Genomic DNA, 43,667 nt, shown 5'->3' with positions numbered 1-43,667 from the left:
GTATGGGGGTAGCCCGGCAGCTAGTCACTTTTTCTTGCTTCGCCCCTAGCCGGGCGCCAAAAAAAGTAACCAAAAAGAAGGCGACCGCAAAGCCACTGCCTTCCCTTCGGTCAGGTCCCCAAATGTGTCACGTATCAGTCGGGTGGAAAGACCAACTCGCTGCGCTCAAACATGTCTTCCCACAATTCCCGACTGACACGCGCCACATTTGGCAGCGTCCCAATGCGGAATTCACGTCAAAAGCAGCGTCAAAAACAGCCGCAACGTCAAAAACCACAGCTTTGCGCTTTTACCTGGTAGTGATCTTGAGCAGGCTATTAGGTAGTCTTCAAACCACTTTGCTCAGGAAACAATTGCCCCAACACCCCACGCAACCATCGATTAGCCGGATCAAGTTCGGCATTCTCATGCCAGTACAAATACACATCCAACGGTGGTGTCGGCAGCGGTAACGGGTAAATCCGGTTCGGCAAGTTGATATTGGCAATGTGCGCGTAATGCTCCGGCATGGTCGTCAGCAGATCTGAAGCGCTGACTACCTGGCAAGCGGCGTAATAATGCTGACAGCGCAACCCAACATGTCGTTGCCGCCCGATGCGGGCTAGTTCCACGTCTTCGACGCCGGGGCCGGTGCGACGGGAGGAGACCAGGATGTGGCTTTGCGTCAGGTAGGTTTCGAGATCCAGGCCGTTTTGCAGCGCTGGATGATCCTGGCGCGCTACTACCACCAATGCATCGCGCGATAACGGGGTGCTGCGGATTTCTCCTGGGCGTTGCAGCAAAACGTCTACCGCAATGTCTAGCGTACCAGCAGCCAGTTCTGATTCCAGTTGCCGCCGTTCCACCCGCACCGAATTGATTTCCACCATTGGGGCCTGGGTTTGCAGCAGTTGTATCAGCGGCGGCAGCAGTCGCGCTTCCAGTACGCCGGGCAGGCCTAGGTTGAAGCTGCGGCGGGTGCTGGATGGGTCGAATTGATTGCCGTGTTTGACGCTTACTTCTAGCGTTTGCAGCGCTTGCCGCACGGGGCCGATCAGTGATCGTGTCATCGGTGTCGGCAGCATGTTGCTGCCTTGTCGGACAAACAACGGATCGCCTAGCAGTTCGCGCAGGCGTGCCAGGGCGTGGCTGACTGCCGGCTGGGTCAGGCTGAGGGCCTTTGCTGCGCGGGTGATGTTGCCTTCTGTGTAGATGGTGTCGAGTACCACGAACAGATTGAGGTCGATGCGGCTAATATGCATGATATTAATTATTGTCTATATAAATCATTCATTTGATGAATTATAGCTGTTGCGGCACACTTAATACATCGCCTAACTACGTCGCCAGACAGCAGAGGAACATCATGGATTTCGCCTATTCTCCCCGGGCTCGCCAATATATCGAGCGGCTCAATGCGTTCATGGCCGAGCATGTGCTGCCGGCTGAAGTTGAGTATTTCAGCCAGTTGAAGCGCGGTCCGTTGCCATGGAACGTGCCACCGGTGATGCTGGCCTTGAAAGCCAAGGCGAAGGAAGCGGGCTTGTGGAACCTGTTCTTGCCGGATGAAGAATTCGGGGTTGGCCTGAGCAATACCGATTACGCACCGCTGGCCGAGATCATGGGCCGCTCGTTTATCGCACCGGAAGTCTTCAACTGTAACGCGCCGGATACCGGCAATATGGAAGTGCTGGCCAAGTATGGTTCGGCGGCACAGCAGGAGCAATGGCTCAAGCCGTTGCTGGCCGGAGAAATTCGCTCGGCGTTTTGCATGACCGAGCCGGATGTTGCGTCCAGCGATGCTACCAATATGCGCGCCACGGCGATCGTTGAAGGCGATGAAGTGTTGCTCAACGGTCGCAAATGGTGGAGTACCGGCATCGGTCATCCGAATTGCAAATTCGTGATCTTCATGGGGCTGACTTATCCTGACGGGCCCAAGCATGCGCGTCATTCGATGGTGATCGTGCCGATGGCGACGCCGGGCGTGAAGATCGAGCGCATGCTGCCAGTGTTTGGCGCACTTGATGAACCTTACGGTCATGGCGAAGTCAGTTTTACCAATGTCCGGGTGCCGTTGGCCAATATCATCGCCGGGCCGGGGCGCGGCTTTGAAATTGCCCAGGGTCGTCTCGGACCGGGTCGGATTCATCATTGCATGCGAGCGCTGGGTGCGGCTGAAGTGGCGTTGGAAATGCTGTGCAAACGGGCGTTGACGCGCACGGCCTTTGGCAAACCGTTGGCTGATCTGGGCGGCAATGCCGACATCATCGCCAATGCGCGCATGGCGATCGAACAATCGCGCTTGCTGACTTTGAAGGCGGCATGGATGATGGACACTGTCGGCGCCAAGGCGGCGATGAGTGAAATTTCGCAGATCAAGGTGGTGGCGCCAAACGTGGCGCAGCTGGTGATCGACCAGGCAATCCAGATTCACGGCGGCGCCGGTGTTTGTGACGATTTGCCGCTGACGGCATTGTTTGCCTACGCCCGGGTGCTGCGGCTGGCGGACGGACCGGATGAGGTGCATCGCGCCTTGATCGCCAAGCTGGAATTGAAAGCGCAGGCTGCCAAAGCTGCAGGTTTAGCTGCAACAGCAGGAGAGCCGGCATGACACTGATCGATCAAGCCGGTGCAGTACGCAGCGGCGAAGAACTGGATGTAGCAAAGATCGCCGCTTTCCTGAAAGGGATCGACGGCAGCCTTGAGGGATTGCCGACAGTGAGCCAGTTCCCGGGCGGCGCATCCAATCTGACCTATTTGCTGAGCTACGCCAATCGCGAGCTGATCCTGCGACGGCCGCCGTTTGGCGCCAAAGCCAAGTCGGCACACGATATGCTGCGCGAAGCGAATATCATGTCCGAACTCAAGCCGGTCTATCCGTACGTACCGAACGTGTTCGCAACTTGCCAGGATCGCGCCGTGATGGACAGCAATTTCTATGTAATGGAGCGGTTGCGCGGCATCATCTTGCGCGATAAATTACCTGAAGGCCTGGTGTTGAGCGAGGCCGACACGCGCCAGCTGTGCCTGAATGTGATCGACAAGATGATCGCATTGCACAAGGTCGACTATCAGGCCGCCGGCCTGGCGCATCTGGGCAAGGGCGATGGCTACGTGCAGCGGCAGATCAGCGGCTGGAGCGAGCGCTACCGCAAGGCGCGCACTGACGATGCCGTCGATTTCGAATCGGTAATGCGCTGGCTGGATGAAAAAATGCCGGCCACCGACGTCGCAACCTGCCTGATCCACAACGATTTCCGTTTCGATAATGTCGTGCTGGATGTTGATAATCCACTTAATGTCATCGGCGTACTGGATTGGGAAATGGCGACCCTCGGCGATCCGCTGATGGATCTCGGCAATACGCTGGCCTACTGGGTACAGGCCGACGATGAACCGCAATTCAAGCAGATGCGACGCCAGCCGACCCACCTGCGGGGCATGCTGACACGCAAGGAAGTGATTGCCTACTATGGCGAGAAGACCGGCTACCGCACCGATCATTTCGACTTCTACGAAATCTACGGACTGTTCCGGCTGGCGGTGATCGTGCAGCAAATCTACTATCGCTTTCATCACGGGCAAACAAAAAATCCGCAATTCGCATTCTTTGTCCACGTTACCAATTATCTGGAACAGCGCTGCAAGAATCTGATTGCGCAATCGAGCATATGAGCAATATCTATCTGGTGCGTCACGGCCAGGCCAGTTTCGGCGCCGCCGATTACGATCAGTTGTCTGAACTGGGTTTGCGCCAGTCGGCGTTGCTGGGCCAATGGCTGGCGCGGACCGGCCACGAGATGCCATTGCTGGTTACCGGTAGTCACCGTCGTCATCAGCAGAGCAGCAGCGCCTGCCTGTCAGCGATGCCATCGCTGACGACAGGAGGCGAACGCCAGGTTTTACACGATCCGGGATTCGATGAATTCAATCACCAGCAGGTATTGCTCCGGTATATGGCTAAATTCATGCCGCAATTTGCCGATCCCGCTATGTTTGCAGCATACATGGCGCAGCAGAAGCAGCGCGGGCGCGCATTTCAAAAGATGTTTGCCAAGGCGGTAGCGCGCTGGGTCAGTGGCGAGCATGACAGCGATTACACCGAGCCATGGCCGCTTTTCAAGGCACGCTGTAGCGACGCCTTGGCGCGACTGCTGGAGCGTGTTGGCCAGGGGCAGTCGGTCTGGGTATTTACTTCAGGTGGTCCGATCAGCGTGATTTGCCAGCACTTGCTGGCGATTCCGGATCGGCAGATTTTTGAATTGAACTGGGCGCTGGTCAATACCGGCGTGACCAAATTGTTGTATCGCCCCGGACGCGTCAGCTTGAGTTATTTGAATAATTTCGCGCATCTTGAAAACGCATGCGATCCCGGCTTGGTGAGTTATCGCTAAGTTACCAGATACCACACTACATCACCCTACATCATCCAATAAGCGGAGACAGAGAACATGACAAGTACATCCATTTTTGATCTGAAAGGCAAGATCGCGCTGGTTACCGGCGCCAGCCGTGGCATCGGTGCATCGATTGCCAAAATTCTGGCGCAGCAGGGCGCGCATGTGATCGTATCCAGCCGCAAGGCAGAAGCGTGCGACAAAGTGGTGGCCGAGATCCAGGCTGCCGGCGGATCGGCGGAAACCATCGCTTGCCACATAGGCGAAATGGCGCAGATCGAAGCGCTGTACCAGACCATCAGCGGCAAGCACGGGCGGCTTGATATCCTGGTCAACAACGCAGCCGCAAATCCGCATTTCGGGCCGATCGTCGAGACCGATGTGGCGGCATTCCAGAAGACTGTCGATGTGAATATCCGTGGTTATTTTTTCATGTCCTCGTATGGCGCCAAGCTGATGGCGCAAAACGGCGGTGGCGCGATTGTCAATGTCGCCTCGGTCAATGGCGTGACGCCGGGCGTGTTCCAGGGCATCTACTCGATTACCAAGGCTGCGGTGATTTCCATGACCAAATCGTTCGCCAAGGAATGCGCTGCCAGCGGCGTGCGCGTCAATGCTTTGCTGCCAGGCTTTACCGAGACCAAGTTCGCCGCCGCCTTGATCGACAATCCGGCGATCCTGAAACAGGCGCTGCAACACATCCCGATGAACCGCGTGGCCCAGCCGGATGAAATGGCTGGCGCGGTGCTGTATCTGGTGTCGCCTGCGGCGAGTTATACCACCGGGGTTTGCTTGAATGTAGACGGCGGCTATTTGCTCAATTAACCGACTCAAACGCGGAATCAACAGGAAACCATATGAAGAATTTGCAAGGCAAGGTCGCCGTTATTACCGGCGCTGCAGAAGGCATCGGCAAGGGCATTGCGACCCGTGCCGCGGCCGAAGGAATGCAACTGGTGCTGGCGGATATCAACGCCGCCAAGCTGGAGCTGACGGTGGCCGAGTTCAAGGCCAGCGGCGTTGATGTGATCGGCGTGCCTACCGACGTCGCCAGGGAAGAGCAGATCAATGCGTTGGCCGAGCAGGCATTTGCCAAATTCGGCAACGTGCATTTGCTGGTGAATAATGCCGGAGTAGCCGTCGCCAAGCCGGCCTGGGAAGCCACGCAGCAGGATTGGGACTGGGTCATGGGCGTCAATTTCTACGGTGTCACGCATGCCTTGCGCGCCTTCGTCCCTACCATGTTGAAGCATGGCGAGGAAGGCCATATCGTCAACACCGCGTCGATGGCCGGCTTGACATCGCAGCCCAGCCTGGCCACCTACAACGCCAGCAAACATGCGGTGGTGACCGTATCGGAAGGCTTGCATCACGATCTCACGCTGCGGCAGTCGCGGATCAAGGTGTCGGTGCTATGTCCGGGATGGGTCAAGACCGGAGTTGCGCATTCTGAACGCAACCGGGCAGCGGCGGAGGCCGGCAATGAAGGCGAGGCGACGCCAGCAGTTGATGCGGTGACACTCAAAGTCGGCATGTCGATAATGCAAGCAGTGCAGAACGGAATTCCGGTGGCGCAGGTTGCCGATGAAGTGTTTGATGCGATTGCTTCGGAGCGATTTTATATCCTGACGCATCCGGAAATGAAGCAGGCGGTACAAATCCGGATGGAGGATATATTGCAGCAGCGGGCACCGACTTTGTTGAAGATTTGAAGACTGGCTGGCAAGCAGCGGGGCGGATCGGCATTAGCTGATCCGCCCTGAGAATAACGCTTAGTCGATATCAAACTTGACGCCCTGCGCCAGCGGCAGGGTACGGCTGTAGTTGATCGTGTTAGTCGCACGACGCATGTACGTTTTCCACGCATCAGAACCGGATTCACGGCCGCCGCCGGTTTCCTTCTCACCACCGAAAGCGCCGCCGATTTCAGCGCCGCTGGTGCCGATGTTGACGTTGGCCAGGCCGCAATCGCTGCCGCTGGCGGACATGAAAGCCTCCGCTTCGCGCACATCATTGGTGAAGATGGCTGACGACAGGCCTTGCGGCACGGCGTTGTTGAGACACACCGCATCGTCGAAACTATCGTAGCGCAGCACATACAGAATCGGCGCGAAGGTTTCGTGATGCACGATGGCGCTTTGCTGCGGCATGCGCACCAGCGCCGGCCGGACGTAGAAGGCATTAGCCGCATCGTTCACCGGCAAACGTTCGCCGCCTGTCACCACACCGCCTTCGGCCTTGGCCTGGATCAGTGCAGCTTGCATCGCTTCGAACGCTGCCTGATCGACCAGCGGACCAACCAGCGTGCCGCCATCCAGCGGATCGCCGACCTTGACGCTGGCGTAGATGCGTTCGATGCGGCTGACCACATCTTCATAAATGCTGCTATGGACAAACAACCGGCGCAAGCTGGTACAGCGCTGACCGGCGGTGCCGACTGCAGAGAAGGTAATGGCGCGCAAAGCCAGGTTCAAGTCCGCAGTAGGGGTGACGATCATGCCGTTGTTGCCGCCCAGTTCCAGCAAGCTGCGGCCCAGGCGTTCCGCCACCGTGGTGGCGACCTTGCGGCCCATGCGCACGCTGCCGGTAGCGCTGACCAGCGGCACCAGTGACGAAGCGGAAAGTGCTGCGCCGATTTCGGCGCGGCCCAGCAGTACCTGGCACAGATTGGCCGGCAGCAGGTCCGGGCGCTGCTCTGAAAAGCGCGCGGCGGCCTTCTCAAACAATGCATGCACCGCGAGTGCGACGACCGGGGTTTTTTCCGATGGTTTCCAGATCACGGCATTGCCGCAGACCAGCGCCAGCGCAGCATTCCATGCCCATACCGCGACCGGGAAATTGAATGCCGTGATGACACCGCAAACGCCCAGCGGGTGCCAGGTTTCCATCATGCGATGGCCTGGGCGTTCAGACGCGATGGTCAGGCCATACAACTGACGCGACAAGCCAACGGCGAAATCGCAGATGTCGATCATTTCCTGCACTTCGCCGATACCTTCGGACAGGATCTTGCCGGATTCCAGCGTCACCAGTTTGCCCAGCGGCTCGCGATGTTCGCGCAGCACGTCGCCCAGGATGCGCACCAGTTCGCCGCGTACCGGCGCCGGGACTACGCGCCATTTTTCGTAGGCTTGGTGGGCGTTCTTGATTGCGCTTTCGGCTTCTTGCACCGTGTGGACGCGTAGTGAAGCAATCGCTGCGCCGTCGCGCGGTGAGCGCGAGTGGAGGTCGTTGCCGGCATGAGCGGAAAAATCGAAGCCGAGTTCAGTGAAGATGGTGGAAATTTGCGTCATTGGAATGCCTTTGTTCCGGAGTCAATCTGGTCGCCGCGAGATCGGCGAGGTATGGTATCGAGTATAAGGAATAAATCGCGATTTCTTAAAATCAAAAAATAACAGAACATCATTACTTTTGATCATGCAGAACTGACGTAGTTCAAGCTTCCGCCAGCTCGCCCAATATCCATTCCTGAAATTTGATTACCGCCGCCTTGCTGGCGTTTTTTTCAGGATAAGTCAGGTAGTAGGATTGCGGACTTTTGACGGCAAACGGGAAGGGTACATGCAGCTGGCCGAGGGCGATTTCGGTTTCCACCAGAAATTTTGGCATCAACGCCACGCCCAGGCCGGCGGCGGCGGCCTGAATCACCATCGACAGTTGTTCAAAACGCGGGCCGGAAAGGGCATCGGGGCAGGCCACGCCAACATGGTTGAACCAGTCCTGCCAGGCTTGCGGCCGGGTAGTATGTTGCAACAAAGTCATTGCCTGCAGATCTTCGATGCGCTTGATTTTCTTGCTTAGCTCCAGACTGCAAACCGGCAATACTTCTTCACCCATCAACCGCACCATGACCGCACCGGGCCAGTTGGGCTCGCCAAAGTGGATCGCCGCATCTACCGCGCGGCTGTTGAAATCGAACGGTAGCACCTCGGTGCTCAGGTTGAGGATCACGTCGGGATGGGCGGCGGTGAATTTGGCCAGGCGCGGAATCAACCATTTGACGCCGAAAGTCGGCAATGTTGCCAGATTGAGCACGCCGCCGGAGTTCTTGTGCGCCATCACCTGAAAGGTCGCCATTTCGATTTCCTTGAGGATAACGGCGACCTGGGTCGCATATTCGGCCCCGGCGGCGGTCAGGATCAGGCGGCGGTTGATGCGTTCGAACAATTTTACGCCGAGATAATCTTCCAGGATGGCGGCCTGGCGGCTGACTGCACCTTGCGTCATGTGCAACTCGTTGGCGGCCTTGGTGAACGACAGGTGGCGCGCCGCCGTATCGAAAGCGATCAGGCAGGAGGTGGAAGGGATGAATCTGCGCATTTTTCTTGGAGCCGAGTAGGTATGTGCTGCAGTGCTTGCTGCCGAGCAGGCACTATACCAAACGCGGCGCCGTTTTTCAGCGCTATCCTCAGCTTTAACTGCGTTACCTTTGGCGCGAACTTCAGCCTGGCTGCGTGGAGAGTCAGGCATGGAAATTATGGCGCTGAACCGAAACGGGTTACCCCCAACAGCTGCGCGGGGTCGAAAACGGTTTGCATCCTGGCGGCCAGCGCCTGTGATTCGGGAGCAGTGTAGCGCTTATAGAACTGCCGGTTAAACGGCCCGACGCCATGTTCAGCGCTGAAACTGCCGTGATACTTATGCACCGCCAGATCGTAGATTTCCTGGCGCAGGGTATGGATGCGCTGCGGCGGGAAGTCGTCCACCAGTTGCTGCGGTACAACCAGGTTGAAATGCAGGCCGCCATCGCCCCAATGGCCGAAATCGAACACTTTGACACCCGGATAACGCTGTTCCAGCAGCGCTATAGCCTCATCGCGAAAGGTTGCCAGTGTTGAACGCGGCACGGCAATATCGAAGGCGATAACTTTGCCTTCCTGGCGCACGCTGTCTGTGATGGCGTGGCGGATACGCCACAAGACGTCGGGTTTGTCGATTACAGCGTCCAGTATCAGGTCGCCGAAACCGGCTTCGAGCCAGGCGCCGAACAGTTTTTCCAGGTCGAAGTCGGCGCTGCGCGGCCGCGCGCTGCTCAATTCGATCAGGAAAGCATAAGGCGGCAGCGGATCGAATGGCGCTTGAATGGACGGGATATGCTGCAAAACCGACTGCATCGCATTGTGCGAGATACCTTCGAACGCGCTCAGGAAATCCGAGAAATTGCGCTCGGCATCGCGCAACAGCAGCGCGGCGGCTGGCAGCGAAGCCGGCACCACCAGCGCCGTGGCGCATTGCTGCGGCAGCGGATGCACCTGCAGCACCGCACGCGTGATGATACCGTAGGCGCCGCCGCTGCCGATGAAGCATTGTTTCCAGTCGGGCCCGGTATTGTTTTTCCTGAGACGATTGGTAAGGTCGAGACGCTGGCCGGGCGGATCGATTAGCAACGCTTCCAGCCCCAGCACGTTATGCCGCACATCGCCGTAGCGGATCAGGCGCGCGCCACCGGTGTTGGCAGCCAGCATGCCGCCTAGCGAAGGATCCGCCGCCAGATCGATGGGGAAGTACAGATCGTGCTGTTTAAGTGCCTGATTCAAATCGGACAGGCGGGTGCCTGCATAGGCTTGCACCACGCGGTCGACCGGATCGATGTCTGTCACGCCCTTGATGCGCTCCATGCTGAGCACCACATCGAGCCCGGAACGATCCGGCGATGCTGCTCCCACCAGGCCGGTATTCGCGCCTTGGGCAACGATGCGGATTTTTTCCTTGGCGCACAGGCGCATCAGTTCGGCCGCCTGCTCTACGCTGGCCGGCCGCGCGATGCAACTCGCCTGGCCATCACCATAACGTGCTCCTTTTTCGTAAGGCTGGCGCTGATCCGGCGCAATCAGGCAACCTTGCGGACCCAGCAGGTCGCTGATGCGTTGCTGGATCAGGTCGATGTCGTTCATGTCAGCCATCAGCAGGATGCGGCGTCTGCCGAGGCGGTCATCTTGAAAATACCCTGGGCGTTGCCGCTATCAAAAGTCAGGTCCAGCTTTTCGCGCCGGGTATCTTCATCCAGGTAACGATCGCGCGAAATGAATTCGTAAAACGATCCTGGTACCTTCATCTCGACCATCATGCCGTTTTCATCGCGCATCAGGCGCGTCACAGTGCTGGCGCGGAAGGCGGTTTGCCGTACCCGGCCGTTCCTGGAAACCTCGATTTTTTCCTTGATGGCGCGGCCCAGCGCGCGTTGCGCATCGGCTACCTGTTCTACGTTTGGGACGCGATCGGTGGCGTGGTTGAAGGCATTACCTTCGGTTGAAATCCAGGCCATCTCAGCCGATTCCGCCAGCAAAATCCGGTATTCGGCAATGGTAGGCAAGTCGTGCTGACGATCGAAGCAAGCTACCAGCACCGGTAAGAGTGCCAGCGCATCGGTTACCGGCAAGGTTTTGCTGGCGCCGAGTTGCTGCAGCAATTGTGCCGAGTGCGCATCGACAGGATCTTGCGAGGTTGACAGGACTTTGTTGACGGTCGCCTGGAATTCGCTGGAGAAGTGGTGCGGGTGCAGTTCGCTCAGGAAAAACTGGGCGATTTCCTCGGCGTCGTCTTCATGTGCATAAGCGCGGCCGGTCATGCTGATCCGTTGCAGGGGATAAATACCGTTCACGTGGTAGCCAAGCGGCTGCAGAATCCGGGTGAATGCAGCTTCGCCAGTCGGCAAGGTGCCGGTGCTGATGCCAAGCACGGTACGCAAAGCGCCATGGTCAAAGCGGACCTTGTTACCGGCGCGCACCGAATCCTGCACATAGTCATTCCCTTGCGGGACAGCTTTCAGCAGTTTCTCGAACAGCAACATATTCAACGCCTGCGCTATTTCTATGCGGGAAACCGTGTCAGAACGTGGCCGCAGGGTGCTGGCCGGGATTTGCAGCAGATCGGACAATTGGCTGGCATGCTCGGCGCCTAGCAGCGACGTCAGCATGAATTGCAGGTTGGTGGAGGACATGCGCGCTCTTTATCGGGGAAGGATAGGCGCAGTGTAAATTTGATTGGAAGCTTGATAAAACGATTAATACTAATGGATCAATGCGTTTTTCTCATGCTTTGATCCAGTTGGATAGTTTTTGACGAAAAAAAAGACGGGTGCAAAGCACCCATCTTCATACCGCATTTGATTGAGGCACCGCGTGGGCAGAAAATCCTGCCCACCCTACAACATCGCGTAGGGTGGGCACCCCGTGCCCACGCGTAACCCCGCAAACAAGCGGTTTAGTTTAGTAACCGATAGCTGCGCCGGCAGGACGACGTGTATCGTTTGCGCCGTAATACAAGCCCGGACGGACGATACCTGATACGCCAGCATCATTGCCGGAGCTGGAGCCACTCACGCCGGCAGCGCCTGGCAAACCGATCATGATCAGTTCAGCCGCGCCCCAAGGTGTTTGCTCCTTCATCTTGTAGCCCATGCCATCCAGGATTTTCAGCGTGTCCGGCGACAGGCCGCGGGTTTCGTAATACACCTCGTCCGGCAGCCATTGATGATGGATACGCGGTGCATCGACCGCCTCTTGCGGCGCCATGCCGTAGTCGATCACGTTCAAGGCCGTTTCCAGCGTGATGGTGATGATGCGCGAGCCGCCCGGGGAGCCAAGCACCATGTAGGTCTTGCCATCCTTGGTCACCAGCGTAGGCGCCATCGACGACAGCGGACGTTTGCCCGGTGCGATCGAATTGGTGGCGCCTTGCACCAGGCCGAACAGGTTTTGCACGCCGGCCTTGACGGTGAAGTCATCCATCTCATCGTTCAGGAAGAAACCGGTGCCCGGAGCGATCACCACGGCGCCGAAGCGGCCGTTGATTGTGTAAGTCGTGGATACCGCATTACCGTCCTTGTCGACGATCGAGTAATGGGTGGTTTCAGGTTTTTCATGCGGCGCCATGCCTGGTTGTACTTCTACCGAAGGCGTGGCTTTATCGGCGCTGATTTTTTCACGGATCGAAGCAGCGTATTCCTTGCTCATCAGACGCTCAAGCGGATTTTTGACAAACGCCGGATCGCCGAGGAACGTGTTGCGGTCCATATAGGAGTGGCGCATGGCTTCGGTCATGTAGTGTACCGAAGCTGCAGAGTGAAAGCCCAACGCCTTCATGTCGTAACCCTCAAGAATGTTGAGGATCTGGCACATGGTGGCGCCGCCGGAGCTAGGCGGCGGAGCGGAGACGAACACATAACCGCGATAGGTGCACGACAGCGGGGCGCTTTCGCTAATCTTGTAGCTGGCGAAATCGGCCGCAGTGATGATGCCGCCGCCAGCCTTGGAAGCACGTTCCACTGCTGCTGGAATCGCGCCTTTATAGAAAGCGTCGGGACCGTTGCGCGAAATGGCTTCCAGCGTCTTGGCCAGATCCTTCTGCACCAGGCGGTCGCCCGGTTGCAATGGTGTGCCGTCGCGGCGCAGGAACAGGCGCGCGGCTTCCGGATCTTTCTTGAACTGGGCGATGGTGGTGTCGAGGATGTCGGTGTCGCCGCGGTTCAGGATATAACCGTCGCGCGCCAGCTTGATCGCCGGTTGCATCACTTGCGCGCGGGTCAGCTTGCCGTATTTGCGTTGCGCGGTATCGAGTCCGAGCACGGTGCCTGGCACGCCTGCGGCCAGATAACCAAACAAGCTGGCGTTGGTGATCGCCTTGCCGGCAGAGTCCAGGTACATGTTGGCGCTAGCCGCAGCCGGCGCCGTTTCGCGGAAATTGATGAAGGTATCGCGGCCATCGGCCAGGTGGATGGTCATGAAGCCGCCGCCGCCGATATTGCCGCAGCAAGGATTCACTACCGCTTGCGCGTAACCTACCGCTACCGCGGCATCAATCGCATTGCCGCCCATCTTGAGAATGTCGACCCCGACTTGCGATGCCAGATGCTGGGACGTCACCACCATGCCGTTCTTCGCCTCGACCGCAGGCGCGGATGCCGCCTGCACCGTGCCCAGCAAGCCCACCAGCAACATCGACGCCGCTAATGGCTTCATCCAATATGTAATACGCATACCTTCTCCCTATTATTAGTGGGCAAGCCTTGCCCCTGCCTTTGAATATGACGCATTGCACGGTAGCAAACCGGCTACCGGCACAAATGAAGTGCGCCACAATTATTGCATTCTCTTGCTCGCCCGGCATGCTTTTTACTTTGCCGGATGACGATATGCGTATTAAGCATAAAATGCGCCCGGTGCATTCAAGCGGATTCACATAAGTTCGCACCTAAAACGTGATTACGCGCGACAGATTTTCGAAGGCCCGCATTCCGGACAGCGATTTCTGCACATACAATACGCCACATGTTTTTAGAAAAATACGACAGTGCTTGCATAAATCACTGTTTTTTTATACAGTGCTACCTGAAGTCTCGAATATCTCATCACTTTTGTCGAAAGAGCAACCATGGACGATAAAAAATCCGCAGCCAACCCGGATAAAAGCAAGGCCCTTGCCGCGGCCTTGGCGCAGATTGAAAAGCAATTCGGCAAAGGTTCGGTCATGCGGATGGACGACGGCGCCGTGGTCGAAGAGGTGCAGGTTGTCTCGACCGGTTCGCTCGGCCTCGATATCGCACTCGGCGTCGGCGGCTTGCCACGCGGCCGGGTAGTTGAAATCTACGGTCCTGAATCGTCAGGCAAAACCACGCTGACACTGCAAACCATCGCTGAAATGCAAAAATTGGGCGGCACCTGCGCGTTTATCGATGCGGAGCATGCGCTGGATGTCGGTTATGCACAGAAATTGGGCATCAACCTGTCCGAACTGCTGATCTCGCAACCGGACACCGGCGAACAAGCGCTGGAAATCACCGATGCGCTGGTGCGTTCCGGCGGCGTCGACCTGATCGTGATCGACTCGGTTGCAGCGCTGACGCCACGCGCTGAAATCGAAGGCGACATGGGAGATTCGCTGCCAGGTTTGCAAGCGCGTCTGATGTCGCAGGCACTGCGCAAGCTGACCGGCAGCATCAACCGCACCAACACGCTGGTGATCTTTATTAACCAGATCCGCATGAAGATCGGTGTCATGTTCGGCAATCCGGAAACGACTACCGGCGGTAACGCCTTGAAATTCTACGCCTCGGTGCGTTTGGATATTCGCCGTACCGGTTCGATCAAGTCGGGCGATGAAGTCATCGGTAACGAAACCAAGGTCAAAGTCGTCAAGAACAAAATCGCGCCGCCATTCAAGGAAGCGCACTTCGATATCCTGTATGGCGAAGGCACATCACGTGAAGGTGAAATCCTCGATCTCGGCTCCGACGCCAAGATCGTTGAAAAGTCCGGTGCCTGGTACAGCTATAACGGCGAACGCATCGGCCAGGGCAAGGACAATGCCCGTACCTACCTGAAAGAACGGCCAGAGCTGGCGCGCGAAATTGAAAATAAAGTGCGTGCTTCGTTGGGCGTGCCTGAATTGGGCGCGATCAAAGCGGACGGTGGCGACAAAGCTGACAAGGCTGCTGCCAAGGCTAATAAAGCGGCTGCTGCCGCAGCCAAGGCTGAAGAGCCGGTTTAATACCTGGGGTATAACAACGATAAATTCGTCATCCCCGCGAACGCGGGCACCAAGGTGGGGAATCCATGTTACTGACTAATATGGATTCCCGCGTTCGCGGGAATGACGCGTTAGCAGTTGTAGGAGTTCGCCTTTAGCGAGAAGGTTAGACTCTGTATTAGAGAATCACCCGCGATCCCGAGATCATCAATGGCAAGACTGCAGATAAGCCTTAAAGCAAGAGCATTGCGTTATCTGTCGGCACGCGAACACAGCCGCATGGAACTGGCGCGCAAGCTTGCGCGTTATGCGCAGGAAGGCGACGACATCGAAGCCTTGCTCGATACGCTGGAAGCCGCAAAACTGTTATCCCAGGCGCGTTTTTCCGAATCCCTGATTCACCGGCGCGCCCATCGTTACGGCAACAGCCGCATACTCTCCGAACTGCAAAGCCACGGCATCGATGCTGATTCACTGGTGAATATCAAAGCCGAGTTGGCCGATGGTGAAATCGCTCGTGCGCGTGAAGTCTGGCGCAAGAAATTCAATCGGCCGGCGGCAGACGCGGCCGAGCGTGCCAAGCAAATGCGGTTTTTGCTGCAACGCGGATTTTCTCATCGGGCGATACAAGCTGCGGTGAAGGGCGGTGGCGATGACGATGATTACTGAGACAGGAAAGCGCACAGCTTTGTACTGACGGATTCAGCATCGTTGGCTTTCGATAGCTATTTTGCAATTGTCGATCAAAATCGCTAAGCCGCGCAAGCTGTGCTACACTTTTGGGGTTTTTTGCAAACCGCAGGAGCGGCAGTTACCATAGAAACTGTGGTAACGATACGCAAATAAGTCCATCAATATGTCTCTGACAACCTCCATTTCCCGCCGAGCGTTAAAGCACACCCGCGCGATTCACATCGAAGCGTTTGTACGCGATGACGACCTATGGGAAATCGACGCGCATGTTACCGATACCAAACCTTTCGATCTTTCTTTGCCGTCCGGAAATTTGGCGGCAGGCCAGCCCTTGCACAGCCTTTGGCTGAGGCTGACGCTCGATCGCCAGTTCGTCATTGTAGACGTCGAGGCAAGCTCTGAAGCGGTGCCCTATAGCGGCTATTGCAATAAAATCGAACCTGATTACAAGAAATTGATCGGCTTGAGCCTGGTCAAGGGCTTTCGCCATACTCTGAGAGAGAATATCGGCGGCGCGCTCGGCTGCACGCATTTAACCGAGTTGGCGCAGATATTGCCAACCGCGGCATTGCAGGCTTTCGGCGCAGAAATAGATCGCCAGGGCGATCCGGCGGTTGGGCAAAAGAAACCGGCCCAGCTCGATCGCTGCCATGCATTACGTAGTGATGGCGCAGTTGTCGCCAAATATTATCCGAAGTGGGCAATCAGCCCTCCAGCAGCAGTTGACTCCCAATCTATTTATCCAACCAAGTAATTTCATTTAATTAAGTGTCAGAAGGGAAGCTCGTATGAAGATCCATGAGTATCAGGGTAAAGAAATTCTCCGCCAGTTCGGAGTAACCACACCGCGTGGCATCCCGTGCCTGAGCGTCGATGACGCGGTCAAGGCAGCTGAAACCCTAGGCGGTTCGGTTTGGGTCGTAAAAGCCCAGATCCACGCTGGTGGTCGCGGCAAGGGCGGCGGCGTTAAAGTTGCGAAGTCGCTGGAGCAAGTGCGTGAATACGCCAACCAGATCTTGGGCATGCAACTGGTGACGCATCAAACCGGACCAGAAGGCCAAAAAGTACGTCGCCTGCTGATCGAAGAAGGCGCCGACATCAAACAAGAACTGTACGTAAGTATGGTAACCGACCGTGTCAGCCAACGCGTGGTGCTGATGGCATCCAGCGAAGGCGGCATGGACATCGAAGAAGTGGCCGCCAGCCACCCGGAAAAAATTCATCAAGTCGTCATCGATCCGGCTACCGGCCTGACCGACGCTGAAGCAGACAGCATCTCGACCAAGATCGGCGTACCTGCCGGTTCTATCGCAGATGCACGCAAGCAATTGCAAGGACTGTACAAGGCATACTGGGATACCGATTCATCGCTGGCTGAAATCAACCCGCTGATCGTTACAGGTTCCGGCAAGGTGATCGCACTGGACGCCAAGTTCAATTTCGACTCCAACGCACTGTTCCGTCATCCGGAAATCGTCGCTTACCGCGATCTGGACGAAGAAGATCCAGCTGAAATCGAAGCGTCCAAGTTCGACCTGGCTTACATCTCGCTCGACGGCAATATCGGCTGCCTGGTGAACGGCGCCGGCCTCGCCATGGCGACCATGGACACCATCAAACTGTTCGGCGGCGAACCAGCCAACTTCCTCGACGTCGGCGGCGGCGCTACTGCTGAAAAAGTGACTGAAGCCTTCAAGATCATGTTGAAGAACCCAGGCCTGAAAGCCATCCTGGTCAATATTTTCGGCGGCATCATGCGCTGCGACGTGATCGCCGAAGGCGTCATCACTGCATCCAAAGCCGTTTCGCTGCAAGTACCGCTGGTAGTCCGCATGAAGGGCACCAACGAAGAAATCGGCAAGAAAATGCTGGCCGACTCCGGCCTGCCGATCATCTCGGCGGACAGCATGGAAGAAGCGGCGCAGAAGGTTGTTGCTGCGGCCAACGGTAAATAATCTAATGTCATTCCCGCGAACGCGGGAATCCATTTTACAGAATGCCCAGCTACGTTTACATGATGTCGAACAAGTCGCGAGGCACGCTATATATAGGCGTAACCTCAGATTTGATTAAGCGCACCTGGCAGCACAAAGAAGCTTTTGTAGATGGTTTTTGCGAGAAACATGGATTGAAAGCCTTGGTCTGGTATGAGAATCACGAAGATATCACCGAGGCAATCAAGCGCGAAAAGCAGCTGAAAAAATGGAATCGGATGTGGAAAGTTCATTTGGTCGAACAATCCAACCCGAACTGGCAAGATTTATATCCCGGTTTATTGAACTAACATGGATTCCCGCGTGCGCGGGAATGACGGATTAAAAAGGAATCGTATGAGTATCCTGATCAACAAAGACACTAAAGTCGTCACCCAAGGCATTACCGGCAAGACCGGTCAATTCCACACCCGCGGCTGCCGCGATTATGCAAACGGCAAGAACGCGTTTGTCGCTGGCGTCAACCCGAAAAAAGCCGGCGAAGATTTCGAAGGCATCCCGATTTTCGCTAACGTTTCCGAAGCCAAGGCCGCCACCGGCGCCAACGTATCGGTCATCTACGTACCGCCTGCCGGTGCTGCTGCTGCAATCTGGGAAGCCGTCGAAGCTGAACTCGACCTGGCCATCTGCATCACCGAAGGCATTCCAGTACGCGATATGCTGGCATTGAAAGACCGCATGGCAAAAGCCGGCAGCAAGACTTTGCTGCTCGGACCAAACTGCCCAGGTCTGATCACGCCAGACGAAATCAAGATTGGCATCATGCCAGGTCATATCCACAAGAAGGGCCGTATCGGCGTGGTTTCGCGCTCCGGTACCCTGACTTATGAAGCAGTCGGTCAATTGACTGCGCTGGGCCTGGGCCAATCGTCGGCAGTCGGCATCGGCGGCGATCCTATCAACGGCTTGAAGCACATCGACATCATGAAGATGTTCAACGACGATCCTGAAACCGATGCCGTCATCATGATCGGTGAAATCGGCGGTCCGGATGAAGCCAATGCTGCTTACTGGATCAAGGACAACATGAAGAAGCCGGTTGTCAGCTTCATCGCCGGCGTTACTGCTCCTCCGGGCAAGCGCATGGGCCATGCAGGCGCCTTGATTTCGGGCGGTGCAGATACTGCGCAAGCCAAGCTGGATATCATGGAAGCGTGTGGCATCACCGTGACCAAGAATCCATCGGAAATGGCGCGTTTGCTGAAGGCGATGCTGTAATCGTTGCTGGATGGCAGGGCTGGTAATTATCGTACGGATAATTGCCAGCACGCGGGATCAAATAGAAAGGGAGCTTCGGCTCCTTTTTTTATTGGGTTGTCGCATCCCGGGATGGTGCCGTCTTTGACTTTGCAATTTGTCTTGCCGTCCTCTGCATAACCAAGGAAAATACTTGTAACAAGGCAATCGTCTGATCTGCCATAACTCTTTTATCGATCATGTCTCCACATATGCCGCTTGAGTTTGCCGCCAAAACGGATATTGGTATGGTGCGAGTACAAAACGAAGACACCGTTGTCGTCGACGATGTCTTGCAGCTGGCGATCCTGGCCGACGGCATGGGCGGTTACAACGCCGGTGAGGTCGCCAGCAGCATCGCCACCGTCGCCATCCAGGAAGAAATCGAAAGCCAGTTGCAGGAATACCGCCGTCTGCAAAAGCCGGAAGCCGAGATGCCGGTTCGCATGTGGCTGATGCAAGCCGTACGCCAGGCCAACAGCACCATCATCAATGCCGCCCGCCGCGAGCCGGAATATCGCGGCATGGGCACTACCCTGGTGGTGGCCTGGTTCGCGCCGGAAAGCAGCGTCAGCATTGCCCATGTCGGCGATTCGCGCGCCTATCGCATCCGCGATGGCTTGCTGGAACAACTGACGCGCGACCACTCCCTGCTGCAAGAACAGATCGATGCCGGCCTGATCCGCGCCGAAGACGCGCAGTTCGCGATGAACCGCAATATCGTCACGCGCGCCGTCGGTATCGACTATCAACTGGTAGTGGAAGTCCATCAGCACGAAGTACAGGCCGGCGACCTTTACTTGCTGTGCTCCGACGGTTTGTCGGACCGGATCGGCGATGCGGATATAGCCAATATCGTCAGCGATGCCCAAGGTGATCTGAAGATGGCATGCACCATGCTTATCAATGCTGCCAACCTGGCAGGCGGCCAGGATAATGTGTCGGTGATCTTGATCCAGGTGCCGGAGAACAAATAAACCTGCGGCGGCAAGCGTAACAAGCGGGTTCGCAATATAAATCCCGAAATTTGCGTATCATTGCCCCGAAACAACATTAAACTGGGGCTTGTGGAAATGTGCAAAACCGGATGTTTGAGCAGCGCCAATTGCAGTAACTGCACCAATAGTTGCGGATGTGGGCGGATCCGCAGTATGGTTTTAAATTAATTTACAGACAGCGTTTCCCAAGAGAGATAGGAATGGCGAAGATCATCCTGACCAAAGGCGGCACCGTACTACAAGAGATGACGCTCACCAAAGAGCGCACCACCATCGGCCGCCGCGCCCACAATGACATGGTCATTGAGAACCTCGCCATCAGCGGCGAACATGCGGTCATCATTACTATCTATAACGATTCGTTTCTGGAAGATCTCAACAGCACTAACGGAACCCAGGTTAACGGACATCCGGTTACCAAGCATTTCTTGCAGCATAACGATGTGATCCAGATGGCTAGGTACAAGTTGTTGTATCAAGTTGATACGGATGAGGAAATCAAGGATAACCGGCCGAAGATGTTTCCGGTACCACGGCCGGATGCCACTATTACTGTGCTGGATGGGCCTAGTGCAGGCAAGGAAATGCTGCTGACTAAGGTGTTGACCACTATTGGCCGGCCCGGTATTCAGGTGGCTATTGTTACGCGCCGGCCGCATGGTTACGAGTTGACCCACGTTGAAGGGCAGACTTATACCAGGGTCAATGACACACCGTTGAGTTCTGGTGCGCGGGCGCTCAAGGATGAGGATGTGATTGATATTGCAGGGACTCAGATGAAATTTTCCTGGAAGGCGGTTTAAGCAATTTACCGCCGGGTGTCCAACCCGCCAATACCTTAATTCTTTGAAGGCAACCCAAAAAAACCACCGTCATCCCCGCGAACGCGGGGATCCACCTTACAGCGCAAACTGGATTCCCGCGTTCGCGGGAATGACGCCGTGGAGTTTATTCAAGATTGCCCGTGAGGTTTTTACACGCTTACCACCCAGAATTTAAGCTCAACGCTAGTGTTATTTGCCTTGGTAATCGCTGAAACTAGGCATGGGCTAGCCGCATCTCATATCTCGACGGCTACACATAAGCCAGGTGTCGGATTCAGTCGCCAACAACGAATACCCATAGTTTCTTTGTGACAAACTTTGTCAGCTTCGCATCGAAACTCTGCCAAATTTCTTCACTTTTCCAGGCTTGAGCGTTTGAAAACCGGAGATTTTCCACTGGCACAGACATTGCTGTATATCCCGTGTAGTGAAGCGAAGCCCCTTTTTATTAACAGGAGAAACAAATGAAATCCATGAAAATGATTAAACGTGCTCAGCGCGGCTTTACCCTGATCGAATTGATGATCGTGGTGGCGATTATCGGCATTTTGGCTGCAATCGCGCTGCCAGCCTATCAAGATTACACAACCCGTGCAAAAATGAGTGAAGTTCTGGTTATGGCTGAGCCAGCTAAACTGGCTGTTTCCGAAACGGCTTCGTCGCTTGGCGGTTTGGCTAACGTCACCGCTACTAATAACGGATATGCATTCCCAGGGGCAACAAATTTCGTTTCTAACGTGGCTATCACCGCTACGACTGGACTCGTAACCGTGACTTCCACTGTTCCAAATGCTACAGGTACTATCACGCTAACTCCAACGGATGTCGGGAGCGGTCAATTGAAATGGGCATGTGCAGGAAGCATGAATACCAAGTTCTTGCCAGCAAACTGCCGCGGCACCTAATTTAATATTGTAAGAAAATTTAAAAAGCCGCCTTTATGGCGGCTTTTATTTTATGGTTGACTAATTTTGAAATAGAGTGAGATAAATTTTTCTCAATATTTGAATGAAACAACACCAGTTAATCTTAACTTTATGCATCATTATTGCTTTGAGTTATATATTGTCTTTTTCTGCTTTTATAGATACAGATAGCCATGATGATCAACGACTGCTGCAAATTTTATTAATATTAATCTCCACATTAATAATTTTAATTTCCAAAATTTCAGTAGAGGTATTTCAACCATCAAAGTTAAATATATTTATAACGGCATTTTTTTTGCTGGGGATAATTTCGAGCATTCATGCATTTTCAATAAAATTTGCATTTTACGAAGAGGCATCGCTGTTTTTTTTATATATCCTTAGCATATATATTGCCAATGAAATAGTAAAAGGCGGAGCTAAGCTAATTGATTTTGTGCTAATTGCTAATGCAGCTGGATGTATACTCTATACCTTCAAATTCTTTGTCATATATGTTTCAGCACTGGCCCTTAGGTCTCAACCAGACCTTATGAATTTGATTCCAGGATTTAGTAACTATCGATTCTTGAATCATACTCAAACTATTACATTACCACTTTTAATATTGTATTTTCTTTTGGAAAGAAAAAATAATAAAGCGAATTTGATGCGAATGATGTTTGTGGGATTTTGGTGGTCACTGTTATTCGTAACTGGCGGACGCGGCACAATCGCCGGGCTTTTGGCAGGAAGTTTGATGGTTTATGTAGTACGGCCGAAATACGCCGCCTCTTTTTGTAGGGGAATGTTGAGTACGAGCATGATTGGATTGGTTGTATATTTTGTATTATTTGTATTTGTTCCATTTTTGGACGGCTTACATCCATTTGGAGCATTCTTTGAACTGGCGCACCGATCGATTGAGGACCCAACATCCGGGAGACTACAACTTTGGCATCGGGCGCTTGAATTAATTTCTGCTAATCCATGGTTTGGAGTCGGCCCATTACATTTTGCGCATTACTCCGTAGACATAAATTCTGGTGCCCATCCACACAATATATTTTTGCAAATTGCTGCGGAATGGGGATTACCTGCTTTGCTATGTTTGTGCATCGCATTTTTTATCGGGATGCGAAATTTGTTACGAACCGCGGATTATATTTCTGATAGCGATATGCGAAACCAAACAATATTTTCCACTTGGGTAGTTATTGGTGTCGCAATTTTGGTAGATAGTCAAGTTTCAGGGTTGGTGGTCATGCCACTTAGCCAGTTGTTTATTGTGCTTTATTTGGGTTGTGCAGTAGGATGGGCACATTCATTTTCCGGGAATAAATTTCCTTTGCACGAAACGACGTCGTTGAAAATTCGGTCACTCCAAAGTGTACTAATCTTAATGTCTGTAGTTGGGATACTGTGCGGAGTTTTGCCGAATTTGGAGGTCTTATTCGGATTCGGGGCTGGGCAAACGGATATGTCTTTGCCACCCCACGGAATGCTTCATCCTCGGATATGGGTGGAGGGATATTTTTAACGGTCTGGAAGGCCCTTGATTCACAACTCTACCACCCAGTTGCCGGATTTTCCGCCATGTTTCTCCATAACCCGCACATCGGTAATCACCATGCCCCGATCCACTGCCTTGCACATGTCATAGATCGTCAACAAGCCGATCTGGACTGCGGTCAGGGCTTCCATCTCCACCCCGGTCTTGCCCACCGTTTCCGCTTGCGCGGTACAACCGATACTGGCATCGCTTTCATCAACACTGAAATCAACCGTAACCCGCGTCAATGCCAGCGGATGGCACAGCGGAATCAAATCGCTGGTACGTTTGGTGGCCATGATCGCAGCGATGCGGGCGATGCCTAGCACGTCGCCTTTTTTTGCCGTGCCTGACTGAATCAGCGCCAACGTCTCAGCCTTCATACGGATGCGGCCGCTGGCGACTGCGATCCGGTGGGTGTCGTTTTTATTGCCAACGTCGACCATATGGGCCTGGCCGGTCTGGTCGAAGTGGGTCAGTTTGGTGCTTGCTGGAATTTTGTCGGTCATGATGATATTTTCTTTAGATGGTGCAGTGAAGCATTAATTGAATTTTTCTAGGCCGCCACTGCATGCTGAAGGTGGAACAATTGTCCTCTGTTAGTATCATAGCATCGTGATTTTGACACTATCCAGTATTCAATGAATCGATTATCGCCATTCCCACAACGATTATTGCTCACTGCGCTCATCAGCGCTTGCTGCGCATTGCCGATGGCGCCGGCATTTGCAGTACAAAACCTGCCGACCCTGGGTGATACCTCACGCGAATCACTATCGCCAATAATGGAGCGCAAGCTCGGCGAAGAAATCATGCACGATATCCGGCGCGATCCTGATTACATGAACGATGCCCCGCTGCTGGAATACCTGAACAACTTCGGCTGGACCCTGGTCGCAGCGAGGCCGGAAGTACGCGGCGAGGCGGGATTCGATTTTTTCTTCTTTGCGGTGCGCGATCCGGTCTTGAATGCATTTGCGTTGCCGGGCGGCTTCATCGGCGTGCATTCCGGCTTGCTGCTGGCGGCACAAAGCGAATCGGAATTGGCGTCAGTCCTGGCGCATGAAATCGGCCACGTGGCGCAGCGGCATATAGCGCGCATGGTGGGTAGCCAGAAGCAGGATTCGATGATCGCGCTGGCTGCCATGTTGCTGGGGGCGCTGGCGATGCGCGGTAGCGGCGACGCTGGCGCGGCGGTGATGATGGGCGGTACTGGCCTGGCGATGCAGCGGCAATTGAATTTCAGCCGCGATGCGGAGCGCGAGGCGGATCGTATCGGGCTGTCGATTCTGGATGCGGGCGGCTTCGAGACCAGCGGTATGGTGGCTTTTTTCGGGCGCTTGCAAACTGCTTCCCGCAATTATTCGGATGTGGTTCCGCCGTATCTGCTGACGCATCCGCTGACCACCGAACGGATTGCCGACATCGAGGCGCGGATCCGTGAACAGCGTTACCGGCAGCGGGCCGATAGCCTGGATTTTCAATTGATTCGAGCTCGCGTGCGGGTGCTGCAGGATGATACCGAGCAGGGCCGGCGTAATGCACAGATCGTTTTTGATACGCAGCTGCAGCAGAATACCAAGCAGCAAATCGTTGCGGCTAAATATGGCATGGCTTTCCTGGCGTTCAGGCAGCGGGCTTATGACAAGGCTGAGGATTTGCTGCAGCAGGCTGTGGCGGCGGCATCGCCGGCGAAGCAGAGCCTGGTGCTGACGGATCTCGGTGTGGAGATCATGCTGGCGACTAATCGCGAAGGCGAGGCGTTGAAGATGGTGCAGCAAGCGCAGCTGCAGTATCCGTTGTCACGCGGGTTGGCGCATCAGTATGCCCGGGTGCTGATTGCTGCTAAGCGTTTGGATGACGCTACTAAATATTTGCGTGAGCAGGCGCAGTTGTACCGGCAAGATGCCGATGTGCAAGATTTGCTGGCTAAGGCTTATTCGGCGCAGGGCAAGCGGGCGTTGCAGCATATGGCTTTGGCGGAGTCTTATGTGTTGACGGGGAGTGTGCCGGCGGCATTGGATCAGTTACGGATTGCGCGTGACTCGGCTGATGCGGGGTTTTATGATCAGTCCATGATCGATGCGCGGGAGAGGGAGTTGCAGGAGCGGTGGAAGGAAGAGTTGAAGGCTTCTAAGGAGCGTTAGTGCTGGGGTGTTTGCTTCGTGGTCCGTTAAATAGGGTCAGGGTCAGACTCTAATGCTGTTCAGCTGAGACGCCAGAGATATCTCCCTCATGCGTCGTTCCCGCGAACGCGGGAATCCATTTTCATTGTTTCACTCGGTAATTTGGATCCCCGCGTTCGCGGGGATGACGGAGCCGCCGTGGCGGCTGGCCACGTCATATCACTTAACTGAACGGCATTGGGGTCAGACTGACCCTATTTAACTATGCCTGGCGGGGTTTTTGTATGAAACCGAAATGGGTTGGGATGTTTTCCGTGGCGATATGCGAGACGGTTAATACCACCCCTGTTTTTTGCCACGTCAGGATTTGACTCTTTGATGGGTTTGCCATCCATTCCAGTAGTGCTTCATCGCTGGCGATTTTTCCATCTATGCGTAGGTCGGCCAGGCATTGCGCCAGGTCGCGATCGTCGATTGCGGCTACCTGGTTGGGGGCGATCAGCAGCAACCGGCCTTGTTCGGTCAGCATGACGGATTCGATTGCCGTCATCGGCTCGCCGGTCTGCAAGACGAAACCTTGGACCGGATCGGTATGGGCGATGTAGGGTGTCAGCTCCAGATCGACATATACGCGTTGCGGGCCATTCTGGAAGTACCAGCAGCCTTGTTCGTCCGCGCTGTAATTGCGATTGATAAAGCCGACCAGCGCCGTGTGCATGATCTTGTCGCCGGGCAGGTTCTGGCGCTGCGTCTGTTCATCGCGCATGCGCCAGGCGCCGCGTGCGTCCAGTCCCAGCCAGCCGTGGCAGTGGGGGACGTTGGGCCATTTCTGCATGGCTTGGGCGACGACTTGATCCATCTTCTTAATTACCTTGCAAAAAACGTAGCATGCGCTGCGGCAGCCAGTCGAGTCGGCCGGGCGGGCCGCCGATGGCGAATCCTACGTGACCGCCTTGCTCAGGATACTCGAGGGTGACGCTGGCGGCTGCCTTGGGCGGCAAATGCTGTGGCGGCAGGAACGGGTCGTTGCGGGCGTTGAGCACCAGCGCCGGTACTGTGATGTCGTTGATCACCAGCTTGGCGCTGGCGCGATGCCAGTAATCGTCGGTGTCGCGGAAACCATGCAGGGGCGCTGTGACGATGTTATCGAACTCGTACAGATCGCGTGCGCGCAGCATTTTTTCGCGATCGAACAGGCGCGGGAATTGTTGCAGCTTGTCGAGCGACTTGCTTTTCATCGTGCGCAGGAACGAGCGGGTGTAGACCATGTTGAAGCCATGCGACAGGGCGGCGCCACCGCCGGCCAGATCCAGCGGCGCGGAAATGGCGCAGGCGGCGTCGATGATTTCTGCCTGGTGCTGGGATTCGCCGAGCCAGCGCAGCAGCGCGTTGCCGCCGAGCGAAACGCCGGTCGCATAGAATTTGCCGAATTGCCGGGTGGCGCGGCTGGCGAGCAGGCGGCGTAGTATCCAGTCGACTTCTTCGGCATCGCCGGAGTGATAAAAGCGCGGCGCCTGGTTGATTTCGCCAGAGCAGCCACGGAAGTGCGGTACCGCGCCCGACCAGCCAAGCGCCGCCAGTTGCGCCATCAGGGCGCGGCTGTAGTGGCTGTCGGAGGAGCCTTCCAAGCCGTGAAACAGCACCACCAGCGGCTGCCCCGACTGGCCATCGACAAAATCGATGTCGATGAAATCGCCATCCGGCGTATCCCAGCGTTCGCGCCTGTAGGCGACCGCCGGTCTGCTGATGCAGGTGGCAGGATAAATGGTTTGCAGATGGCCGCCGGGCAGCCATAGCGGCGCAGGGTAGGAGCTGGGTGAGACGGGTGCAGGCATACTATCTTCTGGGTTGGATCTGTTCAATCTGTCTAATCAGTTTAATCTGTTTAGTGCAACGTAGTGCTGGATACGGCTTCTTCCGGCGCTGCGCCCGGCGCCACCGAGGCGTGGTGCAGCACGATGCGCCAGCCGCGCGGCGTCTTCATATAGATATTGGTCGCCAGGATATGCATTTCGCGATCGGCGTCGCTGGCCTGGTGCAACTCTTCCACCAGGTTATGAATGCTGGTCGACAGATTATGCGTCACATGCAGCTGGCGCGCACGGATATGCACGCCGCCGCGCTCGAACAAGCTTTCGAAGGCGCTCCGGATTGCTGCATGTCCGTGCAGCCTGGGCGCATTCGGATGGATGCAGACGATTTCGTCGTCATCGGCCCATAGCGTCATCATCGCTTCGATATCGGCTCGGCTCATGGCGTCGTAAAAAGCGGTTTCGGTTTCTTCGGCTGAACCGTGCATGAATTTGGCATGTGGCATAGGGGCTCCGTGTTCAAACAGTTTGATCGGCTATCGCAATGCTTTTCCGTCATCAAAAAAGGGAGCCGAGCTCCCTTTTGTTTCGATCATTTCGATCAATGTCCTTTAACCACGGCGCCCGGTTTCAACCGGTATTGCGTGCCGCAGTAAGGGCATTTGGCGCTGCCGTTGCTGTCGAGATTCAGAAACACGCGAGGATGCGAAGACCAGGTCGGCATCAGCGGGTTAGGGCAATGCGCCGGTAAATCCTTGCCGTCTAGTTCAACCGGGGCTTGAGTCGTCGTTGTTGCATTTGCTGCTGTATTCATTTGCTTCTCCAAATTTACCTGTATTTACTTGTACTTAATTTGCGTTGAGGCTGGCTTATTTTCCGACCACGGTAAGCCAGTGTTGATATTTAGGCGATTTGCCTGCCACCACATCGAAAAACATCGACTGCAGTTTTTCGGTGATCGGGCCGCGCTTGCCTTCGCCTATGGTGCGGTTATCGAGTTCGCGGATCGGCGTGATTTCTGCGGCGGTGCCGGTAAAAAAGGCTTCATCGCTGCAATACACTTCGTCGCGAGTGATGCGCTTCTCGATGACTTCGATACCGCTGTCGCGCGCCATGGTCAGCACCGCATCGCGGGTGATGCCGTCCAGGCAGGACGCCAGGTCAGGCGTATAGATCTTGCCGTTCCTGACGATAAACACGTTTTCGCCGGAACCTTCCGAGACGTAGCCGTCGGTGTCCAGCAGCAAAGCTTCGTCGTAACCGTCGGTCAATGCTTCCTGGTTAGCCAGGATCGAGTTGATGTAATAACCGCTGGCTTTGGCACGCACCAGAGACACGTTGACGTGATGGCGGCTGAAGGATGAAGTCTTGACGCGTATCCCTTTGGCCAGCCCGTCTTCACCCAGGTAGGCGCCCCAGGGCCAGGCGGCAATCGCGACGTGGATGGTGTTGCCTTTGGCGGCGATGCCGAGTTTTTCCGAACCGATCCAGATCAGCGGCCGCATATAGCAGGATTCCAGCTTGTTTTCGCGAACCACCTGGATTTGCGCATCGATCAGGGTTTGCAGATCGTAGGGCACGTGCATCTGGAAAATCTTGGCTGAATTCAGCAAACGCTGGGTATGCTCCTTCAGGCGGAAAATCGCTGGGCCTTTGTCCGTCTCATAGGCGCGCACGCCCTCGAAAACCGCCATGCCGTAGTGCAGCGAATGCGTCAGGACATGGATATTGGCGTCACGCCAGTCAATCAGTTTGCCGTCTTTCCAAATCTTGCCGTCGCGGTCATCCATGGACATGTTCAAATCTCCCGTTTTAAATAAGATGGGTTCAAGACCCCCCGTCATCCTCGCGAATGCGTGCACCTTGGTGCCCGCGTACGCGGGAACGACGCTGCCAGGTTTTAAGGTGCGTAAATTGACATTTTAACGGATTCAATCAGGCTTACTCTGTAGAATATTGGTTTCGGAGTGTGTCCTTTGTGGACAGCTATGTGCGCAAAACCGTGTTTCGACAGAGGCTGCTGGAGTAAAATAGCGGCTTTTCCCCACTAGTATTGTCTGATCGACATGAAATTCAATCGACTAAGCGACTTGATCGCGCAAGACCAGCTGCAAGGCCAGCGCGTGTTTATCCGTGCCGACCTCAATGTACCGCAAGATGCTGCGGGCAATATTACTGAAGATACGCGCGTGCGCGCTTCGGTGCCGGCGATTCGCCAGGCACTCGATGCGGGGGCGGCGGTGATGGTGACTTCGCATCTGGGGCGTCCGACCGAAGGCGAATTCAAGCCGGAAGATTCGCTGGCGCCTATCGCCAAACGCCTGGCGGAATTGCTGGGCCAGCCGGTTGAGCTGCGCCAAAACTGGACCGACGGCGTGGAAGTGAAGCCGGGCCAGGTGGTATTGCTGGAAAATTGCCGCGTCAACAAGGGCGAGAAAAAGAATAGCGACGAGTTGGCGCAAAAGATCGCCAAGCTCTGCGATATCTACGTCAACGACGCTTTCGGTACCGCTCACCGGGCCGAAGCTACTACCCACGGCATCGCCAAATTTGCGCCGGTTGCGTGTGCCGGTCCTTTGCTGGCTGCTGAACTGGATGCTTTGGGCAAAGCCCTGAACCAGCCGGCGCGGCCGCTGGTGGCAATCGTCGCCGGCTCGAAAGTGTCGAGCAAGCTGACTATATTGAAAGCGCTGGCCGACAAGGTCGATAATCTGATCGTCGGCGGCGGCATTGCCAATACTTTCTTGTTGGCAAGCGGCTTGAAAATCGGCAAATCATTGGCGGAACCAGACCTGGTTGAGGAAGCCAAAGCTATTATCGAGATGATGGCCAAACGCGGCGCCTCGGTGCCGATTCCGGTGGATGTGGTGTGCGCCAAGGAATTTTCACCTACCGCGGCTGCGCAGATCAAGGATGTCGGCGATGTTGCTGACGATGACCTGATCCTGGACATTGGTCCGAAGACTGCAGCGACGCTGGCAGCCCAAATCGGCCAGGCCGGCACCGTGGTCTGGAATGGCCCGGTCGGCGTGTTCGAATTCGACCAGTTCGGCGAAGGCACCAAAACCCTGGCGCTGGCGATTGCCAACTCCAAAGCCTTCTCGATTGCCGGTGGCGGCGATACGCTGGCGGCCATTGCAAAATACAAGATTACCGACAAGATCGGCTATATCTCCACTGGCGGCGGCGCTTTCCTGGAATTTTTGGAAGGCAAGACCTTGCCGGCGGTTGAGATTTTGTTGCAACGCGCTAGTTAACTAAAGGGATATCGGGGAACTTTGTCATCCCCGCGAACGCGGTCACCAAGGCGGGGAATCCATGTTGCAGCCTAAAATGGATTCCCGCGTTCGCGGGAATGACGGGGTCGCCTAGACGGGGTCGCCTAGACGGGGTCGCCTAGACGGGGTCGCCGAGACGGGGTCGCCGAGACGGGGTCGCCAAGACGGGGTCGCCTAGACGAGGTCCCCGAGACGCTTATATTCATGCTGTACTGAAAGGTTGTCCATGCAAAGAGCTACCAAGATCGTCGCCACTATCGGACCTGCATCCAGCGATGCGGACACGCTGGCGCGGATGTTCGTCGCCGGTGTCGATGTGGTGCGCCTGAATTTTTCGCATGGCAAGGCGCAGGACCATATCGATCGCGCCAAGCTGGTGCGTGAAGTGGCTGCGGCGTGCGGCAAGCAAGTCGCGATCATGGCGGATTTGCAGGGACCGAAGATCCGGGTCGGCAAGTTCGAGCAAGGCAAGATCGAGTTGAAGAATGGTGAAAAATTCATTCTCGACGCCGATTGCGCCATGGGCAGCCAGGAACGCGTCGGTCTCGACTACAAGGCCTTGCCGCGTGACTTGAAACCGGCTGACGTATTGTTGCTCAACGATGGATTGATCGTGTTGGTCGTCGAAAGAATCCTCGGCAATGAAATCCATACCATCGTCAAGATCGGCGGCGAACTGTCCAACAACAAGGGCATCAATCGTCAGGGCGGCGGCTTGACCGCGCCGGCGCTGACCTCCAAGGACATGGACGACATCAAGACCGCCATGAGTTTCCGGGCCGACTACGTTGCAGTGTCGTTCCCGAAGAACGCCACCGATATGGAAATGGCGCGGCAATTGTGCAATGTGGCCGGCGAACCCTACGATCACAAGCCGATGATGATCGCCAAGATCGAACGGGCCGAAGCGATCCCGGTATTGCAAGAAATCCTCGACGCCTCCGACGGCATCATGGTTGCCCGCGGCGACCTGGCAGTCGAAGTCGGCAATGCTGCCGTACCGGCGCTGCAAAAGCGCATGATCAAGATGGCGCGCGTCTCCAACAAACTGGCGATCACCGCGACCCAGATGATGGAATCGATGATCGTCAATGCGGTACCGACCCGCGCCGAAGTGTCAGATGTCGCCAACGCCGTGCTGGATGGCACTGACGCCGTGATGACTTCCGCCGAAACCGCTTCCGGTAAATATCCGGTAGAGACGGTGGAAGCGATGTCGGCGATTTGCCTGGAAGCCGAGAAGTCGGAAGACTGCAAGCTTGACGCCGATTTCCTGAATGTCCGTTTTACCCGTGTCGACCAGTCGATTGCCTACGGTGCTTTGTTTACCGCTCACCATCTGCGCGTCAAGGCGATTGCCGCGTTGACCGAGTCTGGTTCTACCGCACTCTGGATGAGCCGCCACAACATCGATATCCCTATTTTTGCCATCACCCCGAGCGTCGCCACCCAGCGTAAAGCTGCCTTGTACCGTAACGTCCAGACTTTCGAGCTGGCCAAATCGAACGACCGCGAAGCGGTGTTGATGGCCGCGCAGAATTTATTGCTGGCCAAGGGTGTGGTACAACTGGGCGATCTGGTGGTGGTGACGTGGGGTGAGCCGATGGGACAAATCGGCGGCACCAACGCACTCAAGATCATGAAGATCGGTGAGTATTAATGCTTAAACGAGCCGTTCAACGCAGCGTCATCCCCGCGTACGCGGGCACCAAGGTGGGGAATCCAGGTTACGGCATTGGCGCGATAACTAAGGTGGATTCCCGCGTGCGCGGGAATGACGCAGTAAAAGGTATCACAACAGATTTTTATTATCGGAGTACAACATGCCTCTAGTATCCATGCGTCAATTGTTGGACCACGCAGCTGAAAATAGCTATGGCCTGCCTGCTTTCAACGTCAACAATCTGGAACAAGTCACTGCCATCATGCAAGCGGCCGATGAAGTCGGCGCGCCGGTCATCATGCAGGCTTCGGCCGGTGCCCGCAAATATGCCGGTGAAGCGTTTTTGCGCCACCTGATTGAAGCAGCAGTAGAAGCCTTCCCGCACATCCCGGTGGTGATGCATCAGGATCACGGCCAGTCGCCAGCGGTATGTATGGCGGCGATCAAGTCCGGCTTCACTTCGGTGATGATGGACGGTTCGCTGATGGAAGACGGTAAATCGGTTGCCAGCTACGAATACAACGTTGAAGTGTCGCGCAAAGTGGTGGAGTTCTCGCACGCTATCGGCGTCACCGTGGAAGCTGAACTGGGCGTGCTCGGTTCGCTGGAAACCATGATGGGCGACAAGGAAGACGGCCACGGCGCGGATGGCAAGATGACGCGTGAACAGTTGTTGACCGATGTCTCGCAAGCTGCCGATTTCGTCAAGCTGACCCAGTGCGATGCGCTGGCGATTGCGATCGGCACTTCGCACGGCGCTTACAAGTTCTCGCGCAAGCCAACCGGCGATATCCTGGCGATCGAACGCATCAAGGAAATCCACACCCGCATTCCAAACACTCATCTGGTGATGCACGGTTCGTCATCGGTGCCACAGGAATTGCTGGCGGAAATCCGCGAATTCGGCGGCGACATGAAAGAAACCTACGGCGTGCCGGTGGAAGAAATCCAGGAAGGGATTCGCCATGGCGTGCGCAAGATCAATATCGATACCGATATCCGCCTGGCAATGACTGGTGCGATCCGCCGCTATCTGATCGAGAATCCAAGCAAGTTCGATCCGCGCGATTACCTCAAGCCGGCACGCGAAGCGGCCAAGGCAGTCGTGAAAGCCCGTTTCCTGGCGTTTGGCTGCGAAGGCCAGGCCGCCAAGATCAAGCCGGTTTCGCTGGAAAAAATTGCAGAGAAATACAAGAAGGGCGAGCTGGCGCAGATCGTCCAGTAATCAACAGATAGGACCGCATAGGTAATTTTAAAATTAGCGTCTCGGCGACCCCGTCATTCCCGCGAACGCGGGAATCCACTTTTGTACTTAACATGGATCCCCGCGTTCGCGGGGACGACGCTGCTGATAATGTAGCTATGCCGGATTACTTCGATAGATGTCGCAATAATTTACCAGCTTTGGGGATGGTGTATCAGCCATCCTGCAAGCTGGTTTTCTGACTTATGGAATAACCATGACAAGCCTCTACCAATCCACCATCACCTCCCTGCCGTTGCTCGGCCGCGGCAAGGTGCGCGAAAACTATGCCGTCGGTGAAGACAAGATCCTGATCGTTACTTCGGATCGCCTGTCGGCCTTCGACGTCATCATGAATCAGCCGATTCCGGGCAAAGGCAAGGTCTTGAACCGCATGTCCGATTTCTGGTTCGACAAGCTGGCGGCGATTGTGCCTAACCATCTGACCGGGATCGCGCCGGAATCGGTGGTGGCGGCGGATGAAGTCGAACAGGTGCGTGGCCGCGCGGTGGTGGCGAAACGCCTGCAGCCGATCATGGTCGAGGCGGTGGTGCGTGGTTACATCATCGGCTCGGGTTGGAAGGATTATCAGGCGACCGGTGCGATCTGCGGCATTACCTTGCCGGCAGGTTTGCAACAGGCGGCCAAGCTGGCCGAGCCGATTTTCACCCCGGCCGCCAAGGCCGAGATGGGCGAGCACGACGAGAACATCAGCTTTGCCGCCATGGAAAGCCGGATCGGCAAGGAACTGGCTGGCAAGATCCGCAGCATCAGTATCGAGCTGTACAAGACTGCCGCCGACTATGCAGCAACGCGTGGCATCATCATTGCCGACACTAAATTTGAATTCGGTCTCGACCAGGACGGCACGCTGCATTTGATGGATGAAGTGCTGACTGCCGATTCGTCGCGCTTCTGGCCAGCGTCCAGCTATCAGGTCGGCATCTCGCCGCCATCGTTCGACAAGCAGTTCGTCCGCGATTACCTGGAAACCGTCACCAGCTGGAACAAGACCGCTCCGGCGCCGACCTTGCCTGACGATGTCATCGAAAAAACCGGCGCCAAGTATCGCGAAGCGCTGTTCAGCCTGACCGGCGAAACGCTGAAGGATTGATGATGACCAAGGATACTGTGAACCAGCCGCTGATCGGCATCGTCATGGGTTCTTCTTCCGATTGGGATGTGATGCAGCACGCGGTCGCCATCCTGACCGAGTTTGGCGTGGCGCATGAGGCGCAAGTGATTTCGGCGCACCGCATGCCGGATCAGATGTTCACCTATGCTGAAACAGCGCGTGCGCGCGGTTTGCGCGCCATTATTGCCGGCGCTGGCGGCGCCGCCCATCTGCCGGGCATGATCGCCGCCAAAACCATCGTGCCGGTGCTCGGCGTACCGGTACCGTCCAAATACCTGCGCGGCGAGGATTCCCTGCTGTCGATCGTGCAGATGCCGAAGGGCATCCCGGTCGCCACTTATGCCATCGGCGAAGCCGGTGCGGCCAATGCGGCGCTGTCAGCCATCGCCATGCTGGCCACCACCGATCAGGCGCTGGCCGACAAGCTGCTGGCGTTCCGCGCCAAACAGACACAAATTGCCCTTGATATGAAATTGCCACCGGTATGAGCAGTATGCAACACGATTCCATCGATCCGATTGTTCCCACTACCACGCCGGCAACCTGGCTTGGCGTGATGGGCGGTGGCCAGCTGGGCCGCATGTTCACGCACGAGGCGCAAGCCATGGGCTACAAGGTAGCCGTGCTGGAACCTGAGCAGGATTGCCCGACCGGGCATGTCGCCGATCGCCATTTCCTGGCGGATTACAGCGACGAAGTTGCCTTGACCGAGATGGCCGGTTTGTGTGCGGCGGTCACTACCGAATTTGAAAACGTCGCCGCCGAGAGTCTGGCGATTCTGGCGCGGAACAGCTTTGTCGCTCCTGCCGCTGCCTGCGTCTCGGTCGCCCAGGATCGCATGGTGGAAAAGCGCTTCTTTACCGATTGCGCCAAGACTTCGACGGTGCTGCCTGCACCGCATCATCTGATTGCATCGGCAGCGGATATCGATAATATCCCGGCTGATTTATTGCCAGGCATCCTGAAAACGGTCCGCCTCGGTTACGACGGCAAGGGCCAAGCGCGGGTGCGCACCCTGGACGAAGTACGCCTGGCCTTTGCCGATATGAATGGCGTAGCCTGCGTGCTGGAAAAAATGCTGCCGCTGGCCTACGAAGTCTCGGTGCTGGTGGTGCGTGGCGTCGACGGCACGGCAGCGGTGTATCCGATTGCCGAAAACGTGCATCGCGACGGTATTCTGTTTACCACCACGGTGCCTGGCCCGAATGTTTGCGACGAAACCGCCAAGCGGGCCCAGCATGCAGCACTGGCCATCATCGAGCAACTCGCTTATGTCGGCGTCCTGTGCATTGAATTTTTTGTCCTGCAAGACGGTTCCCTGGTGGTCAACGAAATGGCGCCGCGTCCGCATAACAGCGGCCACTACACCATGGATGCCTGCGTCACCAGCCAGTTCGCACAGCAAGTCCGGGCGATGGCGCGCATGCCGTTGGGCGATACCCGCCAACATTCACCGGCAGTCATGCTGAATATCCTGGGCGATGTCTGGTTTGACGGCGACAGCGAACAAGCGCGCGAGCCGGCATGGGACCGGATCCTGGCCTTGCCGGCGGCGCATTTGCATTTATACGGCAAGGCGCAGGCACGCCGCGCGCGCAAAATGGGGCATATCACTTTCATCGCAGCGACCTTGGCAGAAGCCCGGCAGCAAATGGCGGCGGCCTGCGATATCCTCGGCATTGCACCGTAAATGAAGGGTTCGATGAAGGACGTAACTATCGATATGCAAGCAATCCAGCTGGCTGCACGCAAGCTGGAAGCCGGCGCATTGGTCGCGTTTCCTACTGAAACGGTGTACGGACTGGGAGCCGATGCCGAGAATGCGGCGGCGGTTGCCAGCATATATGCCGCCAAGGGACGGCCGTCCAACCATCCGGTGATCGTCCATGTGGCGCCCGAGGCGGACATCGGCTATTGGGTAGAGTCTGTGCCGCCACAGGCGCGGGCGCTGATGGCCGCTTTTTGGCCCGGGCCGCTGACAATGATCTTGCCGCGTGCAGCGCATATCCCGGACCAGGTTTCAGGTGGCCAAAATTCGATCGGTTTGCGTTGTCCTTCTCATCCGGTAGCTCAGGCGTTGTTGCGTGAGTTCAAAGGCGGCAAGGGCGGCATTGCCGGCCCATCTGCTAACAAATTCGGCCATGTCAGTCCGACTACGGCGCAGCATGTGCGCGACGAGTTCGACGCTGATGGCGATAGTCCGATCGCTTGCATATTGGATGGTGGGCAAAGCGAAGTTGGCATCGAGTCGACCATCATCGATTTATCGCGCCTCGCCTCGCATGGACCGGTGCTGTTGCGGCCCGGCCATATCAGCGCCGCACAAATCGGCGCGGTGCTGGGTGTTGCGGTACAAGCCGCCGATGCGGCTGCGCCACGCGCTTCCGGCACGCTCGAGTCGCATTATGCGCCGCGCACCCCGGTACTGCTGGTACCGCCAGAGCAGTTGACAATCACTCTGCAGCAATTGCATCAGGCCGGGCAAAGTCTGGCCCTGATCAATTATTCGGCACTCGCCGTAGAAGCGCCGCCGCTGGCCGCGCAGTCTCCGATGGCCGCCTCGCCTCAAGCCTATGCCCACGATCTTTATGCGGCACTGCGCAATATGGACCATGCGGCGGCCGACCTGATCGTGGTGGAAGCACCACCATCCGACCTCGCCTGGCAGGGAATCAATGATCGTTTGCGCCGTGCTGCGCATGATTCATCTGCCGTACTAGCGGGCTTTAAAAAATAATTTGAGGTAAAAAAGCTACAACTATAGTCAAATGATTCTAAAGCTGGCATAGTGTAAAAAAAGAATAGCACGCACGTTCTTTTTGAAAAATGTGCGTGGAACGATATCTGGCAATCGCAGGTACGCGAATTTGGTAACCGCAGTCGAATAACAGAGCGTTGTCTGGCTTAGCCTGGTCGGGCCAGATCGGTAAAGCGCCATAAATTGGGTTTGTACTGTATTCGCTGCAGGCAAAGATCCCGCTATTAATAATGAAGTGTAACTTGGAGAAGACATATGAAAAAACAATTCAAAGTATTACCAAAGCTGGCAGCCCTGTCCGTGCTGGCAGCATTTGCCGTACCCGCAATGGCGCAACAAGCAGGCGATAACCTCATCAATGCCGGCTGGGCTCACATCGGCCTGAATCAATCCAGCGAACCATTAAAGCTTGGGACCGTCACTGTTCCAAACAGTGGTGCGCATGTTTCCAACGCTGATACCCTTCTTCTGTCTTTCACGCACTTCATTACCGACAATATCGCGGTAACGGCGGATTTGGGTATTCCACCGAAATTCAAGCTCAGCGGTTCTGGCTCCCTCAACGGTTTGGGTCAGCTTGGCACGGCCACGCAATGGAGCCCGGCTCTGTTGGCCAAGTACTACTTCGGCGACGCTAACAGCCAGTTCCGTCCTTACGTCGGCGCCGGTGCTGCGTACGTATGGTATTCAAATGTCAAACTGACCAGCAGCTTGACCGGTCTTCTCGGCGGTGGTGATCCTGGTGCTTCCACCAGCGCCGATCTGAGCAGCTCTTTTGTGCCAGTCGCGAACATTGGTATGGCCTATAATTTCGACAAGAACTGGTCCGCCAACGTCTCCCTGTCTTATGTCCCGCTGAAGACCAAGGCTGATCTGTCTACTCGCCATAGCGATGGAACGACAACGCACGCCACTACTAAAATCACTCTGAATCCTTTGGTTTCGGTGCTGAGTATCGGCTACAAGTTCTAAATCGTCGAAATCGTCGAATTAGGTTTGGATTAAATGCCCTGCATAGTCAGGGCATTTTTTTGCCTGCGTGGATTGCATGTCGGTTGCATGTGACATTCTGTATATCTACGTCGACAAGTGTTAGCAGATTGCGTTAAAGTTAAAGCGTTATCAGAGGGCAACCAGTGGAGAGCAACCATGACTAAGGAAGTTGCAGTATTAGGTGGCGGGTGCTTTTGGTGCCTGGAAGCGGTTTACCAGGAAATAAAGGGCGTGGAGCATGTCGAGTCGGGGTATACCGGCGGTCATGCGGCCAATCCTAGCTATGAACAGGTATGCGAGGGTACAACTGGCCACGCCGAAGTAGTGGCGGTGACATTCGACACGGACAAGATCAGTTTTCGCGAGTTGCTGGAAATTTTCTTCACAATCCACGATCCGACCACTTTGAACCGGCAGGGCAACGACGTCGGCACCCAATATCGTTCTGCGATTTATTACCAGTCGCAGCAGCAGAAGAAAGCTGCGGAACAGGTAATTGCAGAAATGGCCAACGTCTGGGATGCACCGATCATCACCGAGTTGAGTCCTGCGGAAACCTATTACAAGGCAGAGGATTACCATCAGAATTACTTCCGCCAGCATCCTTTACAAGGCTATTGCGCATTCGTGGTCGCGCCTAAAGTGGCAAAGCTGCGGAAGATTTTTACCGAGAAGGTTATCGGCGACTGAGAGTCGGTAGCTGAGAATTTATCCACTGTTCCTGCAAGAACAGTGGATAAATGGAAATATTGATAGCCGTGGATTATTACGAAGCCTGGTAAATATAATCCCGCGACCAGGGCAATGTGCTCGCACTGCGGCCGGCTTTGCGGCAAACGACCTGGTACAGAGACATCCAGTCGCGGTCGAAGCCGTAGGAACTACCGGCCAGATAAATGCGCCAGATGCGGAAGCGGCGGTCATCGACAGCTTTTCTGACCTCATCGGCGCGCGCTTCCAGATTGTCTGCCCAGATGCCGCAAGTCTTGGCATAGTGGCGCCGCAGGTTTTCCACATCGAATACTTCGAGCCCGCCTTCCTGCATGGTTTTCAACACCAGGCCGATATGCGGCAATTCGCCATGCGGGAACACATATTTCTCGATGAATTCCCCGCCGCCGTATGGCGTTTCACCATTCTCGACGTCGGTGGTGGTGATGCCGTGATTCATCGCGATGCCATCGTCCGCCAGCAAGCTGCGGATACGCGAAAAATACATAGGCAGGTTGTTCAGGCCGACATGCTCGAACATGCCGACGCTGGTAATCCTGTCGAAGCTGCCGGTGATATCGCGATAGTCTTGCAAACGAATCTCAACCCGGTCTTCAAGGCCGGCTTGCGCAACCCTTTCCTTGGCTAATGCGTACTGATTTTCCGAGAGTGTGATGCCGACGCATTTGGCGCCGAATTTTTGCGCCGCCCGCAATACCAGGGCACCCCAGCCGCAGCCGATATCCAGCAAGGTTTGGCCCGGCTGCAACTGGATCTTGGTTAGGATATGATCGATTTTCTTGATTTGCGCGGTGGCCAGGTCTTCATCGCCATTCTCGAAATAGGCGCATGAATAGACCATGTTCTGGTCCAGCCACAGCTTGTAGAAATCATTGGAAACGTCGTAGTGATAACGAATCGCTTCGGCATCTTTTTCTTTGTTGTGGCGGAAAGTCCGGGTGATGCGGGAAAATTTGCCATCCGCTTTCAGGGTATTGGCTGCCAGTGCGTTGCCGACGGCGATGATTTCCTTGATCTTCCCTTCAACTTCGATTTTGCCTTCGACGTAGGCCTCGCCGAGATTGGCGAGGGATGGCGTCAGCAGGTAAGACAGAGCGGAGACATGCGGGACGCGTACGGTAACCTCCGGCGCCGAGTAGGTGCCAAAGTCAAACCGCTGACCGTTCCACAATTCGAGCCGCAATGGTAGCGCGGCACGGTGACGAACTTCATTAACCCAGTTTTCAAGCCTCTTTTCCCAGAACACGATTTCTCCTCCGGTTAAATACTTGTAACTTGTAACAAGCGTACCTCTTTCAAGCGTACCTCTGCCAAGCGGTCAGCGCCGACCAATAACAGTGCGTTAAGGCTGCAGGCGTTGTCGCTGCCAGTTGCCAGTTGCATCTAAGGTATACAAAATCCGGTCGTGCAAGCGAGACCGACGTCCCTGCCAAAATTCTACCGTATCCGGTAAAAGTCTGTAGCCGCCCCAATGATTTGGCCGCGGCGGGTTATCGCCAAACTTTTGTTCGGCCTTTGCGTACTCGGCTTCGAGCATATCGCGGCTGGCAATCGTCTGGCTTTGCGCCGAGGCGATCGCACCGAGCCGGCTGCGCAATGGGCGGCTGTGAAAATAAGCGTCGCTCTCGGTTTCGGAGACGCGTTCGACCCGGCCTTCGATGCGCACCTGGCGCTCCAGCGCTACCCAGTGAAACAACAGTGCGGCGTAGGGATGCTCTGACAGTTCGTGACCCTTGCGGCTGTCGAAATTGGTAAACCAGGTGAAGCCATGTTCATCGAATTGTTTGATCAGCACGATGCGCGACGACGGCCGGCCATTGCTGCCCACCGTCGCCAGGCTCATGGCATTCGGTTCCGGCACTTCTGCACGGATGGCTTCATCGAACCATTTTCCGAATTGCGTAATCGGATCGGCGGCGCTGTCTGCTTCGGACAGACTGGCCTGGCTGTAGTCGATACGGAGATCGGCGATGGATGAGGCCGATGGGACCGACGGGGCCGAGGGGATCGACGGGTTCCTGGTCTGGCTCATGCTGAAATGCCTCGACGTTGCTGCATTGCTGCTCCGAGCTGTTGCATCTGCTGCGGATTGAAAATCCGCTTTGCCATGGGTGCGATCCAGGTTTCCTCCTTTTCCATATGGGCAGAGTAGATGGTGGAAAATTGCTGGACCTCTTGCGGCGACAGCTGCGTTTCCGGCGTTGCCGCGCCGCCGTCGGCGATATGCGCCAATTGCCGGTTCAGGGAATGCCAGAGGCTATCCATCTGTTGATGCTCTGCCAGGATTTCGGGCGTCAATTTTTGCAGCACGGCGGCATCTTCCCCGGTCGCTGTGGCGCGCAACATCGGCAGCAGGTCGTGTTCCTCATCGGCATGATGATGCGGGGCGGCTTGATTGAAATAGCGCATGACGCTGTGGGCTGCTTGCTGTGCCTGGGCATCGTTGCCGTGTTGCGGCACATGGTCGAGCAAATTCTGCAGCGTGGTTAGCTGTTTGCGTATCCGGTCGTGGCAGTGCTTGAGGACGGCTATCGGCTGGCTGAAATCTGGCGCGGTGTCTATCAGGGCGTTCGGCATGGTGATGTATCTCGTGGGGGAAACTGGGCGCTCGCGGCGGGTAGGTGTTTATTTGATAATATATCGAGTGGTAGCGACAAATATCGATATAACCATATTAAAACACTTCAAAATAATTCCGTCTTGCAGAGCCGGTAAAATAGCGTCAATAGCGATATCCGGCCGTTCTTGGATATTTTGGTAATTGCCCGTATGTCTTTTTTGCTCCCGATCATGCCTTCATCTGTCGTATCAAGCGCTTCCGGCGCATCTGCTCCTGTCATCGACCTCGAAGAGGTTGACTTCGACCGGCGTTTTGGCGGTATCGCCCGCCTGTATGGCGCGGCCGCTCTGGCGCGTTTCCTGCAAGCGCATGTCTGCGTGATCGGGGTTGGCGGTGTCGGTTCGTGGGCGATCGAGGCATTGGCGCGCAGCGCGATCGGCAATCTGACCATGATCGACCTGGATAACCTGGCCGAATCTAATATCAACCGTCAGATCCATGCGTTGACCGATACGCTCGGCCAGGCCAAGGTAAGTGCGCTGGCCGCGCGTATTGCCCAGATCAATCCGTACTGCCATGTCACTGAGGTGGAGGATTTCATCACTGCTGACAATTTGCCCGAAATGATTGGCGAAGGGCGTTACGACTATGTGATCGACGCCATCGATAACGTGCGCGCCAAAGCAGCCTTGATCGCCTATTGCCGCGACAAGGGCATTCGGCTGATCACGATTGGCAGCGCCGGTGGGCAGGTTGATCCGACCTGCATTGAAGTGCGCGATCTTGCCAAGACCGAACAAGAACCGCTGCTGGCGAAGGTGCGCAAGCGCCTGCGTTCCGAGTACCGGTTTCCGCGCGGCGATAAAGTACGCTTCGGCATCGATGCCGTGTTTTCTACCGAGCCGTTAAGTATGCCGCTTAGCGAAGAAGTGTGCGCGATCGATGCCGACGCCGCGCCTGGCGTTACCGGCCTGAATTGCGCCGGTTACGGTTCGGCGGTGGTGGTGACCGCGACCTTCGGCCTGGTGGCAGCCGGCCATGTCATGCGCAAGCTGGCGGCGGATGTGGCAGCGAATGTGTCAGCGAATGTGGCAAAGACGCCGGCCATTACTTGACTTGCCCATGGTGTCTAAATAGAATCGCGTGGACTATCTTTGTAGGAGATCCGGTTTTGGACAGTTGTACCAGTACCTGTGGATGGGCGCGCAGCCCGACGCAATTCGCCTGCTTTTAGTCGACCATAACTACAGCCGGTGAATTGACACGCTGTAGTATCCCGGGCGATCTCGCATCGCCGCCCTGTGCCCAATATATATACCCCATCCATTCGTTTGTTTGATTTGCCAGCTGATCTTCAGTCTCTGAAGCAGCGATGCGCACTCATGGAATGCCGCCAGCTGGCCTGGCGATGCACATAGAAAGGTAGTGAAGATGGATTGGAAAATATTTACCTTGCGAGTCTTGCTCGCCTTGACCTTAGGTTCGCTGATTGGCGCAGAGCGTCAAATGCGCCAGCGCATGGCGGGTTTGCGGACTAATGCCCTGGTATCGATCGGCGCGGCGCTGTTTGTCATGGTGTCGGCATTCGAATCGGATCCGCAAGGCGCGACCCGGATTGCCTCTTATGTAGTGTCCGGTATCGGTTTCCTCGGCGCCGGCGTCATCATGCGCGAAGGGATTAACGTGCGTGGACTCAATACCGCTGCGACTTTATGGTGTTCTGCTGCGGTCGGGGTGCTGTGCGGGCTTGGCCATGCGCTGGAAGCTGCCATCGGCGCTGCGGCAATTCTGGGCGCCAATGTACTGTTGCGAGGCGTCTCCCATATGATCAATCGCCAGGATCTGCATAGCGCGACTGAAATCGAGCAGGTATATCGCCTCTCTGTAGTATGCCGGCCTGAAGATGAAGTACAGGTGCGGACCTTGATGCTGCATATGCTCAATGGCATGCCGCACCTGGTTGTGCAGTCGCTGCATAGCGAGGACCTGGCTTCCGGTACCCAGCTGGAAGTACGTGCGGACTTGATTACTTCACCTAGCAATCATTTGCAGCTGGAGCAGATAGTCAGCCGGGTCAGCCTGGAGAAGGGCGTCAGCGCTGCCCGCTGGGCTGTATTGAACTCTGTCGATGTGTAATAAGTAGGGATGTTAGTTAGTACTGTTAGTAAGTAAGGAATTGGAGAAAAGAAGTAAATCGAAATATTTTTAACAAAGTACTTGCGGGGATGTGAGAGGGTTGCTATAGTTCGCCTCCCGTTGAGAACGACGCGAAAGAAGCGAAGCAGCTGAGAGGTAAATAGGCTGTTTTTGCGGGCGG

Annotated in this window: 41 protein-coding genes and 1 pseudogene; 27 read left to right on the top strand and 15 right to left on the bottom strand. The window is 55.8% G+C overall.

All coding sequences use genetic code 11. The features are described 5' to 3' along the window. Window positions 1-317: 317 nt before the first annotated feature. Entirely contained in the window at window positions 318-1,241 is a 924-nt protein-coding gene (locus tag KHU29_RS19805) for a LysR family transcriptional regulator (RefSeq protein ID WP_211455027.1), read from the bottom strand. Window positions 1,242-1,345: 104 nt separating this feature from the next. Here KHU29_RS19805 and KHU29_RS19800 point away from each other — a divergent pair, with 104 nt between their 5' ends. Genes KHU29_RS19800 through KHU29_RS19780 form a run of 5 tightly spaced genes read left to right on the top strand, consistent with a single transcriptional unit; the run spans window position 1,346 to window position 6,091 of the window. Further along, the gene (locus KHU29_RS19800) at window positions 1,346-2,593 is read left to right on the top strand and encodes an acyl-CoA dehydrogenase family protein (protein WP_211455026.1); all 1,248 of its coding nucleotides are present in this window, start codon (window positions 1,346-1,348) and stop codon (window positions 2,591-2,593) included. Continuing rightward, window positions 2,590-3,657, top strand: a complete 1,068-nt coding sequence (locus KHU29_RS19795) for a phosphotransferase family protein (RefSeq protein ID WP_211455025.1) — start codon at window positions 2,590-2,592, stop codon at window positions 3,655-3,657. The genes KHU29_RS19800 and KHU29_RS19795 overlap by 4 nt, the downstream gene beginning before the upstream one ends. Next, complete coding sequence (locus KHU29_RS19790; RefSeq protein ID WP_211455024.1) at window positions 3,654-4,376, top strand: histidine phosphatase family protein; 723 nt, start codon at window positions 3,654-3,656, stop codon at window positions 4,374-4,376. The genes KHU29_RS19795 and KHU29_RS19790 overlap by 4 nt, the downstream gene beginning before the upstream one ends. A 57-nt stretch (window positions 4,377-4,433) precedes the next feature. Then, window positions 4,434-5,204: an SDR family oxidoreductase gene (locus KHU29_RS19785; protein WP_211455023.1), complete on the top strand. Its 771-nt coding sequence runs from the start codon at window positions 4,434-4,436 to the stop codon at window positions 5,202-5,204. A 32-nt stretch (window positions 5,205-5,236) separates the two neighbouring features. After that, window positions 5,237-6,091 carry an SDR family NAD(P)-dependent oxidoreductase gene (locus KHU29_RS19780; protein WP_211455022.1) on the top strand — a complete coding sequence of 285 codons (855 nt, stop codon included), beginning with the start codon at window positions 5,237-5,239 and terminating at the stop codon, window positions 6,089-6,091. Between the two features lie 60 nt (window positions 6,092-6,151). On the opposite strand, the gene amaB is transcribed toward KHU29_RS19780, so the two are convergent. The 5 genes from amaB to ggt all read right to left on the bottom strand — a co-directional run bounded on the left by amaB (window position 6,152) and on the right by ggt (window position 13,339). Beyond that, entirely contained in the window at window positions 6,152-7,672 is a 1,521-nt protein-coding gene (gene amaB, locus KHU29_RS19775; protein WP_211455021.1) for an L-piperidine-6-carboxylate dehydrogenase, read from the bottom strand. A 142-nt stretch (window positions 7,673-7,814) separates the two neighbouring features. Next, window positions 7,815-8,849: a transcriptional regulator GcvA gene (gene gcvA / locus KHU29_RS19770; RefSeq protein WP_246542325.1), complete on the bottom strand. Its 1,035-nt coding sequence runs from the start codon at window positions 8,847-8,849 to the stop codon at window positions 7,815-7,817. 5 nt (window positions 8,850-8,854) lie between these two features. Then, window positions 8,855-10,282: an FAD-binding oxidoreductase gene (locus tag KHU29_RS19765; protein WP_246542323.1), complete on the bottom strand. Its 1,428-nt coding sequence runs from the start codon at window positions 10,280-10,282 to the stop codon at window positions 8,855-8,857. Continuing rightward, window positions 10,282-11,319, bottom strand: a complete 1,038-nt coding sequence (locus tag KHU29_RS19760; protein ID WP_211455019.1) for a DUF1338 domain-containing protein — start codon at window positions 11,317-11,319, stop codon at window positions 10,282-10,284. Before KHU29_RS19760 ends, KHU29_RS19765 begins: the two co-directional genes overlap by 1 nt. Before the next feature lie 268 nt (window positions 11,320-11,587). Further along, window positions 11,588-13,339: a gamma-glutamyltransferase gene (gene ggt / locus KHU29_RS19755; protein ID WP_211455030.1), complete on the bottom strand. Its 1,752-nt coding sequence runs from the start codon at window positions 13,337-13,339 to the stop codon at window positions 11,588-11,590. 412 nt (window positions 13,340-13,751) lie between these two features. Between ggt and recA the strand changes: the two genes are divergently transcribed. From recA to KHU29_RS19705, 10 genes and pseudogenes are all read left to right on the top strand, one after another. Continuing rightward, window positions 13,752-14,867 carry a recombinase RecA gene (gene recA, locus KHU29_RS19750; RefSeq protein WP_211455017.1) on the top strand — a complete coding sequence of 372 codons (1,116 nt, stop codon included), beginning with the start codon at window positions 13,752-13,754 and terminating at the stop codon, window positions 14,865-14,867. A gap of 189 nt (window positions 14,868-15,056) precedes the next feature. Further along, complete coding sequence (gene recX, locus KHU29_RS19745; protein ID WP_211455015.1) at window positions 15,057-15,515, top strand: recombination regulator RecX; 459 nt, start codon at window positions 15,057-15,059, stop codon at window positions 15,513-15,515. 187 nt (window positions 15,516-15,702) lie between these two features. Further along, the gene (locus KHU29_RS19740; RefSeq protein ID WP_211455013.1) at window positions 15,703-16,293 is read left to right on the top strand and encodes a DUF2889 domain-containing protein; all 591 of its coding nucleotides are present in this window, start codon (window positions 15,703-15,705) and stop codon (window positions 16,291-16,293) included. 28 nt (window positions 16,294-16,321) lie between these two features. Then, window positions 16,322-17,494, top strand: a pseudogene (gene sucC / locus KHU29_RS19735) (ADP-forming succinate--CoA ligase subunit beta); the annotation flags it as partial. Between the two features lie 59 nt (window positions 17,495-17,553). Beyond that, the gene (locus KHU29_RS19730) at window positions 17,554-17,823 is read left to right on the top strand and encodes a GIY-YIG nuclease family protein (RefSeq protein WP_246542321.1); all 270 of its coding nucleotides are present in this window, start codon (window positions 17,554-17,556) and stop codon (window positions 17,821-17,823) included. A gap of 46 nt (window positions 17,824-17,869) precedes the next feature. Then, a complete protein-coding gene (gene sucD / locus KHU29_RS19725) occupies window positions 17,870-18,751 on the top strand; it encodes a succinate--CoA ligase subunit alpha (protein WP_092355167.1) in 882 nt (293 codons plus the stop codon). A 218-nt stretch (window positions 18,752-18,969) separates the two neighbouring features. After that, a complete protein-coding gene (locus KHU29_RS19720) occupies window positions 18,970-19,746 on the top strand; it encodes a Stp1/IreP family PP2C-type Ser/Thr phosphatase (protein WP_211455007.1) in 777 nt (258 codons plus the stop codon). A 221-nt stretch (window positions 19,747-19,967) separates the two neighbouring features. Continuing rightward, entirely contained in the window at window positions 19,968-20,570 is a 603-nt protein-coding gene (locus KHU29_RS19715; protein ID WP_211455005.1) for an FHA domain-containing protein, read from the top strand. Between the two features lie 485 nt (window positions 20,571-21,055). Beyond that, window positions 21,056-21,496: a pilin gene (locus tag KHU29_RS19710; protein WP_211455003.1), complete on the top strand. Its 441-nt coding sequence runs from the start codon at window positions 21,056-21,058 to the stop codon at window positions 21,494-21,496. 103 nt (window positions 21,497-21,599) lie between these two features. Further along, a complete protein-coding gene (locus KHU29_RS19705; RefSeq protein ID WP_211455000.1) occupies window positions 21,600-23,039 on the top strand; it encodes an O-antigen ligase family protein in 1,440 nt (479 codons plus the stop codon). A gap of 20 nt (window positions 23,040-23,059) precedes the next feature. On the opposite strand, the gene moaC is transcribed toward KHU29_RS19705, so the two are convergent. Then, window positions 23,060-23,560, bottom strand: coding sequence for a cyclic pyranopterin monophosphate synthase MoaC (gene moaC / locus KHU29_RS19700; RefSeq protein WP_211454998.1), 501 nt, complete (start codon window positions 23,558-23,560; stop codon window positions 23,060-23,062). Window positions 23,561-23,692: 132 nt separating this feature from the next. Here moaC and KHU29_RS19695 point away from each other — a divergent pair, with 132 nt between their 5' ends. Continuing rightward, window positions 23,693-25,198: a M48 family metalloprotease gene (locus KHU29_RS19695; RefSeq protein ID WP_211454996.1), complete on the top strand. Its 1,506-nt coding sequence runs from the start codon at window positions 23,693-23,695 to the stop codon at window positions 25,196-25,198. A 241-nt stretch (window positions 25,199-25,439) separates the two neighbouring features. Here KHU29_RS19695 and KHU29_RS19690 read toward each other — a convergent pair whose 3' ends face one another. The 5 genes from KHU29_RS19690 to KHU29_RS19670 form a co-directional block, all read right to left on the bottom strand. After that, window positions 25,440-26,036 carry a DUF2946 family protein gene (locus KHU29_RS19690; protein WP_211454994.1) on the bottom strand — a complete coding sequence of 199 codons (597 nt, stop codon included), beginning with the start codon at window positions 26,034-26,036 and terminating at the stop codon, window positions 25,440-25,442. Window positions 26,037-26,040: 4 nt separating this feature from the next. Then, on the bottom strand, window positions 26,041-27,012 hold the full coding sequence (locus tag KHU29_RS19685) for a YheT family hydrolase (protein ID WP_211454992.1): 972 nt from the start codon (window positions 27,010-27,012) through the stop codon (window positions 26,041-26,043). Window positions 27,013-27,062: 50 nt separating this feature from the next. After that, a complete protein-coding gene (locus KHU29_RS19680; RefSeq protein WP_211454990.1) occupies window positions 27,063-27,494 on the bottom strand; it encodes a YybH family protein in 432 nt (143 codons plus the stop codon). 95 nt (window positions 27,495-27,589) lie between these two features. Then, window positions 27,590-27,802 (bottom strand): zinc-finger domain-containing protein, encoded by a 213-nt coding sequence (locus KHU29_RS19675; protein ID WP_211454988.1) that lies wholly within the window; start codon window positions 27,800-27,802, stop codon window positions 27,590-27,592. 55 nt (window positions 27,803-27,857) lie between these two features. Continuing rightward, on the bottom strand, window positions 27,858-28,784 hold the full coding sequence (locus KHU29_RS19670) for a branched-chain amino acid transaminase (protein ID WP_211454985.1): 927 nt from the start codon (window positions 28,782-28,784) through the stop codon (window positions 27,858-27,860). A 270-nt stretch (window positions 28,785-29,054) separates the two neighbouring features. On the opposite strand from KHU29_RS19670, the gene KHU29_RS19665 reads away from it, so the two are divergent. From KHU29_RS19665 to msrA, 9 genes are all read left to right on the top strand, one after another. Continuing rightward, window positions 29,055-30,245 carry a phosphoglycerate kinase gene (locus KHU29_RS19665; RefSeq protein ID WP_211454983.1) on the top strand — a complete coding sequence of 397 codons (1,191 nt, stop codon included), beginning with the start codon at window positions 29,055-29,057 and terminating at the stop codon, window positions 30,243-30,245. Between the two features lie 247 nt (window positions 30,246-30,492). After that, the gene (pyk, locus tag KHU29_RS19660) at window positions 30,493-31,926 is read left to right on the top strand and encodes a pyruvate kinase (protein WP_211454981.1); all 1,434 of its coding nucleotides are present in this window, start codon (window positions 30,493-30,495) and stop codon (window positions 31,924-31,926) included. A 163-nt stretch (window positions 31,927-32,089) separates the two neighbouring features. After that, window positions 32,090-33,154 carry a class II fructose-bisphosphate aldolase gene (gene fba, locus KHU29_RS19655; RefSeq protein ID WP_092355129.1) on the top strand — a complete coding sequence of 355 codons (1,065 nt, stop codon included), beginning with the start codon at window positions 32,090-32,092 and terminating at the stop codon, window positions 33,152-33,154. Between the two features lie 235 nt (window positions 33,155-33,389). Continuing rightward, window positions 33,390-34,286, top strand: coding sequence for a phosphoribosylaminoimidazolesuccinocarboxamide synthase (locus KHU29_RS19650; protein WP_211454979.1), 897 nt, complete (start codon window positions 33,390-33,392; stop codon window positions 34,284-34,286). Next, window positions 34,286-34,795 carry a 5-(carboxyamino)imidazole ribonucleotide mutase gene (gene purE / locus KHU29_RS19645; RefSeq protein ID WP_425514498.1) on the top strand — a complete coding sequence of 170 codons (510 nt, stop codon included), beginning with the start codon at window positions 34,286-34,288 and terminating at the stop codon, window positions 34,793-34,795. Before KHU29_RS19650 ends, purE begins: the two co-directional genes overlap by 1 nt. Before the next feature lie 5 nt (window positions 34,796-34,800). Next, entirely contained in the window at window positions 34,801-35,997 is a 1,197-nt protein-coding gene (locus KHU29_RS19640) for a 5-(carboxyamino)imidazole ribonucleotide synthase (protein ID WP_211454975.1), read from the top strand. 12 nt (window positions 35,998-36,009) lie between these two features. Then, entirely contained in the window at window positions 36,010-37,044 is a 1,035-nt protein-coding gene (locus KHU29_RS19635) for an L-threonylcarbamoyladenylate synthase (protein WP_211454973.1), read from the top strand. Window positions 37,045-37,320: 276 nt separating this feature from the next. Continuing rightward, window positions 37,321-38,037, top strand: coding sequence for an OmpW/AlkL family protein (locus tag KHU29_RS19630; protein WP_211454971.1), 717 nt, complete (start codon window positions 37,321-37,323; stop codon window positions 38,035-38,037). Between the two features lie 177 nt (window positions 38,038-38,214). Then, window positions 38,215-38,748 carry a peptide-methionine (S)-S-oxide reductase MsrA gene (gene msrA, locus KHU29_RS19625; protein ID WP_211454969.1) on the top strand — a complete coding sequence of 178 codons (534 nt, stop codon included), beginning with the start codon at window positions 38,215-38,217 and terminating at the stop codon, window positions 38,746-38,748. A 76-nt stretch (window positions 38,749-38,824) separates the two neighbouring features. Here msrA and KHU29_RS19620 read toward each other — a convergent pair whose 3' ends face one another. The 3 genes from KHU29_RS19620 to KHU29_RS19610 form a co-directional block, all read right to left on the bottom strand. Then, window positions 38,825-40,036, bottom strand: a complete 1,212-nt coding sequence (locus KHU29_RS19620; RefSeq protein WP_211454968.1) for a class I SAM-dependent methyltransferase — start codon at window positions 40,034-40,036, stop codon at window positions 38,825-38,827. Window positions 40,037-40,132: 96 nt separating this feature from the next. Beyond that, entirely contained in the window at window positions 40,133-40,822 is a 690-nt protein-coding gene (pdxH, locus tag KHU29_RS19615) for a pyridoxamine 5'-phosphate oxidase (RefSeq protein WP_211454967.1), read from the bottom strand. After that, window positions 40,819-41,367 carry a hemerythrin domain-containing protein gene (locus KHU29_RS19610; RefSeq protein WP_211454962.1) on the bottom strand — a complete coding sequence of 183 codons (549 nt, stop codon included), beginning with the start codon at window positions 41,365-41,367 and terminating at the stop codon, window positions 40,819-40,821. Before KHU29_RS19610 ends, pdxH begins: the two co-directional genes overlap by 4 nt. 213 nt (window positions 41,368-41,580) lie before the next feature. Here KHU29_RS19610 and tcdA point away from each other — a divergent pair, with 213 nt between their 5' ends. Together tcdA and KHU29_RS19600 are read left to right on the top strand one after the other, a co-directional pair. After that, entirely contained in the window at window positions 41,581-42,465 is an 885-nt protein-coding gene (gene tcdA / locus KHU29_RS19605) for a tRNA cyclic N6-threonylcarbamoyladenosine(37) synthase TcdA (protein WP_211455029.1), read from the top strand. 316 nt (window positions 42,466-42,781) lie between these two features. Further along, window positions 42,782-43,486, top strand: a complete 705-nt coding sequence (locus KHU29_RS19600) for an MgtC/SapB family protein (protein WP_092355103.1) — start codon at window positions 42,782-42,784, stop codon at window positions 43,484-43,486. Window positions 43,487-43,667 lie beyond the last annotated feature (181 nt).

The organism is Collimonas antrihumi (genome assembly GCF_018304965.1).
Classification (GTDB): Bacteria; Pseudomonadota; Gammaproteobacteria; order Burkholderiales; family Burkholderiaceae_D; genus Collimonas; species Collimonas antrihumi.
Note: the sequence above shows the minus strand (reverse complement) of the source record. Positions and strands in the feature narration are given on the sequence as shown.

Excerpts from the sequence above, each read along its gene's own strand:
- KHU29_RS19790 (WP_211455024.1), top strand. The coding sequence starts at position 3,654 with ATGAGCAATATCTATCTGGTGCGTCACGGCCAGGCCAGTTTCGGCGCC.
- KHU29_RS19675 (WP_211454988.1), bottom strand. The coding sequence starts at position 27,802 with ATGAATACAGCAGCAAATGCAACAACGACGACTCAAGCCCCGGTTGAA.
- KHU29_RS19690 (WP_211454994.1), bottom strand. The coding sequence starts at position 26,036 with ATGGATCAAGTCGTCGCCCAAGCCATGCAGAAATGGCCCAACGTCCCC.
- KHU29_RS19630 (WP_211454971.1), top strand. The coding sequence starts at position 37,321 with ATGAAAAAACAATTCAAAGTATTACCAAAGCTGGCAGCCCTGTCCGTG.
- KHU29_RS19720 (WP_211455007.1), top strand. The coding sequence starts at position 18,970 with ATGTCTCCACATATGCCGCTTGAGTTTGCCGCCAAAACGGATATTGGT.
- KHU29_RS19635 (WP_211454973.1), top strand. The coding sequence starts at position 36,010 with ATGAAGGACGTAACTATCGATATGCAAGCAATCCAGCTGGCTGCACGC.
- tcdA (WP_211455029.1), top strand. The coding sequence starts at position 41,581 with ATGCCTTCATCTGTCGTATCAAGCGCTTCCGGCGCATCTGCTCCTGTC.
- KHU29_RS19780 (WP_211455022.1), top strand. The coding sequence starts at position 5,237 with ATGAAGAATTTGCAAGGCAAGGTCGCCGTTATTACCGGCGCTGCAGAA.
- KHU29_RS19765 (WP_246542323.1), bottom strand. The coding sequence starts at position 10,282 with ATGGCTGACATGAACGACATCGACCTGATCCAGCAACGCATCAGCGAC.
- KHU29_RS19740 (WP_211455013.1), top strand. The coding sequence starts at position 15,703 with ATGTCTCTGACAACCTCCATTTCCCGCCGAGCGTTAAAGCACACCCGC.
- recA (WP_211455017.1), top strand. The coding sequence starts at position 13,752 with ATGGACGATAAAAAATCCGCAGCCAACCCGGATAAAAGCAAGGCCCTT.
- KHU29_RS19795 (WP_211455025.1), top strand. The coding sequence starts at position 2,590 with ATGACACTGATCGATCAAGCCGGTGCAGTACGCAGCGGCGAAGAACTG.
- amaB (WP_211455021.1), bottom strand. The coding sequence starts at position 7,672 with ATGACGCAAATTTCCACCATCTTCACTGAACTCGGCTTCGATTTTTCC.
- msrA (WP_211454969.1), top strand. The coding sequence starts at position 38,215 with ATGACTAAGGAAGTTGCAGTATTAGGTGGCGGGTGCTTTTGGTGCCTG.
- KHU29_RS19680 (WP_211454990.1), bottom strand. The coding sequence starts at position 27,494 with ATGCCACATGCCAAATTCATGCACGGTTCAGCCGAAGAAACCGAAACC.
- recX (WP_211455015.1), top strand. The coding sequence starts at position 15,057 with ATGGCAAGACTGCAGATAAGCCTTAAAGCAAGAGCATTGCGTTATCTG.
- KHU29_RS19670 (WP_211454985.1), bottom strand. The coding sequence starts at position 28,784 with ATGTCCATGGATGACCGCGACGGCAAGATTTGGAAAGACGGCAAACTG.
- moaC (WP_211454998.1), bottom strand. The coding sequence starts at position 23,560 with ATGACCGACAAAATTCCAGCAAGCACCAAACTGACCCACTTCGACCAG.
- KHU29_RS19665 (WP_211454983.1), top strand. The coding sequence starts at position 29,055 with ATGAAATTCAATCGACTAAGCGACTTGATCGCGCAAGACCAGCTGCAA.
- KHU29_RS19800 (WP_211455026.1), top strand. The coding sequence starts at position 1,346 with ATGGATTTCGCCTATTCTCCCCGGGCTCGCCAATATATCGAGCGGCTC.
- ggt (WP_211455030.1), bottom strand. The coding sequence starts at position 13,339 with ATGAAGCCATTAGCGGCGTCGATGTTGCTGGTGGGCTTGCTGGGCACG.
- purE (WP_425514498.1), top strand. The coding sequence starts at position 34,286 with ATGATGACCAAGGATACTGTGAACCAGCCGCTGATCGGCATCGTCATG.
- KHU29_RS19730 (WP_246542321.1), top strand. The coding sequence starts at position 17,554 with ATGATGTCGAACAAGTCGCGAGGCACGCTATATATAGGCGTAACCTCA.
- KHU29_RS19805 (WP_211455027.1), bottom strand. The coding sequence starts at position 1,241 with ATGCATATTAGCCGCATCGACCTCAATCTGTTCGTGGTACTCGACACC.
- KHU29_RS19715 (WP_211455005.1), top strand. The coding sequence starts at position 19,968 with ATGGCGAAGATCATCCTGACCAAAGGCGGCACCGTACTACAAGAGATG.
- KHU29_RS19695 (WP_211454996.1), top strand. The coding sequence starts at position 23,693 with ATGAATCGATTATCGCCATTCCCACAACGATTATTGCTCACTGCGCTC.
- KHU29_RS19710 (WP_211455003.1), top strand. The coding sequence starts at position 21,056 with ATGAAATCCATGAAAATGATTAAACGTGCTCAGCGCGGCTTTACCCTG.
- gcvA (WP_246542325.1), bottom strand. The coding sequence starts at position 8,849 with ATGCCTGACTCTCCACGCAGCCAGGCTGAAGTTCGCGCCAAAGGTAAC.
- KHU29_RS19610 (WP_211454962.1), bottom strand. The coding sequence starts at position 41,367 with ATGCCGAACGCCCTGATAGACACCGCGCCAGATTTCAGCCAGCCGATA.
- KHU29_RS19685 (WP_211454992.1), bottom strand. The coding sequence starts at position 27,012 with ATGCCTGCACCCGTCTCACCCAGCTCCTACCCTGCGCCGCTATGGCTG.
- KHU29_RS19600 (WP_092355103.1), top strand. The coding sequence starts at position 42,782 with ATGGATTGGAAAATATTTACCTTGCGAGTCTTGCTCGCCTTGACCTTA.
- KHU29_RS19650 (WP_211454979.1), top strand. The coding sequence starts at position 33,390 with ATGACAAGCCTCTACCAATCCACCATCACCTCCCTGCCGTTGCTCGGC.
- KHU29_RS19785 (WP_211455023.1), top strand. The coding sequence starts at position 4,434 with ATGACAAGTACATCCATTTTTGATCTGAAAGGCAAGATCGCGCTGGTT.
- KHU29_RS19705 (WP_211455000.1), top strand. The coding sequence starts at position 21,600 with ATGAAACAACACCAGTTAATCTTAACTTTATGCATCATTATTGCTTTG.
- fba (WP_092355129.1), top strand. The coding sequence starts at position 32,090 with ATGCCTCTAGTATCCATGCGTCAATTGTTGGACCACGCAGCTGAAAAT.
- pdxH (WP_211454967.1), bottom strand. The coding sequence starts at position 40,822 with ATGAGCCAGACCAGGAACCCGTCGATCCCCTCGGCCCCGTCGGTCCCA.
- KHU29_RS19760 (WP_211455019.1), bottom strand. The coding sequence starts at position 11,319 with ATGTCCTCCACCAACCTGCAATTCATGCTGACGTCGCTGCTAGGCGCC.
- sucD (WP_092355167.1), top strand. The coding sequence starts at position 17,870 with ATGAGTATCCTGATCAACAAAGACACTAAAGTCGTCACCCAAGGCATT.
- KHU29_RS19640 (WP_211454975.1), top strand. The coding sequence starts at position 34,801 with ATGCAACACGATTCCATCGATCCGATTGTTCCCACTACCACGCCGGCA.
- pyk (WP_211454981.1), top strand. The coding sequence starts at position 30,493 with ATGCAAAGAGCTACCAAGATCGTCGCCACTATCGGACCTGCATCCAGC.